This is a genomic window from Shewanella insulae (assembly GCF_009831655.1).
GTDB lineage: Bacteria > Pseudomonadota > Gammaproteobacteria > Enterobacterales > Shewanellaceae > Shewanella > Shewanella insulae.
On sequence record NZ_WRPA01000022.1, the window covers coordinates 1 to 57,671 of the forward strand.

Annotated in this window: 48 protein-coding genes (1 of these 48 running past the window's edge); 23 read left to right on the forward strand and 25 right to left on the reverse strand. The window is 55.0% G+C overall.

The features are described from left to right. Positions 1 to 813: 813 nt before the first annotated feature. From GNT65_RS18210 to GNT65_RS18225, 4 genes are all read right to left on the reverse strand, one after another. Positions 814 to 1,983, reverse strand: coding sequence for a tetratricopeptide repeat protein (locus GNT65_RS18210; protein ID WP_160798627.1), 1,170 nt, complete (start codon positions 1,981 to 1,983; stop codon positions 814 to 816). Between the two features lie 92 nt (positions 1,984 to 2,075). Continuing rightward, the gene (locus tag GNT65_RS18215; protein ID WP_160798628.1) at positions 2,076 to 2,405 is read right to left on the reverse strand and encodes a hypothetical protein; all 330 of its coding nucleotides are present in this window, start codon (positions 2,403 to 2,405) and stop codon (positions 2,076 to 2,078) included. 106 nt (positions 2,406 to 2,511) lie between these two features. Beyond that, positions 2,512 to 3,762, reverse strand: coding sequence for an ammonium transporter (locus tag GNT65_RS18220; protein WP_160798629.1), 1,251 nt, complete (start codon positions 3,760 to 3,762; stop codon positions 2,512 to 2,514). 12 nt (positions 3,763 to 3,774) lie between these two features. Next, positions 3,775 to 4,113, reverse strand: coding sequence for a P-II family nitrogen regulator (locus GNT65_RS18225; RefSeq protein WP_011864652.1), 339 nt, complete (start codon positions 4,111 to 4,113; stop codon positions 3,775 to 3,777). 251 nt (positions 4,114 to 4,364) lie between these two features. Here GNT65_RS18225 and GNT65_RS18230 point away from each other — a divergent pair, with 251 nt between their 5' ends. After that, positions 4,365 to 4,907, forward strand: a complete 543-nt coding sequence (locus tag GNT65_RS18230) for a hydrolase (protein WP_160798630.1) — start codon at positions 4,365 to 4,367, stop codon at positions 4,905 to 4,907. Between the two features lie 73 nt (positions 4,908 to 4,980). Here the strand turns inward: GNT65_RS18230 and nrfA are convergent, their stop codons facing one another. Beyond that, positions 4,981 to 6,381, reverse strand: a complete 1,401-nt coding sequence (nrfA, locus tag GNT65_RS18235; RefSeq protein WP_160798631.1) for an ammonia-forming nitrite reductase cytochrome c552 subunit — start codon at positions 6,379 to 6,381, stop codon at positions 4,981 to 4,983. 248 nt (positions 6,382 to 6,629) lie between these two features. Here nrfA and narQ point away from each other — a divergent pair, with 248 nt between their 5' ends. After that, the gene (gene narQ, locus GNT65_RS18240; RefSeq protein ID WP_160798632.1) at positions 6,630 to 8,333 is read left to right on the forward strand and encodes a nitrate/nitrite two-component system sensor histidine kinase NarQ; all 1,704 of its coding nucleotides are present in this window, start codon (positions 6,630 to 6,632) and stop codon (positions 8,331 to 8,333) included. 62 nt (positions 8,334 to 8,395) lie between these two features. Beyond that, positions 8,396 to 9,025 (forward strand): response regulator, encoded by a 630-nt coding sequence (locus GNT65_RS18245; RefSeq protein WP_011864648.1) that lies wholly within the window; start codon positions 8,396 to 8,398, stop codon positions 9,023 to 9,025. A 112-nt stretch (positions 9,026 to 9,137) separates the two neighbouring features. Here GNT65_RS18245 and GNT65_RS18250 read toward each other — a convergent pair whose 3' ends face one another. Then, a complete protein-coding gene (locus tag GNT65_RS18250; RefSeq protein WP_160798633.1) occupies positions 9,138 to 9,512 on the reverse strand; it encodes a YacL family protein in 375 nt (124 codons plus the stop codon). A gap of 189 nt (positions 9,513 to 9,701) precedes the next feature. After that, complete coding sequence (gene fkpA / locus GNT65_RS18255) at positions 9,702 to 10,469, reverse strand: FKBP-type peptidyl-prolyl cis-trans isomerase (RefSeq protein WP_160798634.1); 768 nt, start codon at positions 10,467 to 10,469, stop codon at positions 9,702 to 9,704. Positions 10,470 to 10,648: 179 nt separating this feature from the next. Between fkpA and GNT65_RS18260 the strand changes: the two genes are divergently transcribed. The 6 genes from GNT65_RS18260 (at position 10,649) to GNT65_RS18285 (ending at position 17,177) form a co-directional block, all read left to right on the forward strand. Next, the gene (locus GNT65_RS18260; protein WP_160798635.1) at positions 10,649 to 11,617 is read left to right on the forward strand and encodes a WD40 repeat domain-containing protein; all 969 of its coding nucleotides are present in this window, start codon (positions 10,649 to 10,651) and stop codon (positions 11,615 to 11,617) included. Between the two features lie 13 nt (positions 11,618 to 11,630). Beyond that, positions 11,631 to 11,843: a SlyX family protein gene (locus tag GNT65_RS18265; RefSeq protein ID WP_160798636.1), complete on the forward strand. Its 213-nt coding sequence runs from the start codon at positions 11,631 to 11,633 to the stop codon at positions 11,841 to 11,843. A 64-nt stretch (positions 11,844 to 11,907) separates the two neighbouring features. Beyond that, on the forward strand, positions 11,908 to 13,317 hold the full coding sequence (locus GNT65_RS18270; RefSeq protein ID WP_160798637.1) for a COG3014 family protein: 1,410 nt from the start codon (positions 11,908 to 11,910) through the stop codon (positions 13,315 to 13,317). A 25-nt stretch (positions 13,318 to 13,342) separates the two neighbouring features. Further along, positions 13,343 to 13,936, forward strand: coding sequence for a penicillin-binding protein activator LpoB (gene lpoB, locus GNT65_RS18275; RefSeq protein ID WP_160798638.1), 594 nt, complete (start codon positions 13,343 to 13,345; stop codon positions 13,934 to 13,936). 242 nt (positions 13,937 to 14,178) lie between these two features. Continuing rightward, positions 14,179 to 16,818 carry an ERAP1-like C-terminal domain-containing protein gene (locus tag GNT65_RS18280; RefSeq protein ID WP_160798639.1) on the forward strand — a complete coding sequence of 880 codons (2,640 nt, stop codon included), beginning with the start codon at positions 14,179 to 14,181 and terminating at the stop codon, positions 16,816 to 16,818. Between the two features lie 146 nt (positions 16,819 to 16,964). After that, positions 16,965 to 17,177, forward strand: a complete 213-nt coding sequence (locus tag GNT65_RS18285; RefSeq protein ID WP_160798640.1) for a hypothetical protein — start codon at positions 16,965 to 16,967, stop codon at positions 17,175 to 17,177. Between the two features lie 71 nt (positions 17,178 to 17,248). Here GNT65_RS18285 and GNT65_RS18290 read toward each other — a convergent pair whose 3' ends face one another. Continuing rightward, complete coding sequence (locus GNT65_RS18290) at positions 17,249 to 17,815, reverse strand: phosphoribosyltransferase (RefSeq protein WP_160798641.1); 567 nt, start codon at positions 17,813 to 17,815, stop codon at positions 17,249 to 17,251. 262 nt (positions 17,816 to 18,077) lie between these two features. Beyond that, complete coding sequence (locus GNT65_RS18295; protein WP_160798642.1) at positions 18,078 to 19,850, reverse strand: alkaline phosphatase D family protein; 1,773 nt, start codon at positions 19,848 to 19,850, stop codon at positions 18,078 to 18,080. A 358-nt stretch (positions 19,851 to 20,208) separates the two neighbouring features. On the opposite strand from GNT65_RS18295, the gene GNT65_RS18300 reads away from it, so the two are divergent. After that, on the forward strand, positions 20,209 to 20,628 hold the full coding sequence (locus tag GNT65_RS18300; RefSeq protein WP_160798643.1) for a CBS domain-containing protein: 420 nt from the start codon (positions 20,209 to 20,211) through the stop codon (positions 20,626 to 20,628). 48 nt (positions 20,629 to 20,676) lie between these two features. On the opposite strand, the gene GNT65_RS18305 is transcribed toward GNT65_RS18300, so the two are convergent. Beyond that, positions 20,677 to 21,366, reverse strand: a complete 690-nt coding sequence (locus tag GNT65_RS18305; RefSeq protein ID WP_181006369.1) for an LrgB family protein — start codon at positions 21,364 to 21,366, stop codon at positions 20,677 to 20,679. A gap of 13 nt (positions 21,367 to 21,379) precedes the next feature. Further along, positions 21,380 to 21,799, reverse strand: a complete 420-nt coding sequence (locus tag GNT65_RS18310; protein WP_160798644.1) for a CidA/LrgA family protein — start codon at positions 21,797 to 21,799, stop codon at positions 21,380 to 21,382. A gap of 100 nt (positions 21,800 to 21,899) precedes the next feature. Here GNT65_RS18310 and GNT65_RS18315 point away from each other — a divergent pair, with 100 nt between their 5' ends. Then, on the forward strand, positions 21,900 to 22,793 hold the full coding sequence (locus GNT65_RS18315; protein WP_160798645.1) for a LysR substrate-binding domain-containing protein: 894 nt from the start codon (positions 21,900 to 21,902) through the stop codon (positions 22,791 to 22,793). A gap of 4 nt (positions 22,794 to 22,797) precedes the next feature. On the opposite strand, the gene GNT65_RS18320 is transcribed toward GNT65_RS18315, so the two are convergent. After that, positions 22,798 to 23,445 carry a peptidylprolyl isomerase gene (locus GNT65_RS18320; protein ID WP_160798646.1) on the reverse strand — a complete coding sequence of 216 codons (648 nt, stop codon included), beginning with the start codon at positions 23,443 to 23,445 and terminating at the stop codon, positions 22,798 to 22,800. A 110-nt stretch (positions 23,446 to 23,555) separates the two neighbouring features. Further along, positions 23,556 to 24,479: a DUF808 domain-containing protein gene (locus GNT65_RS18325; protein WP_160798647.1), complete on the reverse strand. Its 924-nt coding sequence runs from the start codon at positions 24,477 to 24,479 to the stop codon at positions 23,556 to 23,558. A gap of 315 nt (positions 24,480 to 24,794) precedes the next feature. Here GNT65_RS18325 and rpiA point away from each other — a divergent pair, with 315 nt between their 5' ends. Next, complete coding sequence (rpiA, locus tag GNT65_RS18330) at positions 24,795 to 25,454, forward strand: ribose-5-phosphate isomerase RpiA (protein WP_041510159.1); 660 nt, start codon at positions 24,795 to 24,797, stop codon at positions 25,452 to 25,454. Positions 25,455 to 25,550: 96 nt separating this feature from the next. Here the strand turns inward: rpiA and GNT65_RS18335 are convergent, their stop codons facing one another. Next, positions 25,551 to 26,192 carry an NAD(P)-dependent oxidoreductase gene (locus GNT65_RS18335; RefSeq protein ID WP_160798648.1) on the reverse strand — a complete coding sequence of 214 codons (642 nt, stop codon included), beginning with the start codon at positions 26,190 to 26,192 and terminating at the stop codon, positions 25,551 to 25,553. A 105-nt stretch (positions 26,193 to 26,297) separates the two neighbouring features. Between GNT65_RS18335 and GNT65_RS18340 the strand changes: the two genes are divergently transcribed. The 4 genes from GNT65_RS18340 (at position 26,298) to GNT65_RS18355 (ending at position 29,684) form a co-directional block, all read left to right on the forward strand. Then, entirely contained in the window at positions 26,298 to 27,218 is a 921-nt protein-coding gene (locus tag GNT65_RS18340; protein WP_160798649.1) for a LysR family transcriptional regulator, read from the forward strand. 203 nt (positions 27,219 to 27,421) lie between these two features. After that, on the forward strand, positions 27,422 to 28,015 hold the full coding sequence (locus tag GNT65_RS18345) for a LysE family translocator (RefSeq protein WP_160798650.1): 594 nt from the start codon (positions 27,422 to 27,424) through the stop codon (positions 28,013 to 28,015). Positions 28,016 to 28,081: 66 nt separating this feature from the next. Beyond that, on the forward strand, positions 28,082 to 28,369 hold the full coding sequence (locus tag GNT65_RS18350) for a helix-hairpin-helix domain-containing protein (protein ID WP_160798651.1): 288 nt from the start codon (positions 28,082 to 28,084) through the stop codon (positions 28,367 to 28,369). Between the two features lie 127 nt (positions 28,370 to 28,496). Continuing rightward, positions 28,497 to 29,684, forward strand: a complete 1,188-nt coding sequence (locus GNT65_RS18355; RefSeq protein WP_160798652.1) for an AAA family ATPase — start codon at positions 28,497 to 28,499, stop codon at positions 29,682 to 29,684. Positions 29,685 to 29,715: 31 nt separating this feature from the next. Here the strand turns inward: GNT65_RS18355 and GNT65_RS18360 are convergent, their stop codons facing one another. The 5 genes from GNT65_RS18360 to nagB form a co-directional block, all read right to left on the reverse strand. Then, the gene (locus GNT65_RS18360) at positions 29,716 to 30,090 is read right to left on the reverse strand and encodes a PH domain-containing protein (RefSeq protein WP_160798653.1); all 375 of its coding nucleotides are present in this window, start codon (positions 30,088 to 30,090) and stop codon (positions 29,716 to 29,718) included. Positions 30,091 to 30,299: 209 nt separating this feature from the next. Continuing rightward, entirely contained in the window at positions 30,300 to 32,213 is a 1,914-nt protein-coding gene (locus GNT65_RS18365; RefSeq protein ID WP_160798654.1) for a peptidase U32 family protein, read from the reverse strand. A 167-nt stretch (positions 32,214 to 32,380) separates the two neighbouring features. Next, a complete protein-coding gene (locus GNT65_RS18370; RefSeq protein ID WP_160798655.1) occupies positions 32,381 to 32,698 on the reverse strand; it encodes a cupin domain-containing protein in 318 nt (105 codons plus the stop codon). A gap of 17 nt (positions 32,699 to 32,715) precedes the next feature. After that, positions 32,716 to 33,252 (reverse strand): SRPBCC family protein, encoded by a 537-nt coding sequence (locus tag GNT65_RS18375; protein ID WP_160798656.1) that lies wholly within the window; start codon positions 33,250 to 33,252, stop codon positions 32,716 to 32,718. Positions 33,253 to 33,501: 249 nt separating this feature from the next. Beyond that, on the reverse strand, positions 33,502 to 34,305 hold the full coding sequence (gene nagB, locus GNT65_RS18380) for a glucosamine-6-phosphate deaminase (protein ID WP_160798657.1): 804 nt from the start codon (positions 34,303 to 34,305) through the stop codon (positions 33,502 to 33,504). A gap of 317 nt (positions 34,306 to 34,622) precedes the next feature. On the opposite strand from nagB, the gene GNT65_RS18385 reads away from it, so the two are divergent. After that, on the forward strand, positions 34,623 to 35,171 hold the full coding sequence (locus tag GNT65_RS18385) for a pseudouridine synthase (protein WP_181006370.1): 549 nt from the start codon (positions 34,623 to 34,625) through the stop codon (positions 35,169 to 35,171). Positions 35,172 to 35,209: 38 nt separating this feature from the next. Here the strand turns inward: GNT65_RS18385 and GNT65_RS18390 are convergent, their stop codons facing one another. From GNT65_RS18390 to prfB, 3 genes are all read right to left on the reverse strand, one after another. Then, complete coding sequence (locus GNT65_RS18390; protein ID WP_338091789.1) at positions 35,210 to 37,702, reverse strand: putative bifunctional diguanylate cyclase/phosphodiesterase; 2,493 nt, start codon at positions 37,700 to 37,702, stop codon at positions 35,210 to 35,212. Positions 37,703 to 38,003: 301 nt separating this feature from the next. Beyond that, entirely contained in the window at positions 38,004 to 39,506 is a 1,503-nt protein-coding gene (gene lysS, locus GNT65_RS18395; protein WP_160798659.1) for a lysine--tRNA ligase, read from the reverse strand. A 12-nt stretch (positions 39,507 to 39,518) separates the two neighbouring features. Beyond that, a protein-coding gene (gene prfB, locus GNT65_RS18400) for a peptide chain release factor 2 (protein ID WP_160798660.1) occupies positions 39,519 to 40,617 on the reverse strand; the annotation gives its coding sequence in 2 pieces (ribosomal slippage) (positions 39,519 to 40,541 and positions 40,543 to 40,617; 1,098 coding nt in all). Between the two features lie 189 nt (positions 40,618 to 40,806). Here prfB and GNT65_RS18405 point away from each other — a divergent pair. Continuing rightward, complete coding sequence (locus GNT65_RS18405) at positions 40,807 to 41,787, forward strand: pentapeptide repeat-containing protein (protein WP_420853534.1); 981 nt, start codon at positions 40,807 to 40,809, stop codon at positions 41,785 to 41,787. Positions 41,788 to 42,053: 266 nt separating this feature from the next. Continuing rightward, positions 42,054 to 46,286, forward strand: a complete 4,233-nt coding sequence (gene fdhF / locus GNT65_RS18410) for a formate dehydrogenase subunit alpha (protein WP_160798662.1) — start codon at positions 42,054 to 42,056, stop codon at positions 46,284 to 46,286. A 121-nt stretch (positions 46,287 to 46,407) separates the two neighbouring features. On the opposite strand, the gene GNT65_RS18415 is transcribed toward fdhF, so the two are convergent. Together GNT65_RS18415 and GNT65_RS18420 are read right to left on the reverse strand one after the other, a co-directional pair. Beyond that, complete coding sequence (locus tag GNT65_RS18415) at positions 46,408 to 48,072, reverse strand: methyl-accepting chemotaxis protein (RefSeq protein WP_160798663.1); 1,665 nt, start codon at positions 48,070 to 48,072, stop codon at positions 46,408 to 46,410. A 288-nt stretch (positions 48,073 to 48,360) separates the two neighbouring features. Continuing rightward, on the reverse strand, positions 48,361 to 53,478 hold the full coding sequence (locus GNT65_RS18420; protein ID WP_160798664.1) for a S8 family serine peptidase: 5,118 nt from the start codon (positions 53,476 to 53,478) through the stop codon (positions 48,361 to 48,363). 688 nt (positions 53,479 to 54,166) lie between these two features. Between GNT65_RS18420 and GNT65_RS18425 the strand changes: the two genes are divergently transcribed. From GNT65_RS18425 to GNT65_RS18440, 4 genes are read left to right on the forward strand one after another with little or no spacing between them, the layout of a single operon-like run. Next, the gene (locus GNT65_RS18425; RefSeq protein WP_244952226.1) at positions 54,167 to 55,003 is read left to right on the forward strand and encodes a MipA/OmpV family protein; all 837 of its coding nucleotides are present in this window, start codon (positions 54,167 to 54,169) and stop codon (positions 55,001 to 55,003) included. Further along, positions 54,993 to 55,388, forward strand: coding sequence for a DUF3019 domain-containing protein (locus GNT65_RS18430; RefSeq protein ID WP_160798666.1), 396 nt, complete (start codon positions 54,993 to 54,995; stop codon positions 55,386 to 55,388). The genes GNT65_RS18425 and GNT65_RS18430 overlap by 11 nt, the downstream gene beginning before the upstream one ends. Further along, positions 55,385 to 56,089, forward strand: a complete 705-nt coding sequence (locus GNT65_RS18435; protein ID WP_160798667.1) for a response regulator transcription factor — start codon at positions 55,385 to 55,387, stop codon at positions 56,087 to 56,089. The genes GNT65_RS18430 and GNT65_RS18435 overlap by 4 nt, the downstream gene beginning before the upstream one ends. After that, positions 56,086 to 57,336: a sensor histidine kinase gene (locus GNT65_RS18440; RefSeq protein WP_160798668.1), complete on the forward strand. Its 1,251-nt coding sequence runs from the start codon at positions 56,086 to 56,088 to the stop codon at positions 57,334 to 57,336. The genes GNT65_RS18435 and GNT65_RS18440 overlap by 4 nt, the downstream gene beginning before the upstream one ends. A 35-nt stretch (positions 57,337 to 57,371) precedes the next feature. Here the strand turns inward: GNT65_RS18440 and chrA are convergent, their stop codons facing one another. After that, positions 57,372 to 57,671: the end of a chromate efflux transporter gene (gene chrA, locus GNT65_RS18445; protein WP_160798669.1), read on the reverse strand. 909 nt of this gene lie beyond the right edge of the window; the window shows 300 of its 1,209 coding nt (coding positions 910-1,209); its start codon lies off the right edge, out of view; its stop codon occupies positions 57,372 to 57,374.

The following is a 57,671-nucleotide window of genomic DNA, read 5'->3' on the forward strand; positions in this document are numbered from 1 at the left end:
TTGGGGAAAGAAGTTCGGCGAAGGAAAAACTATCGAATAACAGCGCAGCATTTACGCTGGGCAATGCATGAATACATCAAGTTGGTTCACACTGCTGGGAGACCTGAATTATGAGGGGATCCCCCAGAGCCTATCTATAGCAGATATTTAACGATATTAAGAAATAAACGGCGTCTCTCTATGCCTCCCCTATCGCGCCGACGCTCTTTGAGACCAGAGCCACTTTGATATGGCCATCGCCTCGATGAGGAAATTACTGCAGCAAGTTAGCTCTACCCAATTTTCTTGCCGACTCCTGGCACAAAATACTAACACCGAAATCTCTATCGCTCGGACAACTCTTTCTATCTCCAAATAAAAAGGCTGTTAGGCGGGTGACCAGCGACAATGCGGAATGTCTGCTCAAACTTAGTTAAGAAAGCCTGTGGGGTGATACGAAATGATTCCAAATACGGATAGTCTGAAAATCAAAGCCTGATAATCAAAGTCTGATAATCGAAAGCGTCTGGTCATGATGCTCTTTTCCAGTCATATCGATGTCATCATCATAGAGGCGCGCATCGTCGACTACTTTCGCGATAGGTTCAAACAACGCCGCGATAGGCTCAAGCATGGTCGATATCGGGCAAGCATTCGAGCCCAGTGTTTACTTCGCCACCACTCAAGATAGCTAGCCATAATCGGGCGTTAGCAGAAACAATCGATCTTGGTATTGTCCAACTTGAAGGTGAACAAGCGCCCCCCTCATAGCAACAGAATGTGTAGTTTTTTTAGTTTATCGGCTAAAAGGCCCGTTAAACGGGCCCTATTTACCTAGTGAGTCTGCATAGCCTGCAGCTTGGCCTGGTAACGCCGCTGATTATACTCATCGACCGATAGCGACAGTGCCTTTTGCATATTCAGCTTAGCCCGGCGCTCATCGCCAGTCGCCCAATAGGCCTTGGAGAGACCAAAATAAAACTCATGACGATAGTCGGCCTTCTCCACGGCCCGTTTATACCAAATTAAGGCCGTCTGGTACTCATGATCCGAGTAGGCTTGCTGCGCCATGTCATAGTAATAGTAAGGATTACGGATCCTCACCAGCTCCAGGGTCTTATGTACCTGGGCCCACTCCTCCAACCTGTCTTGGCTGGCCAGCAACACACCATAGTTAAACAGCGCATTCATATCCTCACTGTCTCGAGATAGCGCTAGCTTATAGAGGCTCTCCGCCCTGTCATCCAACCCCTTGTAGCGATATAGGATCGCCAGGGTATTCAAGGCGGGGATAAAATCGGCTTTTAACTTGAGACTCTGTTTCAGGTAGGCATAGGCCTGATCGTAACGTCCCTCCACCAAAGATTCCGCCGCGACATTGTTATAAAACATCGCCATGACGGTGGTTCTATCGATACGCCGTTTGGCATAACCTCGCATGGTGCGCTCGGGTAGGAAATCTATCTGTAAAGCATTCTTATCGGCAAGAAAGGTATCATGCTTCTCTCTGGGAATGAGGCGCAGGTTAATGTGGCCATTAACCAGATAGAAGTCCCCCGCCTTATCCCATACGGGCGGAACCTCGACCTCCTGAAACTCGACATCGACCCCCAGCGCATCGGCGAGTGAAGCACTCAATAGCACAAGCGACAGACAGTTACCGGCTCGCGCATTAAAAGTGTCCATCGGGATCTTTGTCAGATTATCCTGGTATTTAAAGCCGCCCTTATCGGCGTTGATATAATTAGCCAGCCACAAATTGGTGGCTATATAATCACGGGACATTCGACTGCGCTTATAGTCCTGTCGTAATTCATTTATCACCTGAGTTGGCAGGGAAAACAGTTTATCAGGAGTGACTTGAACCGCTACCGCCGTGAATTCTTCGTCGGCAAAGTACTGATCTATATTAGCGAGGGTTTCCTTACCCGGGCCGCTGGCACAACCGCTCACTATGAAAAATAACAGCAACATAGCGCGCTTATACTCAAATAGCCTTTTCATATTCAACCTACGCTTATGAGGGCACCATAAGATCTATCATAAAGTAGGCCTATCTATTTTTCCCCACGCAAAGCGTTACAAAATATTAACAATTAATCAGCGCTTGGCGGATCGATCTGTATATAGAACTTCCGGGGATCTGTCCCCTCTGTCTGATACAGATAGGGACGATAAAAATTAGTGCCGCAGCGATAGTAGGCATAGGGCAAGTTAAACAGCACACAGCCCAGGGGTAGACTCTGCAAAATTTGGATCTGTTGCTGCATGCGCAAAGATTCCCGCCACTCAAACTCCTGCTGTAGTTTATCGCGCACGGCAAAGGCATCGAAGGGTTCGCTCGACTTACGCACCACCACCTGCCCAGCCTGAAGCTGAGTCGAGATCAGCACAGAAAAAAACACGACCCAGAGAGATTGCTTCATGTTAGCGCTCCTCACACTGTCTTTGTTGATAGCATAATACAAAAGACAGGGTCCGCACCATGAGGTCCGGACCCTGTCTATTTCGCTACCTCAGTTTAACTAGCTGTTAGCTGGCGCTCTTGAGTGAGACAAATTCAGGATAGGCATCTATGCCACAATCTGATGCATCCATGCCGTTGTACTCTTCCTCCTCTGAGACACGAATACCCATGGTGACCTTAAGCAGATACCAAACCACAAAGGAAGCACCAAACACCCAGGCGAAGATGACTGTAGCACCATAGAGCTGACCCAAGATGGTCGCATCGGCATTTGAAAGCGGCACTAACATCAGACCAAACAGACCGGCAACACCGTGTACCGAAATCGCCCCGACGGGATCGTCAATCTTGATCCTGTCGAACATCACGATAGAGAAGACCACCAGACCGCCGGCGACCATGCCGATAACCCCGGCCAGTGGCAACGAAGGTGACAAAGGATCTGCGGTAATTGCCACCAGGCCAGCCAAGGCACCGTTTAAGATCATGGTCAGATCCGCCTTACCCCATACCATCTTACAGACCACCAGGGCAGAGACGGCGCCAAAGGCGGCAGCCGAGTTGGTGTTAACGAAGATCTTCGCCACCGCCGATGCGTTCTCGGCATCAGACACCAGCAGCTGAGAGCCACCGTTAAAGCCGAACCAGCCCATCCACAGAATAAACATGCCTAAGGTTGCCATCGGCAGGTTAGAACCAGGGATAGGATTGACTTGACCGTTGGGACCATACTTCCCCTTACGTGCACCGAGCAACAAGACCCCCGAGATAGCCGCGGCCGCACCCGCCATGTGCACTATGCCACTACCGGCGAAGTCGACAAATCCCGCTTCGGAGAGGAAACCACCGCCCCAGGTCCAGTAACCCTCGACAGGATAGATAACACCTGTCATCACCACAGAGAAGATCAGGAAGGCCCACAGCTTCATACGCTCGGCGACGGCACCAGAGACGATGGACATGGCGGTCGCCACAAACACCACCTGGAAGAAGAAATCCGATTCCAGCGCATGGTCGGCATCACTGGCCTGAGCCCCAATGAGGCTGGCGAACGAAGGTAACCAGCCTCCCTCGGCGTTATCCACATACATGATGTTGTAACCCACCACCAGATACATGATACAGGCGATCGAGTAGAGACAGACGTTCTTGGTTAAGATCTCAGTGGTGTTCTTAGAGCGCACCAGACCCGCTTCTAACATGGCAAACCCTGCGGCCATCCACATCACCAGCGCGCCTGAGATCAAGAAATAAAAGGTGTCGAGCGCAAACTTCAACTCAGATACTGTCGCACCTAGTGTTACTAACTCTTCCATTGGAAATCCCCCTTAAAGTGCTTCGTTATCGAGTTCGCCGGTACGGATACGGATCACCTGATCGAGATCCGTCACAAATATCTTGCCATCGCCTATCTTGCCGGTATGCGCCGCCGCAACGATGGACTCGATAAGGTGGTCGACATTCTCAGCCTTGGTAGCGATATCCAGTTTCACCTTAGGCAGAAAATCCACCTGGTATTCGGCGCCACGATAGAGCTCAGTATGACCTTTCTGGCGTCCGAACCCCTTCACCTCGGTCACCGTCATCCCCTCAATCCCCAACCCTGCAATGGCCTCTCGCACATCATCGAGTTTGAATGGCTTGATTATTGCGCTGATTAATTTCATTACCGCCTCCGACTCATCTTAGTATTCTTGCTGATGCCAAAGACAATTCAATCATCAGGCCAGAATTACAAAGCCTTAACATTCATAAACTTAATAACATTGCGACAACTCACTCTGCATATTAATGCACCAAATAGGTGCGACTATGCACGTGGCGCACAATAATAGCGCAGGGCCTATTCGACTTATGACGGATTGGTCAAAGGAATTTACTGGGTATCATGGTGTCACCACCCATTGAGGAGAGCCCTATGTTGAAACCACAGGAATGTGTGCTCATCATCGTCGATGTTCAAGGAAAGTTGGCCACCCTGATGCACCAAGCCGAGGAACTTGAAACCCGACTCACAACCCTTATCAAGGCGGCCGAGCTATTTGAGATCCCTATTGTCTGGCTTGAGCAATTGCCCGAAAAGTTAGGCGCCACCAGCCCGGCGCTGGCCGAGCTGCTCGCTCCGCATCATCAACCTATCGCCAAGGCACATTTTAGCGCCTGGCACGCCGAGCCCTTCAGACAGGCACTGCGTCAGCATGACAGGCCCAAGGTGTTACTCACAGGCATCGAGACCCATATCTGCGTCTATCAAACCTGCCGGGATCTGCTTGACAACCAATACGAGGTGCATCTGGTCACAGACGCAGTCTCCTCACGGACACAAATCAATAAGCAATTAGGCTGTGAGATGATGGTCCAGCACGGCGCCTTGCTGACCAACAGCGAATCTTTGCTGTTCGAGCTACAGGCAGAGGCCAGTGGCGACAGGTTCAAGGCCCTGTTGAAAATGATAAAGTAGCGGAGATATAAAGCCGTGAAGACATAAAAAAGCCCCGGATAACCGGGGCTTTTACTATGCAGGGAGGGAGATATTAGTAAGTTGCTTCGCGCTTCTTCGCTTCGGTATCCCACTTAGGAAGTACAGTCTTCTTGAACTCTTCCTTATCGGCATTCATCTTCTTCATATCCATACCCAGTGCAGCTTGCGCCTTGGCCTTGGTAGAGATATCTGGGAAGGCGATAGGTTGCTTAACGCCTTTCTTCGCTAGCAGCTGAGCCAGTTTAACGCGAGCGTCGGCAGCCTTATCAACCGCAGTACCCAATACACGCAGTGCTTCATCAGGTGCATGAGAGGCTACGCCGTGAGAGGCAATCGCATAGTCCCAGCGCCATTGTGCATGACGGATATCGGTCAGGATTGGCTTCATCTCAGCTTCAGTTGCGCCCGCTTTCCACGCCGCGCCAGCTTCAAAGTGTGCCTTAACCAGTTGATCTTCGGCCTTCAGCTGAATCTGCTTAACCTTAGCCTTACGCTCTTTATCTAGGTTAACCATGAACTCTTTGCTCTGCTCGTGACAAGTGCCACAAGTCTCTTCGAAGCGATCGAATGGGTTACCTACCTTGTGGTCGGTAAACTTACGACCTTCGGCATTGGTTACGCGTGGCATGTGACAGTCAGTACAACTGACGTTGTTCTTGCCGTGCATGCCCAGCTGCCAAGTTTCATAACCTGGGTGCTGCGCTTTCAGCATAGGAGTCTTAGATACCGCATGAGTCCAGTCTTTGAACTCTAGGTTGTCATAGTAGGCTTCCATCGCTTCAACAGTTGTGCCTTGATCCCATGGGAACTTAACAAAACCTTTGCGATCTTTGGTCTTCTCGAAGTAGTACTCTACGTGACACTGACCACACACCATAGACTGCTTGTCTTTTCTAGATGCTTTGTCAAACGGTGTGCCTAGGGTCGCCATACCACGCTCGGCGAATGGACGAGAGATACGTAGCTTAGACTTGCCCTTCTCGTGACAGTCTGAACAGCCGATAGTGTTAACTATTTCGGCGCCGCCTTTGTACCACTTACCTGTGAAATAGCCATCTTCGCCCTGCTCTTCGATCACGCGAGGCACATCAGGGCTCTTACAAGACCAACATGCCATTGGCATTGGGCCATCTTGGGCAGACTTAGGCGCACCGGTACGCAGCGTGTTGCGTACGTCGGTTACCGCATACATGTGACCACGCGCCTTGTTATAGTCTTTAGCAAAACCATAACCGGCCCATAGGATCACTAGGTTAGGATCGGCTTCCAGCGCGTCGATCACTTCTTTACTTTCAGCAGTGTCATGCCAGCTGTTGTATTGCTTAGAATACTTATCTTTGTAGACTTCGTTACGAGGCTCGGTCTTGTCGCTCGCCATTACGCCAGTAGCCATTAGGCCAGCGGCGACCAAAGCACTCAGTGCAAAGGTTTTTGTAGTTAATGTTCTCACCATCTCATCTCCGTGTTACTTTTTTATAGTAGTCTTTAAAACCACAACATCTCCAAGGCCAAAGTTAGTCCCTTAACCCCGTTAAAAATATACCCCTTATGGGGTATCCGAGTTAAAACTTGAGGCAGATCATAATGTGAATGTGTTGTTGGTCACATTTTTACCACATTGTAAATTTTATCAGCGATTGCTAAACAAGTATGATAGTCCAAATTTCCGATTTTTCCCTATAATTTAATGAGTTCTAATACATGAAGAAAGGCAGCCTCACCTCCACCATATTAAGGTTAATGCTAGCCCTAATTTTACTTTCCAGTGGACTCGCCACCTTCGCCATAGCTAATTTGGCTTATAGCTTGGGGGATGCCAGAGCCATCAACGCCTCCGGCTCTCTGCGTATGCAGAGTTACCGTCTGATGTTCTATGCCAACTCCGGCAGCGACGAGGCCGACGACAAAATTAAAGAGTTCGAGGCCACGCTTCACTCAGATGCCCTGAAACGCTCCCTCGACTGGATGACCCCGGACGATCTCGCCTCCCAATACCTCCTGGTGATCCAAAAATGGAAGGTGATGAAGCAATATATCGAAGAGGAGAACTCCCGCCTCTATGTCTCCGCCCTGAAGGATTTCGTCGACACCATAGATCTCTTCGTACTGGAAACCGAGGAGTTCGCCGCCTTCAAGCTCAAGCTACTGGCCGCCAGCCAGATCACCGGCCTGGGACTCATGCTGTTGATCGCCTTGTTTGCCGTGCGCTTTACCAAGCGCAAGGTGGTAAAGCCCCTCAATCAGCTGATGGAGTCGGCTAACACCATCTCTAAGGGGGAGTTCGATGTCACCATGCCAGATAGCGAATATATCGAGCTCAGCTCGCTGAGCAACGCCCTGGCCACCAGCGCCAGAGAGCTGTCGACCCTCTACAACAACTTGGAAAATCAGGTCAAGGAGAAGACCTTCGCCCTCACCCGCGCCAACAACGAGTTGAAGCTGCTCTATGACAACCTGGTGATGCTGCACTCGGGCAAGCTAGAGATCAGCACCTTGAAACAGGCGCTGAATCAGCTCAGGGCTCACGAACCCCATAGCTTCCTTCGCCTGGTGATCGCCCAGGACGACAAGGAGAAGCTCTATATAGATGCCGATGGCGGCTGGCCGATCGCCTCCCTGAGCCAGACACGCTTTCCGCTAAAATTTGCCGATAACGAACTGGGCTACTTAGAGGTCACCTCCCTGGGTGAGATCAACCATCCCCTGTTTGAAAACTTCGCCATCATGTTGGCGCGCTCCATCGTCATCTATAACGCCGGCGAGCAGCGCCAACAGCTGGCATTGATGGAGGAGCGCGGCGTGATCGCCCGTGAGCTACACGACTCCCTGGGCCAGCTGCTCTCGTTTCTCAAGATCCAGGTCAACCTGCTCTCTAAGGGGCTCGACAGCCAATGCCGCAGCCCTCAGGTAGAAGAGCAGCTCAAGGAGATCAACGAAGGGGTCAACACCGCCTATGTGCAGCTGCGTGAACTCCTGTCTACCTTCCGCCTGACCATTAAAGATCCCAACCTCAATCATGCGATCGAGATGATGCTCGACCAGCTCAGGGGCCAAACCACCGCCAAGATCACCTTGGAAGATAAGCTGCCGATCCAGCTCCTGGGGGCGCATCAGCATATTCACGTGCTACAACTCACCCGAGAGGCGACCCTCAACGCCATCAAACATGCCCAGGCCAATCATATTCATATCAGCTGCACCCGCAGCGGTAACAATGTCAAGATAAGCATCAGCGACGACGGCGTCGGCCTGGAGAAGCTCAAGGAAAGGGATCAACATTTTGGCATAGGAATCATGCATGAACGCGCAAGTCGCCTCTCGGGTGTGGTAGACTTCAGCAGCAATGAAAAGGGCGGAACCACGGTTACCTTGCTGTTCCCCCCCGAACAAGAACCGAGCCAGTAGGGATATTGGCGGTATAATATACTAATTTTATTAACAAAATAGACCTCAGTGGAGGCAAAAAAATGGGCAAACCATATTCAGTTTTGGTTGTAGACGATCACCCCCTGTTACGTCGCGGGATCTGTCAACTTATCACCTCTGACTCAGACTTCACCCTCTTTGGTGAAGCAGGCAGTGGCCTAGATGCCCTGTCGGCAATTGCCGAAAATGAACCGGATATCGTGCTACTGGATCTCAACATGAAAGGGATGACAGGGCTAGATACTCTCAACGCATTGCGTCAGGAAGGGGTCACCAGCCGTATCGTGATCCTCACGGTATCCGATGCCAAGCAAGACGTTATTCGCCTGGTCAGGGCCGGCGCCGACGGTTATCTGCTTAAAGATACCGAGCCAGATCTGCTGCTGGAGAAGCTTAAGAATGCCATGCAGGGTCACAGAGTGATCTCTGAGTCGGTGGAAGACTTCATCTATGAGCTAAAAGATGGCGCCGATGAACAGGCCTGGATAGACAACCTGACCCCGAGAGAGCTACAGATCCTCGAACAACTGGCCGAAGGCAAGAGCAACCGGGTGATCTCAGAGCAGCTGCATATCAGCGAAGGCACGGTCAAGGTGCATGTGAAGAACCTGCTGCGTAAGGCCAACGCCAAGTCGCGCACCGAAATGGCAGTACGCTACCTGAACCAGTAAGGCTCAGTGCAAAGCACGTCAATACAGCTAAAACGTAAAAAGGCAGCCTGAGCTGCCTTTTTCTTTGCAAGATTTTCTGCGCTTCTTACAAACTTTCCGCCACTATCCCTGCTTATCGACTCTCTTCGATGAAAGCCTGCCAGCTCTTGAGCGCCACCTCAAAATCCTCCAGGCCACAGAAGGCCTGTGACTCACCGTCATACAGGGACATAGATTCATCCAGGGCGGTGTCTTCATCCATCTCCAGCACGTTGGCAAACACTCTGGCCTGCTCTTCATCCAACTCGAGTGAGATCCCTTTACCGACAAAGCGTTGTTCAGTCAGCCTACCCTGCTGCAGCGCCGCAATGGTCGAGGCAATCTGCTCGATCAGAACCTTGTCTTCACCCAGTTCATCGACAAACCAAAGCCCCATAATCTCATGATCCATGGTGAACTGAGCCACCAGGGTACCGGTCAATGTGTTGCGGCGAAATTCATATTCCATAATCTCTCTTCCCCAAGGTTACCTTGCAAATTCTAACCTAAGGCCAAGACAATTGCAGGGTTATCCGATTCCCTCTAGGCTAAGTGATGAAAATACCCCCTAGGCTGTTCACACAGGCGGTTCACTCAATATTTCATCAGGCACAAAAAAGGGCGCCAAGGCGCCCTTTTTCAAGCTTTTTATGACAGCTTACTTGGCTGCTGCCGCTTCCTCTGCTGCTGGTGCAGCCTTCTCGATAGAAAGCAACTCAACTTCGAAGATCAGCGTCGAGTTAGCTGGGATGCTACCAGTATCGCGGCTACCATAGGCCAACTCAGATGGGATCACGAAACGGTACTTAGACCCTACAGACATCAGCTGCACACCCTCGGTCCAACCTGGGATAACTCGGTTTAGCGGGAACTTAGCGCTCTGGCCACGAGCCACAGAGCTATCGAACTCTGTACCATCGGTCAGTGTACCCACATAGTGCACTTCAACTGTGTCTTCGGCACTTGGCTTGTCGCCAGTACCTTCGGTGATCACTTCATACTGTAGACCAGACTCTGTGGTCACCACGCCTTCTTTCGCCTTGTTGGCTTCTAAGAAAGCCGCACTCTCGGCCTTGGCCTTCTCTGCCAGTGCAGTCGCTTGTGCCTGACGCTTCTCGTTTAGCTGCTCGTCAAGGCCCTGAAGTACTGTCTGCATCTCTTCTTCGGTCAGCTTAAGGTCATCGTTAAGACCATTGCTAAAGCCTTGAATAATCAGGCTACGGTCCACTGGCAAACCTAACTCTTCCTGCTCTTTGATATGACCAGACATATATTTACCGATAGAGGCACCCACGCTGTAAGCTTGTTTCTGCGCCTGGGTTTCCAGCTTAACTTCTGCCGGTTTTGTAGTTTTTTGTTCTTGGTTACAAGCAGTTAGACCAACCACCGCCAACGCGACCAGTGACATTTTATAGATGGACTTCATTAAAGCTTCCTCAGCATTTTCTTGTGGTTACAATAACCTTACTCTTCTAAGACGAACCACTTTATACTAGTTAATTAACATATACCAATTACATTGATTAAGTTTCATCAATGTCGGCTGGTGGCCTTGCGCAAGGCTAAAACCCTTGAGCTAGAGACAACTCAACCAGGAACAAGTTCATGAACAGAAACGGCTTGCTGCATTTTTGTACACTAATTGCTTGTACACTCCTGCTGAGTGCATGCCAACCTAAACCCGAGGTAAACAGCCTGGTCGCAGAACCCAGCTATGATGCCAGCCTCTCTCCCCATGCCCGTTATCTTCTGGTCAGCAGCACCAGCAATAACCTGCAACTTTGGGATCTTACGAACAATGAGCTTAAGTATCAGTGGATCCATGGCAAAGCGGGCGGTACGGCCATCGCCACCGCCCTGTCTGACAACCTGAAATATGCCGCCTCCCTCAGCCGCGACTCTGTCGCCCTGTGGAACATGGACGATGGTCACCCCTTGGGCTGGTGGTCTCTTCCCGCCAATGGTCAGTGTCTGGCACTGGCCGATAATGGCACCCTGCTTATCGGCCTCACCGACGGCAGCGTCATGTCCCTCAATCACCAGACGGATACCCTGATCAAGTTCCTCGGCCACAGCGAGAAGGTCAACAGCGTCTCCCTCTCTGCCGACGGCCGCTGGGCATTGTCTGGCGGCAACGACAACCAGGTATTCCTCTGGCAGGCCAACACGGGTCAGCCCCTGCACCAGTGGCTGCTACCCAGCCGGGTACTCAGCGTCAGCCTGAGTCAGGATGCCAGCCTGGCTTTCGCTGCCGACAGCACCAATAAGGCGGACATCTGGCAAACCCAGACCGGCAAATCTGTGTCGTCGCTCAAAATAAAACGCCGCACGATGAACTTTTCCACCGCGCGCTTTACCAAGGATAATCAGACACTATTAACTGGCACCCCCGCCAGAGAGGTGAGCGTTTGGCGGGTCGCCGACGGAAAAATGCGCGCTAACTGGCAAGTTACCCGTGTTGAACGTGCCCAAATCAAGGGTGCCGTTGTATACTCTGTGGCTGAAACCATTAATGGGCAAATCATCAGCTTTAGCAGTAATGGCTTGCTGGAAACCTGGCCCAAGCCCGATTGATAGAGGATTTAAATTGGTGCAACTAGAACAAAGAATCGAAGATCTTGAGATGAAACTGGCGTTTCAGGACGACACCATAGAGTCGCTGAATCAGCAGGTGATCAGGCTCAACGACCTGCTGGCCGAACAACAGGAAAAGTTACGTCTGCTCACCAGTAAGCTGGCGCAGGTGGAACCCAACAACATCGCCAGCCAGTCGGAAGAGACACCGCCCCCCCACTATTAAATAGTCACCCTGATATAGGTGCACCGAACCAACGGAACTCGTTTCACAAAGGATCTGACCCGCTATGCCACACCCAAGTAGCCCTCACAACCGAGTCTCAAGACGATACCGCACGGCGTTAACCGGCGCGCTCTTGTCGCTCACCCTGTCGGGCTGCGCCTTTAATAGTGTCTTCATCAGTTATCCCTCTCAGCTGGCACCGGTGAAGGCCGATCTCAGCAGACAGGGCGATGCGGCCCTCTATCGACAGTTCGACGATGCCATCTCGGGGCAAGATGGGCTGCTGTACGCCCAAGAGGCGGGGCGAATTGCTCAGATAATAGGTAACTTCGAGGCCAGTAAAGCCTATTACCAGCAGGCAGTCGACGCCTACCAAGAGTTTGACGATAAGGCGGTGATCAGTGCAACCGACCTCGGCGCCACCGCCAGCAGCCTGTTTATCAACGACAACGTGATCCCCTACCGTGGCCCGGGTTATGAGCGCGTCATGTTGCACCAATACCAGGCCCTCAACTACCTCTTTAGTCGAGACAGACAGGGAGCGCTGGTCGAAGTCAGGCGCAGCAACGAGCTGCAACAGAGCGAGCAGGCCAGATACCAAAAATCCCAGGCCTCGGTACAGGCGATGGCAAACGGCACCATAGACGCCGAGGTCAACCGCCTTGGGCAAGCGGCGGGAACAACTACAAGCTCCTTCCTTAATGCCTATAGTTACTACACCACAGGCCTGCTGCATGAGCTGCTGGGGGAAGAGAACGACGCCTTCATCGATTATCGTAAGGCGGCGCAGATAGCCCCTGATAACCCCTACCTGCAACAGGACCTAGTACGCCTGGCCAAGAAGCTGGCCATGCCACAGTATGAAGAATTTAAGCGTCGTTGGGGGGATGCCAAGCTAGCCAAGCCGGGACAAGGCCAGGTGGTGGTCCTGCTCGAACGAGGATTTGTCCCCGAGAAGCAAAGCTTTACCGTGCCGTTTCGTATCCACGGCAACTGGCAGACGGCCTCTCTGGCCACCTATGCGCCGGGGAGAATAAGTGTCCCTCAAGGGGAGATCGTCGGCCTGGGCACAGTACTGAAAACGGCGACCCTCGCCAATATCGATGCCTTGGCAATCACCGCCCTCAAGGAGGAACTCCCCAGCGCCCTGTTTCGACAGGCCGCGAGGATCTACGCCAAGGCAGAAATGGCCCGCAGCGTGCGCAGCGAATCCAAACGACGCAAAGATGAGTTCGATGCTGGCGCCATCGCCATGCAGATCTTTAACGTGGTCACAGAGCAGGCCGACAGGCGCAGCTGGCTGACCCTGCCCAAGCAGGCGCAGCTAGGGCGTCGCTATCTGGATGCGGGCCAATATCAGATTCGCCTGGGACAGTCCCAGACGCAAGCGATTGACGTACAAAGCGATAAAACCACATTAATTTGGATAATTGAGACTGGTAATTTCACCCGTTTTTATTCAATAATCATCTAATCAAGACTAAGGAATCGGTATTTTTATGAAAAAATTCAACCTCATTTTTATCATCGCCGTGGCGATAGGCCTGGCGGGCTGCCAATCTAGGGTACAGTACGGTGATGCAACTGAAGTCGAAACCGTCAATGAAAACTTCGGTTCTACGGATCTGCAGGCGATCACCGCCAAGATGGTCGACAGCATGCTGAGCTTCCCGCCAGTGGTGGCCATGACAGCCAAAGATCGCCCCGTCATCTTCGTCGACAAGATTAAGAACAAGACCTCAGAGCATATAGACACCGAATCGGTGACCGACTCCATCAGCAACAAGCTGCTGCGCTCTGGCAAGTTCCGCTTCATCGACATGACCAAGGTCGACACGGTGCGCAAGCAACTGGATTATCAAAACAATGCCGGCATGGTTGACCCTTCGACCGCCATCAACTTTGGTCGTCAGATCGGTGCCCAGTACATGCTGTATGGCAACCTGTCGAGCATAGTCAAGCAAGATGGCAGCACCAAGGATGTCTACTACAAGATGACCATGCGCCTGATGGATCTGGAAACCGGCCTGATCGAATGGTCTGACGAGAAAGAGATACGTAAGACCAAGTCGAAATCTTTCCTCGGCATGTAAGCTAGCCTCTCCTTTGAAAAACCAGCCTTGGGCTGGTTTTTTTGTGCCTTGCCGTCGGCTACCAGCCGCCTAAAAAAGGCGAAGAAACAGAAATTTTGTCGATAAATTCTACTGCCAAGGAGCAGAGTCGGGTAGAATGTGGCGGCCTCTGGCACGCCTGATCGGCGTGGGCAGTTACCCGCCCCAGTGAATGCCAGCGAAGCCGAAAAGCCCTCGAGCAAATAGAATAAGAAGGACCCGTTTTGAGACTGTTTTCCCTGTGCGCTAACCTCCTCCTCTGCCTCCTTATCGGCGCATGTCAGAGCACCTCCCCAGGCAACAAACAGAGTAGCGAAAAGTCCCTCGGCATCACCGCCAGCGTTGCCAAGCAACGCGCCAGCAGAGTCAGCCAGGTCAGCTACCAGCTGCACCTGGATCTAACCCAGACGAGGCGATTTAAGGGCGAGGCACAGATCCAGTTTGAGCTCGCCGACACCCAGCAGGCCTTGAGCCTAGATCTGCAACAGGCGCTTATCAGCCAACTGCTCATCAACGGCCAGAAACTTTACCCCAACTATGATGGCCATAGGCTAGTTATTCCGGCCAGCCTGCTACAGGGCGGCGCAAACCTGATAAAGGTGAACTTTAGCAGTCCCTATAGCCATGACGACCAGGGGCTCATCGAGTTTATCGACCCTAAGGATGGCCTTCGCTATCTCTACAGCCACTTCCTGCCCTCTAGCGCCCAGACCCTGGCGCCGCAGTTCGATCAGCCAGATCTCAGGGCAAGTTACCGACTGAGCGTATTGGCACCCAGCAACTGGCAAGTCGCCAGCGCGGCCAAGGTGCAGAGCCATCAGCCAGAAGGAGAGAGCCGTCAGCCAGAAGGAGAGGGCCGTCAATCTGTAAGCGAGAGTCGCCAGCCGCAGGGTGACAACAGCCTGTGGCAGTTTATGCAGAGCGAGCCGGTCAGTCCCCACAACTTTTCCCTGCTCGCCGGGCCTTATCAGATCTGGCAGAGTGAGGCAGAAGGAATAGCGTTACAGCTGTTTGCCCGTCAGTCCCAGGCAGAGTCTATCGATGCCAAGAGCTGGCTGGCACAAACCGGGCAGGCCCTTGACTACTATCAACAGCGCCTGGGCAGCAAATATCCCTTCAGCCATTACACCCAGGCGATAGCGCCTCACCTGCCGAGCGAGTTTCGCGCCAATCACGCCCTGACGAGCTTCAACGAGAATAGCCTTCATGGCACGCCTCGCCGAGAGATCCTGCGGGCATTGGCACAGCAGTGGCTGGGCAACCTGGTCACCCTCAAGTGGTGGGATCAGCTCTGGCTAAACCAGAGCCTGGCCAATCTGATTGCCGACGATGGCGAGGCGCAGCTCTTTGGACAGACAGATAATCAACAGAGTTTCATTCGCAGCCCCGTGCAGGTGGAGCAGCAGATCGCCAACAGCCTGGAGCTCTTCTCCCAGGATCGCCAGCCAAGCCAGAACAAGGCAATGGCCCAGCTTAACCAGCTAAAGTTTTTGTTGGGAGACGCCCACTTCTACCTGGGTATAGGTCAATATCTCGAGCGCTTTGCCCTACAAAATGCCGACCTGAATGACTTTGTGCAGAGTCTCGAGAGCGTCACTAAGCAGCCGCTGAGTCAATGGAGTCAGGCGGCCTTTAAACGCGCCGGCGTCACCAGCCTGAAGGCCGAGTTCAGTTGCCGCGGCGATCGCATCACCCGCTTTAACCTCAGACAAGATAACGGCGATACCGATAGCATACAGAGAGTCAAGCTAGGCCTGTTTACCCTAGGGCGTCATGGTCTGCACAAGAATCTGGTGAGCGAGGTCAGTTACCAGGGAGCAAGCACCGAGGTTAAACGGCTCAAGGGGGTTCGCTGCCCCGATCTGGTATTTAGCAATTATCAGAACAAGGCCTATGTCAGGGTCAAGCTGGACCAGGTTTCTCTCGAAACCGCCCTCATGCACCTTGGCAGCCTGGAAGAAGCAGAATTAAGACGCATGCTATGGCAGTCCCTGTGGGAGTCGGTACTGGCCGGCGAACTCCCCCTGCCCCGCTTTGTCGGCAGCGCCCTGGTGAACCTGCCGGATGAAACCGATCCTCAGGTGCTGATCGCTGCTCAAGAAAAACTAAAACAGGCCAAGGCCCTGCTAGAGCAGATGAGCCCCAATCAGCAGCGCTATAGCCGCCAGGCCCTCAACGCCATCGCCCAGATGAGTCTGCGCCTGAGCATCAGCAACAAGTCTTCCCCCGCGCTGCAATCTCTGTGGTTCGATAACTACCTGCACTTCGCCGTCAGTCATCAGGCAAAAAGTCATCTGGCGGCGCTGCTGGAGCAGAGAGAATCGCTGCCCGGCGTCACGTTGACACCCGGGCGTCGCTGGCAGATAGTCACTCACCTCAATCGCTATGACTATCCAGGCAGCGAACGACTCCTGCTCAAGGAGAAGCGAAACGATAGCTCACCCGAGGGGCAAGTGGCGGCGCTCGGCGCCCAAGTCGCCCGCCCTGTCGCAAGAGAGAAACGCCAGTGGTTCGAACGCATCCAGGCCCACACCAAGGAGAGCGATCCTCAGCTTCTCGAGAAGTTGACCCTGGTGATGCGCCATCTCTATCCCAGTGAGCAGAAGGTCCTGAGTCAGGCCAGTGCCGAGCAGCGCCTGGCCGAGTTAGCCGCTCTGGATAGACGCAACAGCCAGACCTTCATGAAGAGCTACACGGCTAATCTGCTCCCCAGAAGCTGCAGTTATGCCGGCCTGGTAAGGCTTGAGGCGCTGCTCGATAGGCCGGAGGGCTTTAGCCCTATGACCCTTAGAGGCATCAATCAGACCATAGCCGCCGAGCAAGAATGTATCCGCGTACTGGAGGCGATGCAGCCAAATCCTTAACACAGGTTAGATCTAGCCAGGCCCTCGTAAGCAGGATAGATAAAACAGGATAAGGGCCTGGTAGCGAAACATTTTTGGGGTATAGTGGATCAACAGGCACAGGAATCTCTAGGTCAACTGGCCCTAGTATCGACAGGAGCAACCCTATGGGCATATTTCAACTCGCCGCCATCGCCATCATAGGCGCCTTCGCCTTCGCGGCCTTTAAGGAGCACAACAGGCGGCAAGCCAGTGTGGACAATAGTGAAATTGATGAGCTTAAGGCCGAGATAGATAGGCTGAAATCCCGCATCGCCACCCTGGAGAAGATAGTCACCGACAAGGCCTATCAATTGGGTGACGAGATAGACAAGCTATAGCTAGAATTAGCAACAATAAAAATGCCACCCTAAGGTGGCATTTTTTATGCTGCTAATCGTGGCTAGACGCGTTATACGAAAAGCTCTTTGATGTTCTTCAGATCGCTCTTACCGTTGGCGATCTCCTCTGGCGACAGGCCTGAAACCTCGTGCGGGAACACCAACCAGTCTTCCGACTCGTGGATGAAGTAGTCAGGCTTCAAAGATACCGCAGTATTCTTCGGCTTGTAGTAAGGGCAGGCAATACGCACATCGGTTGGCATGTTGAGACGCATCAGCTCGGTCAGCTTCTCTTTCAACGCATGGATGCTGCGGCCAGAGTCGAACACGTCATCAACAATCAACAGGCCGTCACCGGCGTTGGCGTTCTCGACGATATAGTGCAAACCATGGACCTTGATCTGCTTGCTCTGCTTGTCTGTACCTATGCCATAGTAAGAGGAGGTACGCACGGCAATATGATCCGTCTCGACCTGCTTGAAATCGAAATATTCCTGGACCGCAATCCCTATCGGGGCACCGCCACGCCATATGCCGACAATAAACTGTGGTCTAAAACCGCTCTCATAAACTTGCGCCGCAAGGCGAAATGAATCTTCCAGCAATTCCTGTGCGGTAATAAAGTGTTTCTCAGACATCAGGCCGTCCCCATCTTATTCTATTTGGTCTTTGAGAGGGAGGAAGGTAATCCTATCGATTAGGCTTCGCCCCAAATCCAGCGTAGCACAAGGGGCGCGTATTGAACTTCAACACGACGACAATCGACGCTGCGGGATTTGGAGCTGAATTTTATACTAAAAAAACCGCCCATGCAGAACTAAATAGCGAAACTTGGACGGAGGATGCACTTTTGAAGGCAAAAAAGCCGCCTAGAAGGCGGCTTTTTATCTTAAAGCAGACTTATGCCGCGGTGATCTTAGGCTCACCAGCCTTCGTCATCGCCGCATAGTGCTTGTCGGTGGCCTCGCTGAACTCGCTGTCGAGAATGGTATCGACAAAGTGCCAGTCGCTGCGCACCGCCTCGGGGGTGAAGGTCAGCACCATGAAGCCACGGTCTCTTAAGTTGGTATACTTAAGGCCATCGACCAGATCGACGACGCCGGCCTCGGTCACGCTCTGCTGATCCGCAGGAATACCAAGGTAATACTCGAGTCCAGGAGAGGATACCGAGCTGGTAGCATACTCGACACCCACCAGATCACCATGGCTATCCTTAAGCTCGTTGGCCCAGGCGTTATGGGTATCGCCGGCGATAACCACCAGGTTAGCCCCCTTCTGCTTGGCCGTCGCCAGAATCACCTCACGCTCGTAAGCGTAGCCGTCCCAGGCATCCAGGTTGTAGGGAATAGCAGGCAGTTGCAGCAGCGCCATCACCTCAGGTGTCAGCTTGTGCTGATTACCTATGAGGTAGCTGTATTCCTGTGGTGTAAGGGTGGGATCATTGGCCGCCGCGCGGGCCGCCAGCTGCGCCAGGGCCCCGAGTTCGGCGTATTCATAGACGGAGAGCTTCTGCATGGCGATCGCTGCAGGCAGCATCATGGTGCCCATCAATATCTGCTGCCCTAGCACCTGCCACTTACCCGTGGCGTTTAGCATGCTGGCCTGTAACCACTGCAGCTGGTCGGTGCCCAGCAGAGTACGCTCTGTGCTGGTCACATCCGCCATGAAACGGGCACTGTCCAGGGCGCCGGTGGCGGCATCGACATAGTCGGCGTAGTCCAACTGCTTATCACGAGCCAACACACGGGTGTCTAGCATATGCAGGTCGACCAGATCGCCGAAGCTGAATGAGCGGTAGATCTCCTCGTGGTTGCCTTCGCGCCATGGGCGAATAGGCAGCCATTCGAAATAGGCTTGCAAGGCCCCCATCTTACGGGCCTCGAAGTCGCCCTCACCCTCGTTGTGGTTTTCGGCGCCATCAGACCAGGTATCATTAGCCACCTCATGGTCATCCCAAACAGTGATAAAAGGCACCTTGGCATGCAGGGTCTGCAAAGACTCGTCGCTGCGGTATTGACCGTAGCGAGTGCGATAATCAGACAGGGTAAAGAGTTCACCGGCAGGCATTACCTCGCGGCCCAGCTCGGCAGCATGTTCGCTGGCATAACCGCCACGGCCATATTCATAGATGTAGTCACCAAGGTGCACGACTGCGTCCAGGGCGTCCTGCTGGCTCGCCAGCTGGTAGACATTGAAGTGACCTGCGGGATAGTTGGCACAAGACATCACCGCCAGCTTGACCTGCTCGACGGCGCCTTCGGGCAGCGTCTTGGTCATGCCGACACTTGAGACCTGCTCGCCGGACATGAAGCGATAGTAATAAGCCGTGCCCGAATCCAGGCCTATGGCATCGACCTTCACAGTGTAATCACGATCGGCGTTGGTGGTGGTCTCGCCGTTTGAGATCATCTGGGTAAAATTGGCGTCGGAAGCGATCTCCCAGCCGACCTTGACGTCACCGTCGGTGTCAGGGGTTACTCGGGTCCAGAGGATCACTGCGCTGTGGGTAGGGTCGCCACTGGCGATACCGTGTAGAAATTGAACCTTAGGGGCGGTTTCCTGCTTTTCATCGTCACTGCTTGAACAGCCCATCAGGCCATAGGAGACAACGGCGGCACCGACACCCTTGGCCGACATGGCCAGAAAATCCCTGCGAGAATAATTGGTTTTCATTGTTATTCCTTTATTTGAGCCGGTTATCCCTTGTGCCCTCGGTTCACATCGTGTGAAGCTGAAAACCCATACAGCGAAAGATAACTGACCTTGTTATTGTTATTCCTGGTAAGAGGTCTAATGACTCTAATTATCAATTAACAATATTGCAAAATTATTATGATCTCGGCAACCGCTAGTTTCGCCTGTCCGCCAAACCGATGGCAGCAGAACATCTTGAAGCCTGTGAGATTATGAATAATTGGCAGCACAAAGCACCAGGTTTCAGGCCCATTAATCATCCTACAGTTTACATTTTCCTTACAGGGCGAAAATAGCTGTTATGATGAAAGCATCCCCATAGTTGAAGGAGTCGACCATGAGAGTCAGCGATATCATGACCACAGACACTGTGTGCATCAGCGATCAGGCCACCACCAAGGATGCCCACCTCTTGATGAGCAGCCGCGGCGTGCGTCATCTACCGGTCATCAGCGAAGCCGACGGTACCCTGGTAGGCATACTGACTCATAAGAAGATGATCAGTACTGTCGTCGGCATACTGAGCCATTACGGCAACGAAGGGCTGGATCGTCAGGAGCGGCGCACCTCGGTGGCCGAGATCATGGATAAGGAGTTTCAGAAAGTTACCCTGGATGAGCCCTTGGCCGTCGTGGTGGATTACTTTATCGATAACAAGCTGGGCTGCCTGCCTGTGGTCGATGACAATCACAAGGTGATCGGCATTCTGACCTCGTCGGATTTCGTCAAGCTGTGCGCCTCGCTGCTAAAACAATAAGGCTGTAAATCGGACAATCACTGGGGCCTTTGGCTAAACCCGAGATCGCTACACCAGCAGATAGGCGAACAGCGGCGCACCGACCACCATGGCGATGCCGGTAAAGATCATGGTGAGGCTAGCTACCACCCCTTCCTCCCGGCCATATTCGGCGGCCTTGGCCGCCCCCACCCCGTGGGCACTGGCGCCCAAGGCGGCGCCTTTTGCCAGAGGGCTAGAGATCTTAGCCAGCCTGAATACCGGGCCACACAAGAGCATGCCCAGCACACCCGTCATCAATACCAGTACGGCGGTGAGATCCGGCACGCCGCCAAATTCGCGGGTCGCCTCCATGGCAAAGGGAGTCGAGACCGAACGCACCAGTAGGCTGTGGGACAACTCGGGCGGTAGGTAGATCACCCGCGTCAGCAACCAGGAGGAGATCAGGCCCGCCAGCAGGCCGGTGAGCACGCCCAGGGTCAGGGTCAGCGGGTAGCGACGGATCAGATGCCGCTCCCGATAGATGGGCAGGGCGAAGGCGATGGTCGCCGGCGCCAGCAGCATACTGAGATAATGGTTGTATTCGAAATAGGTGGGCAGCGGAATGGCAAAAACCACCACCAAGGCCAGCAAAAATCCCGGCGTCAATACCATAGGTGACAGCCACCAGTGACCGAAGCGGCGATAGAGGCGCTTACTCAGGCCGTAGCTGACCAGGGTCGCCAGCAAGCAGCCAAGGCCGAGCAGTGACAGGTGCATTGAGCCCAACATATTAGACACTCACCGTCTTGACCGCGCCGGCCTGTCTGATGCGGCGCTCATACTTGAAGACTCTGTCAATCACAAAGCCGGTGATCAGCAAGACGCTGACACTCCCCAGCACTAAGGTACAGAGCAGGCTGACGCCATACTGCTCCAGCAGCGGCGCATAATGCATCGAGGCCACCACGGGTGGAATGAAGAAGAGCAACAGCTCGCCGAGCAACCAGGCGGCGCCACGGGCCACAAAACGTTCAGGTAGCCAGTTAAGCGCCAGCAGGGCCAGCAAGGCCGCCAGGCCAATTACGCCGCTGGGTAGCGGCAGCGACAGGCGAGTCACCAGCCATTGGGCTGCCAGCGCCAGCAGAGACAGTAACCCCACCTGCAACAACAGCTGCAACAAGTTTCTAAGTGGAGGAAGGTAAGTTGCCATGAAAAACTCTGTGTAACGAGAAGATATGAGGATCTTACGCTTGCTATTTAAATAAAAAAAATGAATATTATTTATAAAATAAATCACCAAAAGCTATTCAATGGATCTTAAGGCGCTTCACTACTTTGTCGAGATCATCGCCTCGGGGGGCTTTAACCGCGCCGCCGAGCGGATCCATATCAGCCAGCCCGCGCTGTCCAAGTCTATCGCCCAGCTGGAGAGCGAACTGGCGCTGCCCCTGCTCACCCGAGGCAAGCGGGGCACTAAGGTGCAGCTCACTCCCCATGGCGAGGTGGTCTACCGCCACGCCCTCAGGCTGCTTGAAGATAAACAGGCGATGGTGGAGGAGCTAGCACAGCTGAAGGGACTCAATCGCGGAATACTGAGACTGGGTCTGGCGCCGCTGGGCAGCGCAGAGCTGTTTGCCCCCATCATCGCCAAGTATCGTCAGGCCTATCCAGAGATAGAGACTCAGCTGCTGGTTCGCGGCGGCGTCGAGCAGACCCAGGCCCTGCAACAGGGGGAGATAGAACTGGCCACCGGCATTATCGAACTCAGGGATCGCTATGAAGGGATCGCCATACATAACGAGCCTATGGTGGTGGTACTTCCCAGCGAGCATCCCCTGGCCCGGCGCTCAGAGATCCCACTGAGCGAGCTCGATGGCCAGGCGCAGATCCTGTTTGAGTCGGAATTCTCCCTACATGAAATGGTGATCAACGCCTGCAAGCAGGCCGGTGTGAGCATCAAGAATCCCACCCTGGTGAACCAGCCGGAGTTTGGCGTCGCCCTGGTGGCGGCCGGGATCGGCCTAATGCTGCTACCTAAATTTATTGCCGAGCGCTACCGCCCCGACGCGGTGATCACCCGCCCACTGACCCAGACGGATCTCAGCTGGCAGATGAGCCTGTTTTGGCGTGAAGATCTCAGCCTCTCCTTTGCGGCCCAGGCGATGATAGATCTGGTCAAGCATCATCAGGCGAGCGGCGCCTAAGCGCTCATTCTGCCGAGATGGGGCATTCGCTTGGGGCGATACCTTGGATCACTATATCCTCCAGCGGCACGTCGCTATAGTCCCCCACCCGGGTGGTGGCCACTATGCCTATCTGATCCACCACCTCCATGCCAGACAGCACCCTGCCAAACACGGCGTAGCCGGCACTGCTGGCGCTATAATCCAGCTGCGGATTGTCTAAGGTGTTGATGAAAAACTGTGAAGTGGCCGAATCGCTCTGGCGGGCGCGCGCCATGGCCAGGGTGCCCCTGAGATTGCTAAAGCCGACGCTAGCCTCGTTTTTGATGGGCGCCTTGCCCGGCTTAGGCACCATGCCAGAGGTGAATCCGCCCCCCTGGATGATGAAGTTGTGGATCACCCTGTGAATCAGGGTGCCATCGTAAAAGCCATCGTCGACATAGCCGATGAAATTGGCGGCCGATTGCCGCGTATGCTGGCTATCTATGCCTAGGCCAACCTCTCCCAGACTCGTGGTCATGGTGAAGCAGGCATCTATGCTCATCTCGGGCACAGGCCCGGTCACCGGCGGATTGGGAATAACACCATTGCTGCCCTCTTCACCGCCGCAGGCCGTTAAGCCCAAGAGCAGCAATACACTAAGCACCAACTTGCCTCTTATTTGCTTTTTCATCACAGTCCCCAAAGCGTGTCACATTAGGGATGTTACGAGGCGGTAAATTAGAAAACAATATAAGATACAAGTTGTTACTGATACATTATGCTACATCTGATGGCCCATTATCAGTTGCGAAAGCGCCCAATCAGCGACATCACCACAAGGGCCACTGCGCCCACCAAGACACCAAACAGGGCGTTGAGCAGACTCGGGGTCATCCAGGCCAAGACAGGCCCGACTATGGTCAGTGCCGCCACCCAATGGGCCGCCAGCTCAAACACCTCGGCAATCTGATGTATCCCATGGGTGAGGATACCGCCGCCCACCATAAACATGGCGATGGTGCCCACCACTGTGAGTCCACGCATCAGGTGAGGCGCGGCATTTACCAGGCCACCACCTAGTTTACGTCCCAGACGGCGCAGCAGGCCATTCCCCTGACGCTGACTCAGGTAGAGCCCGGCATCATCCAGCTTGACGATGCCCGCCACCAGGCCGTAGACACCTATGGTCATCAGCACGGCGATTATAGCCAGGGTCACCACCTGGGTCATGAAGCTACTCTCGGCCACCACCCCCAGGGTGATGGCGATGATCTCCGCCGAGAGCACGAAATCGGTGCGGATCGCACCGGCCACCTTCTGTTTCTCGAAGGCCTTGAGATCCTCGGCCGCCTTGGCCATGTCGCTCTCACTCATGGCGGGCTCATGCTTATGGGTCAGGGAGTGATATACCTTCTCGAACCCCTCATAGCAGAGAAACAGGCCGCCGAACATCAGCAGCGGCGTCACCGCCCAGGGGATGAAGGCGCTGATCAACAGCGCCGCCGGGACCAAGATCAGCTTATTTCTCAGCGAGCCCTTGGCCACCGCCCACACCACGGGCAGCTCACGATCGGCGTTGACGCCTGATACCTGCTGGGCGTTTAACGCCAGATCGTCCCCCAACACCCCGGCCGTCTTACGCGCCGCCACCTTACTCATCAGGGCCACATCATCCAAAATGGCTGCAATATCATCCAACAAGCTCAATAGACTCGCGCCCGCCATGCTCTCTCCTTACTCTCTCATCTGTATCTTTACCCGCCGCCCGAGATGGGCCTAAAGGCGATCTCATCGCCAATGTTGACGGCTAATGACTCTTGTTGAAAGCTAAATTACTCTGGCTCAATGCATTTTTCCAGAGGGCGCCAGACAAAACCCCTGCCGCGGGCCCAAGTTGAGAGATTTCACACAGTTTTCTCCTTGGGTCTGGATGATAAATTCTGCGCTAAAGTAACAAACTGCGTCATTTGACATACTCCCGGGGAGAACTAAAGGTATAATGACGACAAAATGCTTCGTTTATCCTTATAGGAACTCCTTATGACTCAAGATGAAATGAAAAAAGCCGCCGGATGGGCCGCGCTCGAGTATGTTGAGAAAGACAGTATTGTCGGCGTAGGTACCGGCTCGACCGTTAACCACTTTATCGATGCCTTGGCCACCATGAAGGCGGATATCGAAGGCGCCGTGTCTAGCTCTGAGGCCTCGACCGAGAAGATGAAGGCCCTGGGGATCCCGGTTTTTGACCTGAACTCTGTCGATCAACTCTCTGTCTATGTCGATGGTGCCGATGAGATCAACGGCCACATGGACATGATCAAGGGTGGCGGCGCCGCATTGACCCGCGAGAAGATTGTTGCCGCCGTGGCAGACAAGTTCGTCTGCATAGTGGATAACACCAAGGAAGTCGAGGTATTGGGCGAGTTCCCGCTGCCGGTAGAAGTTATTCCTATGGCGCGCTCATACGTGGCCCGCGAGTTGGTGAAACTGGGTGGCGATCCTGTCTACCGCGAGGGTGTGGTCACAGATAACGGCAACGTGATCCTCGATGTCTACAACATGAAGATCGTTAATCCAAAAGAGCTGGAAGAGCAGATCAACCAGATCGTTGGCGTGGTCACCAACGGCCTGTTCGCCAACCGCGGCGCGGACGTCCTACTGGTCGGCACCCCTGAAGGCGTTAAGACGGTTAAGCCATAGGCCGAATCAATAGCCATTAAAAAAGCCACTCAACGAGTGGCTTTTTGTTTATCTGGGCTACTTGGCCATCTTGGCCGGACGGCCGGTTTCTCTACTCTAGTACGCCACGCTGATCCGCTGGCGGGCATAGTCATCTGTATCCACCAGATCCAGCATAGCCTTGGCGTAATCCGCTACCGAGATGCGGCTGCGCCCTTCCTCGTCGGTGAAAAACTTGTCGCCGCCGATACGATATGGCCCTTCGCTGGCACCAGGATAGATCTCGGCAGCTGGGCTGACAAAGGTCCAGTTAACGGCCGAATCACTCACCCTAAACACCTCAAGCGCCTCGCCCTGAGCCAAGGCCTCATCCTTATACTCTGGCGGGAAACCCGGCGATTGCACCAGGGTATGTCCGTGAGCCAGCTCGAGACTGCCGGCGCCGCCGACCCACAACAAGCGCTTAACCTGAGTATTGGGCAACAGCTCGAGCAGCGCCTTGGCGCTCTGGGGCACCAGTTGGTGCTGACCAGAGGCTCGTCCGCCCACGGCGGCGATCACCAGATCTATGCCCTCGAATACCTGGGGGTCGATACCCTGCTCCAGATCTATAACCCGCGTCGTGACCCGACCGACTAACTCACCCGTTATTTTAGCCGGGTCTCTCACCAAGGCGGTGACCGGCAGCTGACGACGCTGCGCCTCTTGCATCAGGGCGCTACCTATCCAACCTGTGGCGCCAATGATCCCTATATTCATCTTCTGTTCCTCACTGTCTGATTAAATTGACATCAGTTTACTTAGCCTAAATATCGTGATAAACAGCTTAAATAGAGCATCATTGTTTCAATTTGAGTTACTAATATGGATAAGATCAGCGCGATACGTAGCTTCGTCGAGGTGGCCAGCTGCGGCAGTTTTACCCAGGCCGCCGAGCAACTGGGCCTCAGCCGACTACAGGTTTCCCGCCACATACAGGAAGTGGAACGCTGGCTGGGGCTACGCCTGTTACATCGCACCACCCGCAGCGTCAGCCTGAGCGTGCAGGGCGAAGAGGCCTTTATCTATTGCCAGAAGATCCTCGATGAGGTCGCGGCGCTGCAAAACCGCGCCCAACGCCACAGACAGGAGTTGGTCGGCAGCATACGTATCGCCTCTCCCATAGGTCTGGGCCAGGCACTGCTGTTCGATGCGGTGGACGACTTTACCCGCGAGCATCCCGAGGTCAAGGTGCAGCTAGTGCTATCGGATGAACTGGTACAGCTTGTCGATGAGCGAGTTGATATCGCCCTGCGCTACACCCAACAGCCGGGTGAGAGCCTGATCGCCCGCCGTTTGATGCATATAGACTCGGTGCTGTGCGCCTCACCTGACTATCTCGCTGGCCATGCCCCCATCACCACCCTAGAGGACATCACGGCGCACAACTGCCTGATCCACGCCAGCCAAACCAGCTGGCTGTTTGTCAAAGACAATCAAAACATTTCGCAGCCGGTTTACGGCAACCTGCAGGCTAACGACATGGGCGTCCTCCTCAAGGCGGCGCTGCGGGGCAAGGGGCTTATTCATCTGCCCTGCGATCTCGCCAATGCTCATCTGGCGTCGGGGGAATTGGTCGAGCTGCTGCCAGAGTATCACCTGCCGGGTAAGACGCTGTGGGCCGTCTATCTCTCGCGCAGCTATCAGCAGCATCTGATTCGACACTTCATCGATTTTCTCGCCGAGCGCTGGCAGCAAGATATTCTCAAGCAACCCGCCCCGGTAAGCAGGAATTTGAGAGTGTAATGAAACCTGTGCAGCCCTAGCTAGGTGCAGCACCTAGGAATCTCGTAAGCTTTACCGCCAGGCTACCGCTAGGTGTTACGCTAGCCTTGCAGCCGGACCCCGCGCCAAATTAGCCCCATGGCTTTACACAGGAGCCGTTCAGGCTAAGATGCTCAATCCGGGCAAATGGCTTGCCCGCTAAAGGTGCACACAAGGAGCCAGGCATGTTGGAATCAATTGTTTCGTTAATCGCCGCCACCGGATTACTCCTGGGCTCGCCCGGTCCGGCGCCGCTGGCACTGGCCGCCACAGGCGCCACCTTTGGGATAAGGCGAGGCGCCCCCTTCCTGCTGGGCATACTCCTTGGGCTATCAGTCGCCATCGTCGGCGCCAGCGCCGGGCTTGCCGCCCTGTTTAGCCGCTTTCCCGACCTCAGGCTCACCTGCCAGTTACTGGGCGCCGCCTATATCGCCTTCATCGCCTATAAGATTGCCAGTGCCCCCTGCACCCAGTTAGATGACGCCCAGCAGGCGCCTAGCTTCAAGGATGGTTTCATCCTGAACCTGCTCAACCCAAAGGCCTATGCGGCCTTTCTGGCGATATTCTCGCAGTTTTTACTGCCACTGGAGAATACGGCCTTGGGCTATCTGGCCACTGGCATCTGCGCCTTGCTGGTAGCAACTCTGGTAGACAGCCTCTGGCTGATCTTCGGTGGCCTGCTGCGTCCGCTGTTTTCCAGGCCGAAGGCCGCGAGGGCCCTGCGTATCTTCTTCGCCGTCGCCATGCTAGTCGCGGTTGGTTATGCCTTGCTGGCCTAGCTAGCCGCTGACAAGCCGCATTAAACGCCGTACACTAAAAGCGCCAGAGAGCAGAAGAGAAGCCAGATGTCAGCGCGCGATACCATCATAGAGTTCACCACGATCCCCAACGTGGGTAAGGCCACGGCGGAGGATTTTTATAAGCTCGGCCTGCATCACCCCAGGGAGATTATCGGGCTGGATCCCTATCAGATGCACGCCCAACTCGAAGTCATCACCCAATGTCGTCACGACCCCTGTGTCATAGATGTGTTTATCGCCGCGGTACGTTTCATGGAAGGGGAAGAATCCCGCCCCTGGTGGCACTATACCCCGGAGCGTAAGGCGCATCTGGCCAAGCAGAAACAGGGATAAGCAGCGACAGGAGCAAGCTCACCTCACGCCGGAGCGCTTATGGCATCTAGCAAGTAAAGATGCCACTATGGCCCCAAGCCAAAATTAAACTCACCCTCAACGACTAAAACCACGAGAAAAGAGCGCCATGCTGACCACCTTAGCCATCAACAACTACCGTTCGCTACGAGACATACGCCTGCCTCTGGGTCGGCTCAACCTGGTCACGGGCGCCAACGGCAGCGGCAAGTCCAACCTCTACAAGGCGCTTAGGCTGCTGGCACAGACGGCCCAAGGCGGCGTGGTCAATGCCCTGGCCCAGGAGGGCGGGCTGGACTCCTGCTTCTGGGCGGGGCCGGAAAACCTCACCAAGGGGATGTTGAGCGGCGAGACAGAGATAACCCCCACGGTGCGCCAGCAGACCAAACGACTGAAGCTGGGCTTTGCCGGTGATGAGTTCAGCTACCTCATCGAGCTAGGGCTGCCCAAGCCCGACAGCACTACCTTCTTTGGGCTAGACCCTCAGATAAAGCGTGAGGCGATCTGGGTCGGCACTAAGTATCGACCCGCCGCCGTACTGGTGGAACGACGTGGCCCCATGGTGAAGGGGCGCGCCCAGCAAGGGGGACAAGATGGCTGGCAGAGCCTGAATCAGCATATGCAGCATGGCGACAGCATCTTTACCGAACTGTCCGATCCCACCCGCACGCCCGAGGTGCTAAGGCTCAGAGACAGCATCCGTGCCTGGCGCTTCTACGATCATTTTCGCAGCGACAGCGAGGCCCCCGCGCGTCAGCCCCAGCTGGGCACGCGCACCCCAGTGCTACACCATGACGGCCGGGATCTGGCCTCCGCGATTCAAACTATCTTCGAGATAGGCGATAAGGAAAGCTTCGATGAGGCGGTGAGCGACGCCTTTCCCGGCGCCCATGTCACCATAGGCTACCAGGCCAGTGGCCTGTTGAGCGTCAACTTTCACCAGCAGGGGCTGCTAAGGCCCCTCAACGCCCAGGAACTCTCCGACGGCACCCTAAGGTATCTGCTGTTGATCGCCGCCCTGCTCACCCCAAGGCCACCAGAGTTGATGGTGCTCAACGAGCCAGAGACCAGTCTGCACCCGGATCTGCTACCGGCACTGGCGAGGCTTATCGCCAAGGCGTCTAATCTGTGTCAGCTCTGGGTAGTCTCCCATGCCAATCGACTGATCAATGCCCTCAACGAATTCGAGCAGTGTCAGCTGATCGAACTCGACAAGCAGCTGGGGCAGACCAAGATAGTGGGGCAAGATCTACTGTCGACACCAGGCTGGAACTGGCAACAAAAAGCCCAGGGCTAGGCCAGGGCTTGATAAAAATAACGAAGGCGAGTTATAGAGAGAAATTGGCAATTGTCTTCTGAATGCCCACGACGTCGGTGCCTTTCTTCAGCTCCTTGACCAGGGGATCTTTCTGCCCCGAGATCCATAGCTTTAACTCGGCGTCCATGTCGAAGGTTCCGGCGGTTTCCACTTCAAAGTGGGTGATCGCCTTGTAGGGCACTGAGTGGTAACTCACCTTCTTGCCGGTGACTCCCTGTTTGTCGATAAGGATGAGTCGCTTGTTGGTAAATACAAACATGTCGCGTATGACACGGTAAGCCAGTGCTAACTGCTCGTTGTCTCCCATGATAGGCCCCAACTCCTGAGCCAACTCATCCAGGTTAACTTCGGCAGCATTGCCCATCAGCGAATCTAACAGTCCCATATATTTTCCTTAATAGCTGAAATGAGGTGTATCCCAGGGAAGGGGCGAACAAGTCGTCGCACAGCCCCGCAGGGCGAGGCTTACAGCGGTATTTGCTGCGTTACAGCTCTTGCGAAGGACTAGGGCCATTCGCTGCAAACTGTGCCTTGCATCTATCCACGTTAAGCACACGCAGAGCAAGCACGGAACTTATTCTCACCTTCCCTAGCCTATACCTGACGGTTAGCGCCGACAACCATCATTTCGCATTTAGGACAGTCGAACACCAGTTTCAATACATCTTTACCTATCTCTATCTGCAGCGGCTCCGCCTTGATGCCGGGCACCTCCTTGGGGCAGAGGTTAAAGTTAAAGCGCAGGCAGTGCTTGGTCACCATCAGCGGCGCGTCTTCGGTCACGCCGTTCTTCTCATAGGTGTCTTCTATCTCGATCACCCCGTGGCGGGTATAGAAGTCTTTCGCCTTCTCGTTGGCGACGTTACCCATGAAGCTCAGATGCTTAAAGGGATAGGTGGCGTCCTGATTATATTTCCACGCCTGTGGGCGCTCGTAACCCTCGACGCGCGCCAGCTCCAGGGCGGCGACCGTGTCACGGCGCAGACCGTTGAGCAGGGAAGCCGGCATAAACCAGGGGCTGGCGGTCTCGATATTGATCTCGCGGGCCTCGAAGTCTGTGCTGCCAAGCTTTCTTAGCTGCTTATTCAGGTTCTGCATCGCCTTCTCGACGTCTGTGGCCGGGGTCTTCTCCATCGCCAGCTCACGGGTGGCGCTCAGGCCATATTGGTCGGTCATGGTCAGGGCGACCCCCTCCGGGGTATCGCTCAACGTCATGTCCACCTTGATGATCCGCTTAGACGACTCCTTGGCCAGCACGGTTTCGAACGCCTGATCATGGTTACGATACAGGGTAGCACCCACCTTAAGATCGCCCGGCACGGCGATCACATACAGCTTACTGCCGTCGGCACGGTTGACCCTGAGCCCCTGCAGCTTATCGTCAGACTGCTTGGCCTTCTCATAGTTCGGCGGGAAGTAACACAGGCCGTCACCGTTGTTGAAGCTGTGGGTCGATTCAACCTGAATAAAGTCTTTCCCCAGGGCCGCCACCTTGCCCACCTCTTCGCCGATGTATTTGGGCGAACGGAAGTCGCTGACCCCCTGGCTACGTTCGTTAACGAAGTAGTCGGTGCGGCCACGGTTAAAGGTCTTCTCGGTGTTAGGCGTGAAGCTGTGTTCGCAGCGGCCATGGCTCGAGGCGACAAACTCGGGGCGGCGCGCGATGATCTTATCCAGCTCCTGGCGATAGTGAGCGGTCACGTTCTTCACATAGCTGAGGTCTTTGAGGCGACCCTCGATCTTAAAGGAGCGAATGCCGGCGTCGATCAGCGCCTCTAGGTTATCGGTCTGGTTGTTGTCTTTGAGCGACAGCAGGTGCTCATTTTGCGCCAACACCTCACCCTGACGAGTCTTAAGATCCCCCGGCAGGCGACACATCTGCGAACACTCGCCGCGGTTGGCGCTGCGGTTACTAAAGGCGTGACTCAGGTTACACAGGCCGCTGTAGGCGACGCACAGTGCGCCGTGGATGAAGAACTCCAGCTGCATATTGGTCTTAGCCGCCACGTCGCGGATCTGACTCAGACCCAATTCACGGGCGAGTACTACCTGTGAGAAGCCCACCTGCTCTAAGAAGGCGACCTTCTCTGGATTACGGTTATCCATCTGGGTACTGGCATGCAGGGCGATAGGTGGAATATCCAGCTGAAGCACCCCCATATCCTGCACGATCAGGGCATCGGCACCGGCCTCATACACCTGCCAGATCAGCTTCTGCGCCGCCTCCAGCTCGTCGTCCATCAAGATGGTGTTGATGGCGACAAACACCTGGGCGTGATAGCGATGGGCAAACTCACACAGACGGGCGATATCTTCGACGCTGTTGCCGGCGGTCGCCCTGGCCCCGAAGGCTGGTCCACCGATATAGACGGCGTCGGCACCATGCTTGATGGCCTCGATACCATAGTCGGCATTCTTGGCGGGGGCCAGGAGCTCGAGGCGGTTTGAGCGGGTGGTTACCGGCGCACTGGCGGCGCTATCGGGGATAAAAATCTCAGGCTTGTCCATGAGGAGTCTCGAATCAGATCACAGATAGATAAAAATTAGGGGCGCGATTATAACAGACCTGGCTCACAAAACACCTCGCCATCGCGCATTTTTTAGCCGAATTAGTCATTCATCGGGCTCCAGAGCAACTTGATTATCGGCTCTAGCTAATGCCAGTCGTCTAACACTCAGTAATGCACCGCCAGCCAGAGGGTCTCCTCATGTTCACTGGTCCAGCTAACCCTGTGGCGACAATGGACGGGGATATTAAGATGATCGCCCACCTTAAGATGCACCACCTCACCCTCCTCGAACACTAAGCGTGCCTCTCCCTTAAGCACCATGACCCACTCGTTTCTGTCCTGATCGTACCATTGCCCCTCTGGGGTGCGATGGGCCTTGGAGACGATACGCTCGATCAACACTGCGCCCGTATCCACCAGTGGCTCGAACACCTCGAGGGTAAGATCGTCCGGCAGGGACGCAAAGATATTTTGCTTATCCATGGCCATCCCCCTCAGATTCAGTTGCTCTCGAGTAGGGTCTTGAGGTTACTCAGCCCCTGGCTGAGATCCCGCTCCACCATGGCATCAATCTGCATCAGCGGCAGCAGGATATTCATGGGATAGGCCATGTGGCCGCTAAAACCCCAGTGTACCTCGGTCTGATTCGGCCCAAGGGCATCTGTGGTGATATAGGCGGGCGACACCGCCTCAAACGGCGTCTTAAACCTCAGCTCATACTCGATACGCTTACCGGGAAAGATCGCCATGATCTCCTGCTCTCCCGCGCCAACATCCGGGTTATCGCTGTGCCAGCTTGAGACAAAGCCGACTGTACCATCCTCGCCGCGATAACTCTTCTCCATGGCCGTGTCCATCTTGGCCCAGACGCTAAATTGTTCCTGGTTTTTGAGCTTTCTCAGGAAGTCGAACACCTGATCCGCCGGCCTGTCGATAACAATCTGGGTATCCACGCGGTAATCTTCTTCGATAAAGAGGGCAGCAATAAAGGGGGATGAGAGCAACAGGAGTACGAGTATCAGGAGTTTCTTTAGCATGACGGGTTCCTTAGCAGGCAGGCGATGACCCTAGTGGCTGGCACTAAATCATCTGGCCTAATGGTATCTGTCATAACATAGCCAAGAATCAGGGTGTTGGAAAGCGGCATCACGACCAACACCGGCTCCTAATACCAGATACGAGTACCAGCAAAGAGCCGATTATTAACAAGGCGTTGCCATGGCAAGGCCCCAAAACAGAAAGGGCGCCTCGAGTGAGAGACGCCCTCTATGTTTACCCTGTTACAACTAGCCGGCCTTAAGGGCCGCCAACCTGGCCTGCAGCAGCTGGTTCTCCGCCTCGATATGCTTATAAAAGTCCTTATCGGCCAGCTTGGACGCCGCAGCCTCATCGATCACCAACACGGCGTCGCGATGCAGCTGCAGTGCCGAGGCGGGACAAGCGGCACTCAGGGCACCCTCTACCGCGGCGCGAATCGCATCGGCCTTACTCTCACCGGTTGCCAACAGCAACACCTTCTTGGCATCTAAAATAGTGCCAATCCCCATGGTGATCGACAGGTGGGGCTGATATTCCCCCTCGGCGAAGAAGCGGGCATTGTCCTCGATAGTCGCCTGAGTCAGCGTCTTGACCCGGGTGCGCGACATCAAACCCGATGAGGGCTCATTGAAGCCGATATGACCGTTACGGCCTATGCCAAGCAGCTGGATATCTATGCCACCGGTGGCCTGGATCTGCGCCTCATAGGCCTCGCAGGCGGCCGTGGGATCTTCGGCGTCTCCCGGCGGCACATGGGTGTTGGCCTTATTTATGTCTATGGCATCGAACAGCTGGCTGTTCATGAAGTAGCGATAACTCTGAGGATGACTCCCCTCCAGCCCCAGATATTCATCCAGATTAAAGCTGGTCACCCCCGCGAAGGAGATGGCGCCCGCCTGATTGGCGGCCACCAGACGCTGATAGAGAGACACTGGGGTCGAGCCAGTCGCCAGCCCCAGCACTGAGTCCGGCTTACGCTTAAGCTGATTAATGATGAGATTGGCACCATATTCCGCCACCTCGGCGCTGTCTCTTAGAATAACAATTTGCATGATTTGACTCGTCTCGCCCCTGGTAGTTAACGCCCTCTCCCGGCAGCTGACTGCATGATAACAAGCACAGCTCAACGCGCCTTCGGGAGAAATCAACATTACTATAACCACAAATGACAGCGTTGTCATTATTAATCTGATTATAAAAAAGACGCGTTATTCGTGGTAAACTCGCCCGGCCCAATATCACAGAGAAGCCTATGCCAGCTCTTAAGTCAGCCCCTATGCCAGCAAAAGTTACGCCTTTGAAAATTACCCCTGATTCAATTGAGCCGACTCAAGACGAGAGCCAGGAGAGTACGACTGACCAACACTTCATGATCTTTAAGCCCTACGGCTATCTGAGTCAGTTTGTCGGCGAGCGCCGTAAGCGCAAGCCGCTGCTGGGAGAGCTGGCGGACTTTCCCGCAGGTATCATGGCGATCGGCCGGCTGGATCATGACTCTGAGGGATTACTGCTACTAACCACAGATGGCAAGACCAGCCACGCGGTGCGCAGCAAGTCGATCGAGAAGGAGTATTATCTGCAGCTCAATGGTGAGATCACTGAGCAGGCAATATTGAGCCTCTGTGAAGGGGTGGAGATCGGCATCAAGGGCGAGAAGTATCGCACCCTGCCCTGCAAAGCACGCCGCCTTGACCAGGCACCCGATCTGCCGCCGCGCGGACGCAAGATCAGAGACGAGCGCCATGGGCCTACCAGCTGGCTGGCGATCACCATCACAGAGGGCAAGAATCGTCAGCTGCGCAAGATGACCGCCGCCGTCGGCTTTGCCACCCTGAGGCTGGTGCGGGTACGCATCGGCGATATCCACCTGGGTGGGCTGCAACCCGGTGAAGTCAGACCCCTTGCCGTACTAGGCTGAGCAGAAACCTAAGCGCTGTCTCGTAAACTAAGCTAACGCTAACTCAGGAACTCGGCCAGCTCTTCGACCACTCTTGGCTTGCTGTAGAGATAGCCCTGGGCCTGATCGCATCCCGCCGCCTCGAGGAAGGCCGCCTGCTCCGGCGTCTCCACCCCCTCGGCGATGATACAGAGGTTCAGCGCATGGCCGAGGGCAATCACCGCCTTGGCGATTGCCGTGTTGTTGCCGTCTCTGGGAATATCGCGAATGAAGGACTGATCTATCTTCAGCTTATGTATGGGCAGGCGCTTCAGGTAGTTTAGCGACGAATAGCCGGTACCGAAATCGTCCACCGACAACTCGACCCCAAGCTCACCCAACTGTTTCAGCACCTCGATCACCGCCAGGGGATCGGACATCATACAGCTCTCGGTTACCTCTAGCTCCAGGTACTGGGGTGGCAGTCCCGCCTCGTCGAGTACACGTTTAACCTCGGCGCAAAACTGATTCTGTTGCAGCTGAGGCCCGGCGACGTTCACCGAAATACGGCCAAAGCGCTTGCCCTCGGCTAACCATTGAGCGCCCTGAGTCGCCGCCTGTTTCAGCACCCAGAGACCAATCTCGTTGATCAGGCCGATATTTTCAGCCACCGGGATAAAGATGGCCGGCGAGATAGGCCCAAGTTGCGGGTCTTCCCAGCGCAGCAGCGCCTCGAAGCCGACACACTCCCCTGTGCCCAGCGCCAACTTGGGCTGATAAACCAGATAGAAGGCATCCTTGCTGATGGCGTCGTGCAGCGCACTCTGTAGCTTGAGATGCTCCACCGAGGCCAGAGTCAGAGATTGGGTGTAGAAGGCGTAATTGTTACGGCCATTGGCCTTGGCCCTGTGCATGGCGGTATCGGCGTTTCGCAGCAGGGTATCGCCACTCTCGCCATCGCCGGGATAGATGGCCACCCCCATGCTGGCGGTGAGGCGTACGCTGCCTTCTTCATCCAGCAGAAACGGCGCATCGAAGGCCTCGCGCAGGCGGCTTACCATGAGGGAGACGCTATCGTCGCTTTCCACATGGGGCAGGACAGCGATAAACTCATCGCTTCCCAGCCTGGCCAGGGTCGCCTCTTCCCCCAGCTTCTGTCCCAGGCGTCTGGCGACCTCCATCAGGATGGCGTCGCCGGTCACATGGCCGTAGCTATCATTGATATGTTTAAACAGATCCACGTCGATAAAGATCAGCGCCAGCTGTGTCTCTTCACGGGCGGCGTGTCGCAGCTCCTGCTCCAGGTTGGCCGACAGCATCATGCGGTTGGGCAACTTGGTCAGCGGATCGTGATACACCAGACGTGCCAGTTCCTTCTCACTCTGTTTCTGGGCCGAGATGTCGGCGAATACGGCGACGAAGTAGCGCACCTGATGATCGTCACCATACATGGAGCTGATGGTGAGCTGCTCTGGGTAGATGGCACCGCTCTTGCGTCGGTTCCAGATCTCGCCGTGCCACTTGCCATTGGTGAGCAGGGAGCGCCACAGACGCTCGAAGAAGGCCTTGTCGTGACGGCCGGAGTTTAAGATACGCGGGTTCTCCCCCAGTACCTCTTCGCGGCTGTAGCCGGTGATCTCGGTAAAGGCGCCATGGACCTCGACTATGTTCCCCCTGGCATCAGTGATCAACACCCCTTCCACCGAGTTCTCGAAGATATTGGCCGCCAGCTCCAGCTGTTCCTGAGCCGCCTTATGGGAAGTTATGTTGCGCGAGATGCCTATCACCCCCTCCAGGGTGCCATCGGACGCGACGACGGGGACCTTAGTGGTCTCCAGCCAAGAATTGGACTGGTCGATATCTTTGGCCTCGCACTCGGCGGCCGTTACCTGTACGCCGCGCACGATCGACTCATAGTCCCCTTGAACAAACTCCTCGGCTAACTCCGGGGAGAAGATCTCGTCATCGGTACGATTGAGTAGCTGTTCTCTATCGCGCCCCCAGGCTAATTCGACACTCTTATTGATCAGTACGTAGCGCCCCGCCACATCCTTCATCCACACATGCTCCGGCAGGCTATCGATGAAGAGCTGTAGATCGACTCGCTTCTCTCCCTGAGTATCAACCCGAGCCTCAGCCTGGGCTAACTGCTGGCGATCGGCCTGATAGAGATTAACGAGTGTGTATTGCATCGCCTGACAGGTCAGCTTGACCTGGGTATTTAGCCGCTTATCGTGATTAATCTGTTCGTTAGGCACCAGACAGAGGGCACCATAGAGGGCTTGGGAGGGCCAGAAGAGCGGCTGCAGGACAATGCCACCGACATTGACCGGCTCGCGGGGACGCTTGGGATATTCGATATAGTCGCGAAACAGGGTGAGCCCCTGGGCGCAGAGCTGAGCGACACTCTGTCGATGCACCTGATTGTCATCGCACAGGCTAAGCTGCGGCATCAAACCATCGGTGGCGGTGAGGCTCAGCAGGAAAAGACTGCCGTCAAAAATCTCGCCTAAGCTCTCTAACGCTTCCTGCCAATCTTGTAACGCTTCATCTGGAATCTTGATATCTATCACTATCCTACTCCGAGAGCGACGACCGAGTGTCACTATCCCTTAATCCCTTTTCCGCTAGCTTATCGCCTATTAGTCGTAATGGACACCAGCAAACGCCAGAAATTAACCTTAATTTAACAAAAGTATATCTATCCCGACAAAAAATGGCGTTAGGTAAGGCTTGAGTCATCTTACACTATAAATAGGGCAGGTTATCAGTAGTTTAATCTAATAATGAGTCTCAGACGCCCATTTCGTCGACAAGAAGCGCAAATAAAAAAACCAGCCCTGAGGCTGGTTTTTTTTATTAAGCGTTGCCAGCTTATCCCTGAGGGCGCATCGCCGGGAAGAGGATCACGTCACGAATGGTGTGAGTGTTGGTAAACAACATCACCAGACGGTCGATACCTATGCCCTGACCCGCAGTCGGTGGCAGGCCGTGCTCCAGTGCCGTGATGTAGTCGGCGTCATAGAACATGGCTTCGTCGTCACCCGCGTCTTTGGCATCAACCTGCGCCTTGAAGCGCTTGTCTTGATCTTCCGCGTCGTTCAGCTCGCTGAAGCCGTTGGCCACTTCGCGACCGCCGATGAAGAACTCGAATCGATCTGTGATGAAGTGATTCTCATCGTTACGGCGAGCCAGCGGCGAGATATCGGCCGGATAACCTGTGATGAAGGTAGGCTGCATCAGCTTAGGCTCGGCGGTTTCACCAAAGATCTCTTCCAGCAGCTGACCACAAGTCCAGAACTTCTCGATGGTCATGCCCAGGCTCTTGGCCAGGTTACGCATAAACTCGACGGCTTTAACCTCTTCATAGGTCATAGACTGAATGGTCTCGTTATCTGGGTTGTACTTCTTAATCGCGTCCAGCATGCTCAGACGCTCGTATGGACCACCGAAATCGATAATGTGATCGCCATATGGCAGCTTAGTATCACCCAGCAGATCTTTGGCGATCGAAGAGAGCATCTCTTCGGTCAGGTCCATCAGATCCTTATAGTCGGCATAGGCCATATAGAATTCCATCATGGTGAATTCTGGATTATGGCGTGGCGACAAGCCCTCATTACGGAAGTTACGGTTAATCTCGAACACACGCTCGAAACCACCCACGACCAGACGCTTGAGGTATAGCTCAGGCGCGATACGCAGGTACATCTCGATATCCAGCGCATTGTGGTGGGTAATGAAAGGACGCGCCGACGCACCGCCTGGGATGCTGTGCATCATAGGCGTTTCCACTTCCATGAACTCTTTGCTCACCATGAAGTTACGAATAGCGGTAACCACTTTCGAACGCATTATGAAGGCTTCACGCGACTCTTCGTTCACGATCAGGTCCACATAACGCTGACGGTAGCGGGTCTCCTGGTCGGTCAGGCCGTGGAACTTCTCTGGCAGTGGACGCAGCGCCTTGGTCAGCAGCTGGTACTCTTCCATGTTGACATAGAGGTCGCCCTTGCCCGACAGGTGCAACTGGCCGGTAACACCTATGATGTCGCCGATATCCAGCCCCTGATACTTAGCCTTAAGATCTTTCTGTACGTCTTTACCGGCATAGGCCTGGATGCGACCGCTCACATCCTGGATCACCAGGAAGGGGCCACGCTTGGCCATGATACGACCGGCGATAGAGCGCTGGACCTTCATCTCTTCCAGCTCTTCCTTGCTGTAGTGACCATACTCGGCCTGGATATCGGCAGCCTTATGTTTTCGATCGAAGTTGTTCGGGTGACCGTTAGCAGGGCAAGAAGCGCGAACGTGATCCAACTTGGCACGGCGCTCTGCAATTAACTTGTTTTCGTCTTGAGTTTGTTCAGTCATCTTCTTCTCTCGTTAAAGGCCAGATTTCAGGCTAGCTTCAATAAACTTGTCCAGATCGCCGTCGAGGACACTCTGGGTATTACGACTTTCGACACCGGTACGCAGATCTTTGATACGGGCATCATCGAGCACGTAGGAACGGATCTGGCTGCCCCAGCCAATATCAGACTTGGCATCTTCGGCGGCTTGCTTGTCGGCATTCTGTTTTAGCATTTCCAATTCGTACAACTTAGCTTTTAGTTGCTTCATTGCCGAGTCACGGTTCTTGTGCTGGGATCTATCGTTTTGACACTGCACCACGGTATTGGTGGGCAAGTGAGTAATACGAATCGCCGATTCCGTCTTGTTGACGTGCTGACCACCCGCGCCCGAGGCTCGGTAGGTATCGATACGCAGATCCGCTGGATTGATATCGATCTCGATAGAGTCATCGATCTCCGGATAGACAAACACAGAGCAGAACGAGGTGTGACGCTTACCCGAGGAGTCGAACGGCGACTTTCGCACCAGACGATGTACCCCGGTTTCGGTACGCAGTGAACCGAAGGCATACTCGCCGGTGAACTTGACGGTGGCGCCCTTGATACCGGCGACATCGCCGTCGGTCACTTCGATAAGCTCGGGCTTGTAGCCCTTGGCTTCACCCCAGCGCAGATACATGCGCAGCACCATGTTGGCCCAATCCTGCGCCTCGGTACCGCCAGAACCCGATTGAATATCAAGGTAGCAATCAGATGCGTCGTTAGGGCCCGAGAACATGCGGCGGAACTCTAGCTCTTCCAGGCGCTTCTCCAGGCTGGCCAGCTCGCTGTTAGCGTCGTTGAAGGTGTCTTCATCATCTTCTTCAACGGCCAGCTCCAACAGGCCTTCCACATCCTCCAGGCCGCTGTCCATATCGTCAATAGTCTTGACCACGGCCTCTAACGAGGCACGCTCTTTACCCAGGGCCTGGGCATTATCGGGATTGTTCCAAACGTCGGCGCTCTCAAGCTCTCGACTCACTTCTTCTAGACGCTCACTCTTAGCATCGTAGTCAAAGATACCCCCGAAGAAGTTGGGTGCGCTCGGCCAGCTCCTTGATTTTAAATTTAACCGGATTGACTTCAAACATGACTCTTTCTACTTAAAACTCGATTGGCAGGAATGCAAACGCGGTATTTTAACTCAATCGCCCCTATTCGCATAGGGGCGAAGCAGTGCTTATTGAGCGAATTTCATCGCAAAATCCCCCCTTTATTGCTCCCAATGGCCACACGGGAGAATTCAACCCCTTTTCGGCAGGCTGGCTATAATGTTCAATATGAAACCGACGAACCAATGCTGCTATCACGAAGACGAAGGCTTCTCCTGCACAGAGCCGGCCGAGGCCTCCGGGCTCTGCTATTGGCATGATCCTAAAATCATTAAAGATAAACCGGAGGATGTCGCCCGTCTCGAGGCCTTCGCCAGAAACGGCGGCATGCTTAGGGGCATCTCCCTCAAGCGGGCCAACTTGCCCGGCATCGACCTGGTGAGGCACCATCAGAAGACAGGCTTCGACATGAGCCACGCCGAGCTGTATCGCGCCAACCTCCAGGGGGCGCACATGTTTAACCTCAACCTGCAAAACGCCAGCCTGATGAAGGCGGATCTACGCGAGGCCAACGTCCACTGCGCCAACCTGGTGGGTACAAATCTCCTGGGGATCAAGTGGAACGGCGCCAAGATAGAGAACATCAACACAGGCAAGATCCTCAAACAGGAACGACTGGCCAACGAGGCGGAAAGGGTAGGCGAAGCCGAGATAGCCCAGGATTATTTTGAGCAGGCCGAGGAGATCTACCGGGATCTGCGTAAGGCCGCCGAGCGCGAAGGCTTGTTTGCCATGGGCGGTGACTACTTGCGTAAGGAGCTCACCATGCGCCGTCATCAGATGCCTAAATACAGCTATTCACGCGCCCTCTCCAAGATGATCGACGTCTTCTGCGGCTATGGCGAGGCGCCCACTCGAGTGATCGGTTTCTCCATGGGCCTCATCTTCATCTGCGCCCTGCTCTACCTGTTCACCGGGCTCAACTACGACGGCAACATCCACGTCTTCAACTGGCAAAACGATCTGGCCACCAACCTGGCGCTCTTCTTCAACTGCGTCTACTACTCTGTCGTCACCTTTACCACCCTGGGCTATGGCGACTTTACACCCATAGGCTATTCCCGCGCCATCGCCGCCGTCGAGGCCTTCACCGGCAGCTTTACCATCGCCCTGTTTGTGGTGGTCTTCGTCAAGAAGATGACCCGCTAAGGGCAAAGTGTGACCCACCTCAAATCACACCATTACCGGCTTCGCGTAAGCCGTCAAACCTAGCGCAATTTGTGAGCAACGCTGCAAATGCCGCACAAAAAATCACTACTAAGACCTGTGGTGAAAAAGCCTCTGGGTATACTCGAGCAAACCTTGTTTCGCTAATTTACGATAAGCCTGTTTACCCACGGGCAATCCACAAAAAAATCATCGACGCGACCAAGGTAGCCAAGCTCAAGCTTAGATTCTAATAAAAGGTCCCTACCATGATAGAACTCACCTTCGACGGCCAGGTCGTCAAAGCCAACCGGGGCGAAGATCTGCTCTCCTGTGCCAAGGCCGCAGGCATAGCGATCCCTAATTTATGTCATCTGGGCAAACAACTGGACGACAAACTCGCAGGCAAGCAAGACTGCAATCTCTGTTATGTGGAGGTGCGAGACGGCCAGGGCGACTTCCACACAGTCAAGGCCTGTAAGACACAGGTCGAGGCACCGCTTGAGGTGATCACCCACTCGGCCGCACTCAGCAAACGCCGCCAGGCCGCGCTGAAACACCTTTTGAGCGACCACTTCGCCGACTGCGAAGCCCCCTGTCAACAGGCCTGTCCTGCTGGGGTAGACGTGCAGTCCTATCTGCTGCATATCGCCCAGGGCAATCACAAGGAAGCGGTCAAGGTGATCAAACAGACCCTGCCGCTGCCCCTCTCTATCGGCCGTGTCTGCCCGGCGTTTTGCGAAACGGCCTGTCGCCGTGGCGAGCTGGATGAGCCCCTGGCCATACGCCAGCTCAAGCGTCACGCCGCCGACCTGGATCTCGACAGTGAGGACACCTATGTACCGCCCAAGGCGCACGCCACCGGTAAAAAAGTCGCCATCATTGGCAGCGGCCCGGCGGGGATCAGCGCGGGTTACTATCTCTCCAACGCCGGTCATGAGGTGATCATCTATGAATCTATGCCCAAGGCGGGCGGCTGGCTAAGATACGGCATCCCTGAGTACCGTCTGCCCAAGCAGATTCTGGACAGAGAGATAGACCTCCTGTGCCAGAACGGCCTGATGATACAGACAGACACGCGTCTCGGCCGCGACATCCACCTCAAGGAGCTGGTTAACCAGTTCGACGCCGTCTGTCTCGCCATCGGCGCCCAGAAGGCGGTGCCCATGAACTACCCAGGCGTAGACCTCGAAGGCTGCTATCTTGGCGTGGACTACCTTAAGGATCACTGCACAGACAACAACTACCACACGGGCAAGAAAGTGGCGGTGATCGGCGGCGGCAACACAGCCATCGACTGCGCCCGTACCGCCCTGCGCAAGGGCGCCGAGGTGACACTAGTCTATCGCCGCACCCGCGACGAGATGCCGGCGGAGCTTTATGAGATAGAGGAGGCCGAACATGAGGGCGTGCGCTTCTATTTCCTCACCAACCCTATCGAAAACCATGGCGACACCGACGGCCGTATCAATGCCGTCACCTTCGAGAAGATGCGCCTTGGCGAGCCCGATGCCTCCGGCAGACGCTCACCTAAGGCCACGGGCGAGACCTTCACCGAGGCGTTCGATACTGTGATCCCAGCGGTCTCCCAGACCCCTGACATGACCTTCCTCGAGCACCCCGAGAGCCAGCTCTCCACCGGCGAGGTGGCCCTGACTCGCTGGAACACCTTCTCCGGCTGTGATCACACCATGTCGTCCGGGGTAGAGAAGCTGTTCGTGCTCGGCGATTCACGCACAGGCCCCGCCACGGCAGTCGCCGCTGTGGCCGATGGTCGCAAGGCCGCTAACGCCATCGAGAAACTGCTGAGCGGCGAGCTGAGCTGCGAGCTGATTCAAGCGCCCTTCAATTCACAGAAACAGGATGAGCAGAAGCCAGACAGCCGCCACTTCCCGGACCGACTGTTGCTGGCCAAGGCCAAGATGCCCGAGCTGGCCATCGACAAGCGCCTAAGCAACTTCGACGAGATAGAACTCGGCTTCAACGACGAGGAGGCGATGCTCGAGGCCGCCCGCTGTCTCGAGTGTGGCTGTCAGGCCAACACAGAGTGCGCCCTGCGCGACTACGCCACCGAATACCGTGTGGATGGTGCCACGCTCGATAAGCAGGGCCACCGCGCCTTTACCCAGGATGCCAGCACGCCCTTCATCAACTTCGACCCCAACCGCTGCATCAGCTGCGGCGCCTGCGTCACCATCTGTCATCAACAGTCTGGACACAAGGCGATCAGCTTCGAACCCGGCAGCTACCTGGCCCTGCCTCAGGAGATGGCCGCAACACACGCCCGTCAGGCACCGCGCGCCGGATTCAGCGTCACCATGGCCGACAGCCAGTGTGTCCAGTGCGGCAACTGCGTCCAGGTCTGCCCCACTGGCGCCCTGACCGATGCCAGAGACAAGCGTCAGGGGGTTAAGAGTGAGCTGAAGCAGACCTCCACCGTCTGCACTTACTGCGGTGTGGGTTGCCGCATCTTGATCCACAGCGATCCCGTTACAGGCGAGATTAAACGGGTCTCGGGCGACAGCCGATCCCAGGTCAACGAGGGGATGCTCTGCGTCAAGGGCCGCTTCGGCTTCGACTTCATCAACAGCCAGCAACGCCTGACCCAGCCATTACTGCGTAAGGCGGGCGAGCTGGTACCGGTCAGCTGGAACGAGGCGATCGACTACATAGGCGCGCAGCTGGGTCGCATCAAGGCCGAACATGGCGGTGACGCCATCGCGGGTCTGGCTTCGGCCAAGGCGACCAACGAAGATAACTATCTGTTCCAAAAGCTGTTTAGAAGCGTTATCGGCACCAATAACATAGATCACTGCGCCCGCCTATGCCATGCCTCGACGGTCACCGCCTTGCAGGAGAGTCTCGGCAGCGGTGCCATGACCAATGACATTCCGTCGATCAAGTCTTCGGATCTCATCTTCATCCTGGGCTCGGATACCGAGGCGGCGCATCCCATCATCGCCTCCAAGATCAAACAGGCGGTGAGTCAGCACGGAGCCCGTCTGGTGGTGGCCGATCCTAAGCGGGTCAGCATAGCCGACAGCGCCGAGCTCTATCTGCGTCACCGCCCAGGAAGTGACGTCATGCTGCTCAATGCCATCATGCAGGAGATCATCAAGCAGGGCTGGCACGACGAGGATTATATCGACCGCCGCGTCGAAGGGTTCGACGCACTACGCGCCGAGGTGATGAAGGAAGACTACAGCCTGAGTAACGCCGCCAAGATCACCGGCGTCGGCGAGCAGGAGATAGCCCTGCTGGCCCACATGATAGGCACGGCAGAGAAGACGGCTATCTACTACGCCATGGGGATCACCCAGCACACCTCGGGACACGACAATGTCACCGCCATCGCCAACCTGCAACTGCTGTGTGGCAACATAGGCGTCGAGGGTGCGGGGATCAATCCACTGCGCGGCCAGAGCAATGTTCAGGGCGCCTGTGATATGGGGGCCCTGCCCAACTACTTCACCGGCTATCAGAAGGTAACCGACCCAGAGGTGCAGGCGGCCTTCAGGCAGGCCTGGCAACAGGAGTGGCTACCGGATCAGATAGGCCTGGCGGCCACAGAGATGATGCATGCCCTGGCCCACGGCGAGCTCAAGGCCCTCTATGTGATGGGGGAAAATCCTGTGCTGAGCGATCCCGATCAGGCCCATGTGATGCAGGGGCTGGCGTCGGCCGAGCTGCTAATCGTGCAGGATATCTTCATGACGGAGACAGCCCAGATGGCCGACGTGGTACTGCCGGCCGCCAGCTTCGCCGAGAAGCCAGGTCACTTCACCAACACAGAGCGCCGGGTACAGCGTCTGCAGGCGGCCATCGAGAGCCCCGGCCTGGCGCGCCGCGACTGGCAGATCATCACAGATATCGCCAAGGCCCTGGGCGCAAATTGGCGCTATGAGGATGAAGCATCTATCTGGCAAGAGCTGACCCGGGTCACCCCCCAGTATCGCGGCATCAGTTGGCAGGACACAGACCCGAGTACGCAAAAAGGCCTGCGGGGCAAACAGTGGCCCTGCCCCGAGCCTGGCCATGAAGGCACGCGCCTGATGCATCAGATGCGCTTTACCCGCGGCCTGGGCAAGATGGCACCCGTCAGCTATCGCCTGCCGGCCGAGCTGCCCTGTGAAGACTACCCCTTCACCCTGTCAACCGGACGCCTTTTGGAGCAGTTCCACACCGGCACCCTGACCCGCAAGACGGACGGTCTCAACACCCTGGGCTCACCCAGGGTGATGATGTCGGCCATAGACGCCGACCGTCTGGGGGTGAACAACGGCGACCTGCTGACCCTGTCCACGAGGCGCGGCAGCATCAGTATCACCGCCTTCGTCACGCGACGTGCCCAGCCTGGAGTCTTGTTCCTGCCCTTCCACTTTGCCGAGGCGGCGGCTAACAAGCTGACCAACAATGTGCTGGATCCTGTGGCCAAGATCCCCGAGTTTAAGATCTGCGCCGTCAGGGTTGAGAAGGCCAGCGAGGCCCTCTGTAACGCCTAGCCCAGACTGGGAGCAACAAAAAGGCCGCGACACATGTTGCGGCCTTTTTCTATTGCTTGCTGTTTGTAAGGCTGTCTGCTGGCTACATCTTAAATTGACCAACTACACCTTACACTGCCCGCTAAACCTTAAATTGACCAACTAAGGTATCCAGGTTGTGGCCCTCGTTGGCCAGCCCCTGGCTGGTATCCGAGGCACTGTTACTGGCCTGTAGCAGCTCGTTGACTATCTCCTGAATCGCAAACACGTTGCGGTTGATCTCCTCGGTCACCGAACTCTGCTCGGTGGCCGCCGTGGCGATCTGGGTACTCATATCGTTGATGGAGGTGACCGCCGAGGTGACCGCCCCCAGGCTGTCGGAGATCGTCCGCGACGAGGTCACAGAGCGATGGCAGCTCTGCTGGCTCGACTCCATGCTACCCACCGCCAGCGACACCAGGTTATGCAACTCAGACAGCATCTCGTTAATCTCTAAGGTACTGGCCTGTGTCCGGCTGGCCAGGCTGCGCACCTCATCGGCCACCACGGCAAATCCGCGCCCCTGCTCACCGGCACGTGCCGCCTCGATGGCGGCGTTCAGGGCCAGCAGGTTAGTCTGCTCGGCGATGCCGCCGATCACACTCAGCACGCTGTTGATCTTCTGCGACTGCTCGTTGAGGGAGTTGATATGGCCCGCCGCCACATCGATCTCCGCCATCAGGGTCGAGACCTCATTCAGTGAACTATCGACGCACTCCTGGGCATTGCCCACGTCTTCAGTCGCCGCCTGAGTCGCCTCGGCCACCTGTGTGGTGCTCATGGCAACCTCGGAGGCGGTCGCCGACATCTCGGTGATCGCCGTCACCACCTGATCCGTCTCATTGTTATGGCTGATCAGCTGATTTGCCATGGCGGTGGTCTGAGACGAGATATTATCGGCGCCGCTCTTCACCTCCACTGTGGCCCTGGCCACATCCTTGATGATCCCCTGCAGCTTATCGACAAACTGGTTGAAGGCGCGCCCCAACATGGCGATCTCATCGCTGCCCTGCACATCCAGGCGCTTGGTCAGATCCCCCTCCCCCTTGGCGATATCTTCCAGGTTCTGCACCATGTTGCCAATAGGATTGACCATGCGCTGGGCTGCCACCAGAATCACTACCGCGGTAATAGCCACCAGCACCAGGGCAAAGAGGATGATCATCATCGCCTTGTCGTTCATGTGCTGGGTCATCACCTCGCGGTAGCTGTCCACCTGCGCCTCGATATCGTCGGTATAGGCTCCTGTGCCTAAGATCCAATCCTTGCCGGGTATGGTTACCGCGTAGCCGATTTTGGGTACTAAACCCACGGCGCCAGGCTTGGAATGCTCATAGGAGAAGAAGCCGTCGCCCCGACGAGCGGTATCGATCAGCCCCACCACCACCTTCTTACCATTGGGATCTGTCATGCCGATCAGGTTCTTGCCTTCCTGATCCGGCTTCACCGCATGGAAGATGCTGATTCCGTTAAAGTCATAGATGAAGAAGTAACCTGCACTGCCGAAACGCACGTTACGCAGCGCCTTATTCACGTCCCCCGCTTCGCCTAGACTCATCTGGTAATTAACAATTTCCAGGGCTATCTGAACTTGTTCCTGTAACTGCGCCTTTCTCTCTTTATAGAGACTCTCTTTGAAAGTCGCCATATTCTCTTCGAGAGATTTGGATTCCAGGTTATAGGTAATTGAAACTAAGAAGAGAAAACTCAAAATCAGGGGCAGGAGAGCAAATACCAACAGCTTATTCTTCATTTTTAATTGCCACATGATGGACTCCAACAGGGTTTGTTACATTTGTAAGTAAAATATAGCTAAAAAGTACCAGTGTCAGTGCCTAATTCTAGATAAATTGTAGTAGATCAATAATCCTCGCCAACTTGTTCAAATTTTCTACCTAACATAAAAAAAGCCAGCATTCCATCCCTGGCATACTGGCAATCACTTCGATTTTTTTATCAGGGTACTCACCTACGCCTTGGCACTATGTATTAAGCGCCATCATAGATGACATAGCAGGCAGTATAGTCTCGTAAACCGCCCGCTCCCCTTCCCAGATTAACGCGCTAGCTTGCGACGCAGACCGGCGAACATCAGTAGCACCAGGGCTGCGAAACCGAGCGCACCACCGTCGTCACTATCCTCAGCCTCAGGTTGAGTCTCTGGCTCAGGCTGTGGCTCGACGCCGTCAGACTCAACGGTCAGCATGAAGCTGGTCGATGCCGCATCGCTAGGGTTCTCCACATCGCTCACGGTAACCGTTACTTCGACTTCGCCATAGAAGTTGGCTTCCGGCGTGATGGTAATCTCACTACCCGAGGTATGGCCATCGACCACAGCGGTAATATGCTCACCGGTAACAGTGATCTGGTTAACGCTGTTTTGCTCATCGGCGTACATAACGGCTATGCCTTCCAGGCTAGTGTTCTCTGCCACACTCTGGTCGGCGATGGCGCCCAGGGTGATGTTAGAGGCAACACTGACAGTGTGGCTCATGCTGATGTCGGCCATGCCTTCGACCTGGCTCACGGCATTAACCGTTAGGTCCTGACCTGCGGCATTGTCTTTCACGCGAGTCCAGGCGGTCACCTCGAACTGCGAAGACTCTGGGCCCACGTAGTCGTAACAGATAACCAGGTCGTCGGATAATTTCTTATCCAGCTCACCATAGCTAAACTGCTCACCGAGATACTTCTGCAATGGTCCATAGGCATACATACCGCCCCTGAAACCTTGGATACCGACAGAACCACGACCACCCTGGCTGCCGAAGTCCAGATTGTCATAGGCCATCATCATCTCGTACTCACCGTCACCATGGCGGGTGTTGACGTTAAAGATCAGCTCGAAATCGAACCTGTCATCCTGCTCTTCCCACTGGTAGACACGGTTAGCGTCCCGACCCGCCGACTTGTATGTACGTGCATTATCGTATTCCAGGATGCCCCAACCGGTTTGGGTGCTCGCAATAGAGATGCCCGCACGCTCATTCCAGTTGTTAACCAGTGGCGCCGACAGAATTGCTCTTGGCGCATTTGGATCCAACACCTCGAAGCCTCGCCACATCATGCCGATCGACTCGTATGGGAAGTTCTGATACGGGAAGATGTCGTGATATGGGAAGAAGAAGGGCTGACCTTCCCACAGCGACACGATACCGTGAGCATGGATATCTAATGCGTTCTGCTTGCCGACGTTGAGGTTTTCGCTGTTGTTATACAGATGGAAGCTGTCATAACGACCGCCGAAGATCACATCGATTGGCAGTACGATACCGTTGCGGTAGAGGATGTTGTTATCCTTACCGTTAAGGGCACGACCGTTGGCATCATATTCCACAGGCGCGAAGCCGCTGAACATCGGATAGATACGGAACTCTTCGAGATCCACATAGCCACCCGGATTCGAGTTACCGAAATTCGGCGTGCGGCACATGGCATCTTCCAGGTTAGTGGTCACATTGTAGCTAGGTTCCTGATCGGCGGTATTAGGTTGGACACCGCTGATGGTCAGCTTACCCTCTTCCAGGCTGATGTCAGTCACTATCGACTCAGATGACGTCAATACATCTTCCACATTCAGGCTCAGGCCTGCCGGGATGTCGGCACTAATCGTAAAGGCACGATCTACGCCGCTGTCATTAGGCTGCACCTCGAAGGTGAATGGTACCTGCTCACCCAGATGGGCACCGGTTTTCGGTACGTCCAAGTGCACGTCATCGATACCACGCTCAAGCTTGAAAGCGACCTTGCCAATGTTGCCGGCGTTGATCTCCGAACTACCGAAATCGATCAGCGAGTAATAGACGTCACCCTCTTCCATCTCTGGTATGTTCCAGTTCACCTGGATATCCACTGGATCCTGACCATTGCTGGCAGGCACATCCAGGCTCATGTTAGAGGCCACTTCGTCGGTCACAACGGTTGTTGCAAACTGGAAGGTCTCCTCCATCGCGTCATGGTAGTTGTTCTGTACCGAGCCCTTTCGTGGGTTGTAGAACACCGCCCAATATTGGCCCTCTTCAGGCTGGTTGATATTACAGAAGTTGTCGTACTGGATATGGTTAGAGACACACAATAGCTCTTCGAACGGATCCGCCTGGCCATTGCCGTTATAATCTTTACCCACGTAGACCAGCAGGTTGCCCTTATCTAAGGTGCCATCCAACTCACTCTCTGTAGTACCGAAAGACTCGACCATCAGACGGCGAGCATTTGCCGGCACCTGGATCATCTCTACATGAGTCGCCTCATCTAAGCGCTCCTCCATAGGCACGCTCTGATCCGCATTGCTGCTCCAAGGGAAGCTGGCATCATCATCTTTTGGCAGGGTAATGCTCTTCAGATCGGCCTTAACAGGTTCGAAGACACGGCCAAAGATGCTGTCGCTCTCCGGCAAGTTGATCCCCTTAACGATTGCATTGCCATCGTTACGGTGAGCCGTTGCCGCCAGACGTGCCGGCATGCCGTTCTTGTCGTACTTGAAGACCACGGGCCAGTGGGCCTCAGACGCCGCACCACTGGTCTCGGTGAAGATCAGGTTAGAGTGCAGCTCAACTTCCGCGTTACTGAACCAATCCTGGGTATCCATGATCGAGGCCTCGACCACGATATCCATGGATTCCCCCGCTTCCAGGGTAAACTCGCTCGGCGTAACCTTGATTGACACACCGTTCTGCACCATCTGTGAACGGGAGTCGAAGGCCCAGTTGATCACGTCATCATGGGTCACGCTCCAGCTACCGGCGGTCGTCGCCTTGATGGTACGGATCCACTGACACTGTGGCTTACACTCGAAGTTCACCAGCTGAGGTATGTTCAGCTTGTGCACCGCGCCACCGTTTTGCGGATCGGCAGCCTTAAAGTTATCAACCGTCTCATCCATGACGAAACCGGCCTTGGCGGCGTTAGCCACGTTGATACGACCCGTACCGGCACGGTAGGTGGAGGCCAATACAACATCACCATTCTCATCGTTGAGTCTGTGATACTGCACCTTGTTTTCCGCCGTCATGGCCAGCGCAGATTGAATCTCGGTGGCACTCCAGCTCGGCTTAGCCTGCTTAAGCAGCGCCATGGCACCGGCAACATGAGGCGAGGCCATAGAGGTTCCGCTCAGGAAGGCAAAGTCACCGGACGCGCCACTAGAGACGAATGGATGCTCATCGGCGTAGGCGGCGTAGATATTAACGCCTGGCGCCGCAACCGCTGGGATCAGGGCTTCCGGGGTCGATGGGCTAGGACCACGTGACGAGAAGGCGGCCAACCAGTCGGCGCGCTCAGGATCCAGGTCACGATCTATCGTGGTTTCGGAGATGGTCAGCACATGATTACTGCCCTTGGCCAACCAGTCGCTCAGGCCGTAACCCGACATGCCATTGTCCCAGCGGCCATCCCACTCCTGTTTGGTGATATGGATACTTGGCACAGAATAGGCTGCCGTGGCGACTATGGCATCGGCATTGGCATAGTTATACATGATCATACCGTCGGCGCCGCCAGCCAGGATGTTATTGGCCTTGGCGCTACGGGCGATGCCGTTAGGATCGTTAAGATTGTTACGCTTACACACCACAATCACATCGGTAGGGTTGCCGTCGGCATCGGTAAGATCGAAGGTACCCGCAGGGAACGGCTCACCACAGTACTCATCGCCGTAGTCGCTGGCCTTGACCACCATGCCCGTCACCGAGCTGGTGTTTACCGCGCCACCGACAATTTCGCTCCAACGAGGCGCTTCATCGCCGCCCATAGGCTCGACCAGCTTGGTCTCGACCAAGATCTCACGAGAGTGGGTACTCGCCGCCACATTCATCAACCAAGGCGAGGCATGGTCGATGGCACCGAAGTACTCCTTGTAGCCCGCAGGCTGACCCGAGTTACCCGCCGCTGCAGCAACTGAGATGCCGGCTTCGCGGGCCGACAGGAAGGCCAGCTCGACATCGTCGCTCCAAGGGTGAGAGTCTTGACCACCGATAGAGAAGTTAATTACGTCGACGCCGTCGCTGATGGCATCTTCGATACCGGCGATCAGGGCTTCACCCGGACAACCAGGGTTGAGTTCGTTCGATGGATGACACACCTGGTAAGAGATAATGTTGGCGTGAGGCGCCACACCGCTCATACGCGGGAAGAGTGCCTCTTTAACGACGCTACCATCATTCACCGCACCCGGCGCCGGATTGACAAAATCGACATCCAGCAACACGTTACCCGCGGCGGTCGATGCCACGTGAGAGCCGTGGCCCTGGTAGTCTTCACCCACGGCTGGGCGGGTATCGCCATAGACGCCGCTGGTGAAATTATCTGTGATCACAGGGTATGAGCGCACACCGATAAGCTTGTCGGTACACAGGCCTTCGAAGCCCTCCTTGAGACAGTCACCCACGTACTGACCCGCCCCCCATGGGTTTTGGTGATCGTAGCCATCATCGCCCACATCGGCAAAGGATCTGTGGTCTGTGTTTACCCCGGTATCGATAATACCGACGATCACGTTCTCACCCTTGTAAGGCACAGAGTCTGTCACTGTGCCTGTCCAGATCTTGTCCGCACCGATCAGCTCAGGGCCGACATCGGAAAGCAGATCATAGGTCTTGGAGCGACGAACAGAGGCAACATTTGCCATCTGGGAGACGCGCTTGGCCTCTTCCTGAGTCATGGTCATAGAGAAACCGTTGACCGCATTGGTAAACTGCTGACGCACTGGGCGATCGCCCAGGGTGGCGGACAGTTCAGAGATCACCGACTGCTGCTTGCTCAGCAGCTGATCGCGGTACTGTTTAATCTCGCGGTTAACCGGCTGACCGGCCACAAACAACTTAGCCTCACCAGGTTTCCCCTTGACCGAACTGCGCTCTGTGCCACCTTGAGCCAGCAGGCTCGCGCCCGCCTGTGCCAACGGCTTCTGATAGAGTCTGACGATATAGACATGCTCACCTGTCAGTCCCTCTTCGGCAACGAACTTCTGGTTCTGCTGACTGATCTGTACATTCAGGCCGTCGTTTTGCAACAGGTTAATCTCTTGCGTGCTGCCGGCATTGAGTTTTTTCGCCTGCTCAGCGGTGATATTCAGCGGCTCGAGTCTTTCGACCTTACCCGGCTGTATCGCCGCTTGGACCATACCGGCACTGTAGAGTGCGGCCGCCACGGCTGTTACTAATGTTTTCACTTTCATGAAACTTCCACCTTTTTTGTAGTTATGCCCTGATGAAGCTTGTTGTTTGCATACTTATTCATCAGCGAACTAACATATAATCATGATGACTTAACTAAGGTGGATAGCTTTGGTGTAGCATTTTGTAGTTCTGTTAAAAAACAAACATTTGGTTAACAATGAGTATTTTGGATGAATGCCAGGTCTGACCAGAATTAGAGGCAAGGCTAAAAACCACCAATAAACACATTAAAAACAAATCGGTATGATTGCCAACCTAAGATTCCCGAACAATCTTGAGTGGTAACAAAAACGCTACAAAACAAGATTAGCAAGCATACCCCTATGAACCTACAAGTGGACAAATTCCTCTTATTGCTACATCAAAAAATAATACCATGCTCCGGAAAGATGGAACCGCTCAAGCATGATTATTCAATCGGGATTCACAATTTGTGCCGTTAACCTGACATGAGTAAAAGTGATCTGCAAACGACAGTAAAAATGATAAGAGATGACAACAAAGCGATAGCGACAGCACGCCAAGCGTGCAAAGCTTAAGGGATATGATGAAAGGTAAGCCAAAGTCTCTACTCGAAAAAATACTCCAAGGCATGTAGCATTTTGTACACTTATAAAAGTTTTTACAGACTTTTAACCTTAGATGGTTTTAGATGCTAATTTACCTTTCAGGATGTGGATGAAGGCCATGAAGTACCTCTTGTCCGGTCTTATTTTTCTCACGGGATTGCTCCTGTGCGAGGCCAGGGCCGAAGAGCAGATAGACGACATTACCACGGGCGAATTTCATTTCACCCTCGCCTTAGGCTATGGCGGTATCGAGAACCCCAGAGCCAAGTCGGACGATATCACCACCTATGCCCTGCCAAGCTGGTCCTACTATGATGACCGCTTCTACGTGGAAAACTTCACTCTGGGCTACAGCCTGTATGAGTCGGATAGCCTGTTTATCGACCTGCAGACCCGCCTCAACGAAGATGGCTTCTTCTTCGAGCTCGATGGTTGGAACAAGGTCTTTCTGAGCGACATACTCGGCTTCAAGCCCAACAAGCAGCCTATATTCGGTCCGGCGATCCCCGAGGTACCGATAGAGCGCAACATCTCCTACCTCGGCGGGCTCAGCACCACCTGGCTCACCCCCTACAGCGATTTCACCCTAGGTTATTTTCACGACATCAGCGGCGTTCATCAGGGCAACGAGATCCATCTCAAGGCTAAGAAAAGCATGGCATTTTCCTGGGGCGCGTTGGGATTTGAGATAGGCGCGATTCGTAAGAGCAGCCAGCTGATAAGCTACTACTACCATTTTACCCAGGAGGAGCTGGGCCGCGGTCGAGTTCAACAACCCCAGTCGGCGGCCATCAACTACCACACCAGTGGCGTAGTCAATGTGCCTCTGTGGCAAGACATTAATTTTGTAGCGATTATCACCTACACTTGGTTAGGAGATGAGATCACTAAGAACCTCATGGTAGAGAAGGATGGATACCTGTCTGGGTTCATCGGAGTCAGCTATGCCTTCTAACGCCACCAAGCTGATACAGTGCATGTTGCTGCTGGCCCTGGCCACCAGCTTCTACTGTCAGGGCAATAGCACCCAAGTCAATGTGAAACCCAAGACCTGCGCGGTGCTCGAGGCTGGCAGGCCCTGCCACCTGACACTCAAGATCAGCTACAGACTCGAGGCCTTGGAACAGACCTGTATCTGGGTAGCCCTCAGAGAGGTCCCGGAGCAGTGTTTCGATCGCCTAAGCGTAGATCACCTGCTGGAGCTGACGCTCACCAAAGATACCCTGGTGCAGATCAAAGATATCAACAACAAGGTGCTCGATGAGGTGACCATACAGATCGCCACCTATCAGCCCGTCAACACCCGAAAACGCCGAGGACTCAACTGGAACCTGTTATGAGCAAACCTAAGATTCTCCTTATTGAAGACGATCTGGATTTGGCGGAGCTCACCCTGCTCTACCTGACACAGCAAGGTTTCGACCTGACTCACAGCGAGTCGGCCCAGGCGGTGGCAAATTTGCCCACAGATCTCACCTTCGATCTCATCATCTGCGACATCATGCTGCCCGACAGCGACGGCTTTAGCCTGTTCGCCGACCTGCAGGCAAGATACCAATGCGTGATCATCTTCATGACGGCTCTCGACGGTCAGCAGGAGCAAATAAAGGGTCTAGAACTCGGTGCCAGCGACTATATCGTCAAGCCGGTCAACCCCGAACTCCTGGTGGCTCGCATTAAGGCCAACCTGAGAAAACTCCCTAGCGAGGCGCCGCCCCAGAGCGTTACCCTGCACGATTTCACCATAGATCATACCCATCAACAGCTGACCATAGGCGATCGCCCGCAGAAGGTGACCACCCAGGAGTTCGACCTACTATGGATCTTCGCCCAGCATCCGGGCAAGGTACTCAGCCGCGAATACCTGTTCGAGCAGTATGTGGGCCGCCCCTACGATGGCCTGGACAGAGCGATCGATCTCAAGATCAGCCGTCTGAGAAAGAAGATAGACAGTTATCGGATCGACGGACTCACCATCAAGACGGTACACGGTCAGGGTTACCTGTTTAACTATCAGCCCCAGAGCTCGAATAAGGGATGAAGTTTCAATTCTACCGCCTCTACGCCCTGCTGATCTTAAGCAGCGCCCTGATCATCTGGTCATTCAGCGAGATCCACGGCGCCATGCAGCACCAGATGGAGTCCTACCAGATAGATGTCGACAGCGTGTTTCGCGGCCTGAGCGAGGAAGACAGCAGCGTGCTAATCCGCCAGCTCTCCCGCGACGAACTGGCATTACCCCAGGGCCTGGCCGATAAACTTGACCGCGGCGAAACCATCGCCCTCACCCTCAGCGGTGGTAAGACCTACTACTATCGCCAGTCCCCCGAAGCTAACCAAAGTTCAAACACAGAGGCGAGCAAGCAAACGGCCAAGGTGATCGCCTTCGGCCCAGTGCTGCGCAACCCCACTCAGGCGGTACCTACCGAACTTATCATTTTCGCCCTCTACGCCAGCCTGGGCTGCCTGGCGCTGCTGCTGATCTGGCCCCTGTTTCGGGATCTCTCCCAGCTACAGACATCCGCGGTGGAGTTTGGCGCCAACCCGAGAAAGATGGAGCAGACGATCAACAAGCGCTCGGCCATCTATCCCCTGGCCAAGGTTTTTCACGAGGTCACGGTACAGATCGTCGACTTCCTGCAGATGCACAAGGAGCTGTCGCGCACCATCTCCCACGAGGTCAGGACGCCTCTGGCGCGCATGCGCTTCGCGCTGCAGCTAAGCAAGGCGGAGCTGGATGACAAGTACTGGCAGCGTCTCAACGCCGATATCGATGAGATAGAGCAGTTGGCCAACAACTACCTCTCCTTTGCCAAGCTGGAGCACAGGGAGGCGCAGATAAAGAAACAGGCGGTCAGCGCCCAGGCCTTCCTCGAACAGTTAGAGGAGAAATTTGCCCTCTATCAGGACAAGATAGGCATAGCCTTTATCGCCGACGATAAGCTGGCGGTGTTCGATGCCAGCTCGATGAGCATTGCCACCCAAAACCTAATCATGAACGCCCTGCGCTTCGCCAAACAGAATATTCAGGTGCATTTTCGCTGCGAAGGCGATCTGTGCCAGATCACCGTAGAGGATGATGGCCCAGGCTTCGAAGGCAAGGGCAAACAGCTGCTGGCCGCCTTCGCCAGAGATAAGGAGCAGGCCGACGGCTCCGGCTACGGCCTGGGGCTCTACATCGCCCGCAAGATCGCCATCTGGCATCAGGGCCGGTTAGAGGTAGCAAAGTCCGATGAGCTCGGCGGCGCCAGCCTCACCCTGGTCTGGCGCAATCAGCAGGCTAATTAGAACAGGCGTGCCTTTTCCGAAAATGTGCCCGGCCCTTAAAACAGCGCCCCCATGACGCCGAGTAAGATCCCCGTCAGCGCGAAGCCCAACAAGAGCATGAGAATGCTGGGCCGATAACGAAGTTGCCAGGCCAGTCCGATCAATACTAAGAGGGCATCGGGCCAGGCGAGAACGGCACTGACGATCACAGGGGAGATAAGCGCCGCCAGCAGCAGGCCCACCACGGCGGCATTGATCCCCATTATTGCGCCGCGAAATCTCGCCCGCCCCATCAGGCCATGCCAACTGCGCAGCAGGGAGAGTTGCAGTAAAAATCCCGGAAGGAAGATGGCGAG

Bases quoted from the DNA above. Each gene is read 5' to 3' on its own strand.
- GNT65_RS18320 (WP_160798646.1), bottom strand. From the start codon at position 23,445: ATGAAAAAGCAAATAAGAGGCAAGTTGGTGCTTAGTGTATTGCTGCTC.
- nrfA (WP_160798631.1), bottom strand. From the start codon at position 6,381: ATGGTGAGAACATTAACTACAAAAACCTTTGCACTGAGTGCTTTGGTC.
- GNT65_RS18245 (WP_011864648.1), top strand. From the start codon at position 8,396: ATGGGCAAACCATATTCAGTTTTGGTTGTAGACGATCACCCCCTGTTA.
- GNT65_RS18215 (WP_160798628.1), bottom strand. From the start codon at position 2,405: ATGAAGCAATCTCTCTGGGTCGTGTTTTTTTCTGTGCTGATCTCGACT.
- GNT65_RS18355 (WP_160798652.1), top strand. From the start codon at position 28,497: ATGCTGACCACCTTAGCCATCAACAACTACCGTTCGCTACGAGACATA.
- GNT65_RS18350 (WP_160798651.1), top strand. From the start codon at position 28,082: ATGTCAGCGCGCGATACCATCATAGAGTTCACCACGATCCCCAACGTG.
- fkpA (WP_160798634.1), bottom strand. From the start codon at position 10,469: ATGAAGTCCATCTATAAAATGTCACTGGTCGCGTTGGCGGTGGTTGGT.
- GNT65_RS18370 (WP_160798655.1), bottom strand. From the start codon at position 32,698: ATGGATAAGCAAAATATCTTTGCGTCCCTGCCGGACGATCTTACCCTC.
- GNT65_RS18225 (WP_011864652.1), bottom strand. From the start codon at position 4,113: ATGAAATTAATCAGCGCAATAATCAAGCCATTCAAACTCGATGATGTG.
- GNT65_RS18220 (WP_160798629.1), bottom strand. From the start codon at position 3,762: ATGGAAGAGTTAGTAACACTAGGTGCGACAGTATCTGAGTTGAAGTTT.
- GNT65_RS18295 (WP_160798642.1), bottom strand. From the start codon at position 19,850: ATGAAAACCAATTATTCTCGCAGGGATTTTCTGGCCATGTCGGCCAAG.
- GNT65_RS18430 (WP_160798666.1), top strand. From the start codon at position 54,993: ATGCCTTCTAACGCCACCAAGCTGATACAGTGCATGTTGCTGCTGGCC.
- GNT65_RS18285 (WP_160798640.1), top strand. From the start codon at position 16,965: ATGGGCATATTTCAACTCGCCGCCATCGCCATCATAGGCGCCTTCGCC.
- GNT65_RS18415 (WP_160798663.1), bottom strand. From the start codon at position 48,072: ATGTGGCAATTAAAAATGAAGAATAAGCTGTTGGTATTTGCTCTCCTG.
- GNT65_RS18335 (WP_160798648.1), bottom strand. From the start codon at position 26,192: ATGAATATAGGGATCATTGGCGCCACAGGTTGGATAGGTAGCGCCCTG.
- GNT65_RS18230 (WP_160798630.1), top strand. From the start codon at position 4,365: ATGTTGAAACCACAGGAATGTGTGCTCATCATCGTCGATGTTCAAGGA.
- GNT65_RS18250 (WP_160798633.1), bottom strand. From the start codon at position 9,512: ATGGAATATGAATTTCGCCGCAACACATTGACCGGTACCCTGGTGGCT.
- GNT65_RS18440 (WP_160798668.1), top strand. From the start codon at position 56,086: ATGAAGTTTCAATTCTACCGCCTCTACGCCCTGCTGATCTTAAGCAGC.
- GNT65_RS18260 (WP_160798635.1), top strand. From the start codon at position 10,649: ATGAACAGAAACGGCTTGCTGCATTTTTGTACACTAATTGCTTGTACA.
- GNT65_RS18310 (WP_160798644.1), bottom strand. From the start codon at position 21,799: ATGGCAACTTACCTTCCTCCACTTAGAAACTTGTTGCAGCTGTTGTTG.
- fdhF (WP_160798662.1), top strand. From the start codon at position 42,054: ATGATAGAACTCACCTTCGACGGCCAGGTCGTCAAAGCCAACCGGGGC.
- GNT65_RS18385 (WP_181006370.1), top strand. From the start codon at position 34,623: ATGATCTTTAAGCCCTACGGCTATCTGAGTCAGTTTGTCGGCGAGCGC.
- lysS (WP_160798659.1), bottom strand. From the start codon at position 39,506: ATGACTGAACAAACTCAAGACGAAAACAAGTTAATTGCAGAGCGCCGT.
- GNT65_RS18210 (WP_160798627.1), bottom strand. From the start codon at position 1,983: ATGAAAAGGCTATTTGAGTATAAGCGCGCTATGTTGCTGTTATTTTTC.
- rpiA (WP_041510159.1), top strand. From the start codon at position 24,795: ATGACTCAAGATGAAATGAAAAAAGCCGCCGGATGGGCCGCGCTCGAG.
- GNT65_RS18290 (WP_160798641.1), bottom strand. From the start codon at position 17,815: ATGTCTGAGAAACACTTTATTACCGCACAGGAATTGCTGGAAGATTCA.
- GNT65_RS18435 (WP_160798667.1), top strand. From the start codon at position 55,385: ATGAGCAAACCTAAGATTCTCCTTATTGAAGACGATCTGGATTTGGCG.
- GNT65_RS18325 (WP_160798647.1), bottom strand. From the start codon at position 24,479: ATGGCGGGCGCGAGTCTATTGAGCTTGTTGGATGATATTGCAGCCATT.
- GNT65_RS18405 (WP_420853534.1), top strand. From the start codon at position 40,807: ATGAAACCGACGAACCAATGCTGCTATCACGAAGACGAAGGCTTCTCC.
- GNT65_RS18375 (WP_160798656.1), bottom strand. From the start codon at position 33,252: ATGCTAAAGAAACTCCTGATACTCGTACTCCTGTTGCTCTCATCCCCC.
- GNT65_RS18340 (WP_160798649.1), top strand. From the start codon at position 26,298: ATGGATAAGATCAGCGCGATACGTAGCTTCGTCGAGGTGGCCAGCTGC.
- nagB (WP_160798657.1), bottom strand. From the start codon at position 34,305: ATGCAAATTGTTATTCTAAGAGACAGCGCCGAGGTGGCGGAATATGGT.
- GNT65_RS18365 (WP_160798654.1), bottom strand. From the start codon at position 32,213: ATGGACAAGCCTGAGATTTTTATCCCCGATAGCGCCGCCAGTGCGCCG.
- narQ (WP_160798632.1), top strand. From the start codon at position 6,630: ATGAAGAAAGGCAGCCTCACCTCCACCATATTAAGGTTAATGCTAGCC.
- GNT65_RS18300 (WP_160798643.1), top strand. From the start codon at position 20,209: ATGAGAGTCAGCGATATCATGACCACAGACACTGTGTGCATCAGCGAT.
- GNT65_RS18345 (WP_160798650.1), top strand. From the start codon at position 27,422: ATGTTGGAATCAATTGTTTCGTTAATCGCCGCCACCGGATTACTCCTG.
- GNT65_RS18315 (WP_160798645.1), top strand. From the start codon at position 21,900: ATGGATCTTAAGGCGCTTCACTACTTTGTCGAGATCATCGCCTCGGGG.
- GNT65_RS18425 (WP_244952226.1), top strand. From the start codon at position 54,167: ATGAAGTACCTCTTGTCCGGTCTTATTTTTCTCACGGGATTGCTCCTG.
- GNT65_RS18305 (WP_181006369.1), bottom strand. From the start codon at position 21,366: ATGCACCTGTCACTGCTCGGCCTTGGCTGCTTGCTGGCGACCCTGGTC.
- GNT65_RS18360 (WP_160798653.1), bottom strand. From the start codon at position 30,090: ATGGGACTGTTAGATTCGCTGATGGGCAATGCTGCCGAAGTTAACCTG.
- GNT65_RS18420 (WP_160798664.1), bottom strand. From the start codon at position 53,478: ATGAAAGTGAAAACATTAGTAACAGCCGTGGCGGCCGCACTCTACAGT.
- GNT65_RS18270 (WP_160798637.1), top strand. From the start codon at position 11,908: ATGCCACACCCAAGTAGCCCTCACAACCGAGTCTCAAGACGATACCGC.
- lpoB (WP_160798638.1), top strand. From the start codon at position 13,343: ATGAAAAAATTCAACCTCATTTTTATCATCGCCGTGGCGATAGGCCTG.